Raw genomic sequence first — 57,671 nt, forward strand, 5'->3', positions numbered from 1 at the left:
TTACGGCTCCCAGTGGGACGAAATGGGCGCCGGGCTGCTCGGAGAACCGGCCTTCGACGCCGTACTGGACGAGTTGGAGCCCGCCTTCCGCGCCGCCGGGCGCGAGTCACCGAGGGAACTGGTCACACGGTCCCGGCTCTCCGAGGCGGACGCCACGTCCGTCCAGCCCGCCCTGTTCGCCATGCAGGTCGGACTGGCCGCGGTGTGGCAGCACTACGGCATCAGGCCGACGGCCGTCATGGGGCAGTCGATGGGAGAACTCGCCGCCGCCGTGGTCAGCGGCGGCCTGCCGCTCGCCGACGCGGCACAGGTCATCCTCCGCCGCTCCGAGGTCATGCAGCGCCGGATGTTCGGATTCGGCACCACCGCCGTCGTCGAACTGCCGGCCCGGGAGGTGGAGCGGCGGCTGAGTGCCGGCGTCGACCTGGACATCGCCGTCCACAGCTCGACGCGAACCACCGTGGTGGCGGGCGACGGGGACGTGGTGGAGGAGTTCCTCTCCTCCTGCGAGGCCGACGGAATCGCCACCTATCCCGTACGGGGCGGCAACGCCGCCGGACACAGCAGGTTCGCCGACCGCGTCGTACCCGAACTGACCGACCTGCTGGCGGATGTGAGGCCCACGCGCCCCGAACTCCGTTTCTACTCCACCGCCCTGTCCGACCCGCGGGACACACCCGCGTTCGACGGCGCCTACTGGGCGGCGAACGTACGCCGTCCGGTGCGCTTCCGGCACGCCGTCGAGGCCGCCCTCGCCGACGGGCTGCGCACCTTCGTGGAGGTGTCGCCGCACCCGGTGGCCGTCCGTTCGCTGGCCGACACCCTGGCCGACTCCGCGCCCGCCGACACCGTCGCCTGGGAGACCCTGCGCCGAAGCGAACCGGCCCGGTCCGCCCTGCTGCTGGGGCTGGCCCGGGCGCACTGCCGGGGCATCGACGTGGACTGGGAGCGGCTGGCTCCGCCGGGCCGTCTGGCGGATGTCCCGACGGCCGTGTGGGACCACGGGCAGCGACAGCCGGTGGCCGGACGCGTCGTCGCCACGGCCGAGCCCGGCCACCCACTGCTCGGCACGCATGTCCGGCTGCCAGGCGCGTCCGCGCGCCACCTCTGGCAGACGACCCTCGACACCGCACGGCTCACCTGGCTGGACGACCACCGGCTCGGGGAGCTGCTGCCCCTCCTCCCCGGCACCGGCTACTGCGAGATGGCGCGCTCCGCGGCCTGCACCGCGTTCGAGGCCAAGGCCGAGGACGTCGTCCTGTCCGACATCACCTTCCACCGGCTGCTGTCGCTCGCCGCACCGGTGACCGTGACCACGGTGCTCACGGTCACCGCGCCGGGCGAGGCAGAGGTCGAGATCAGCAGCCGGGACGGGGACACGGACGTCGTCCACGCCACGGCGAAGGCCGCGGTCCTGACCCGGGAAGCAGCGGGCACCGACGGCCCCGCCCCGTGCGCCGTGGACGGCCCCTTCCGCGACGCCGGTGAGTTCTATCCCCGGCTCCGTGACGCCGGGCTCAACCACGGTCCGGCGTTCGCCGGCCTCACCGGGGTCTCGATCACCCCGGACCAGGCGCTCAGCCGGGTGAGCCGCCCCGCCGCCGCACCGCCCGACCCCCGTATGACCTTCCACCCGGCACTGCTCGACGCCTGTCTGCACGGCATCGCCATGGCACTGGTACAGGACTCCGGCAGGATCTGTCTGCCCGCCGCGATCGCACGGCTGAGCCTGGTCGGCGAGCTGGGCGACGACGTCACCTGCCGGGCCCGGCTGCGCATCGACGCACAGGGCTGCACGGCGGACCTCGACGTGTACGACGAGGACGGGCTCCCCGTGGCCGATCTCCGGGGGGTGAGGTTCCGATTCCTCGACGAGGACTCCCTGCCCGTCTCCATGGACGGCCTGCTCTACACGGTGGAGAACGAACCCGCGCCGCTGGCCGAAGCCGGGCCCGCGCCGTCGGGCGACTGGCTGGTGTACGGAGGAGGCGAGGACGACGCCTTCCGGAACAGGCTGCTCAGCGAGATGGAGCGGGCCGGTCTGCGCCCGACACCGCTGGACACCGCGTACCTCCCGGAGCGGATCCCCGGCGCCGCGGCGGTCCGGGGAGTGGTACTCCTGGGTTGGGAGACCGGCCGGGCGCACCCCGAGGCCGTCACGGACGCCGGGCGCCGACTGCTGCCCATGGTGCGGATCGCCGCCGGGCTCGACCAGGGGCCAGGAGATGCCGAAGCGGCACGGCTGTACTTCGTCACGCGCGGTGCTTGTCCGCCGACGGGTGCGGCCTCGTTCGACCCGGCTCAGGCGGGCCTGATCGGACTGACGCGTTCGCTGCGCTTCGAACGTCCCGAGCTACGGCCCACCCTGGTCGACCTGGACCCGGATCCCCGCCCCGAGGAGCTGGTGAGGGAGCTGTGCTCCCTTTCCTCCGACGATGAGGTGGTGTGGCGGAACGGCGTACGTCACGTCACCCGGCTGACCCCGCTGTCCGCCGGAGCTCCCGCCGCACCGGGACGAGTCCCGGTCCGCGAAGGGGGAGGCTATGTGGTGACCGGCGGCACCGGGGGACTCGGACTGGCCACCGCCCGCTGGCTGGCGGAGCTCGGCGCGGGCTGTGTCGTACTCAACGGTCGCTCCGTGCCGGGCCCGGACACGGCCCGCGGCATCGAGGAGATCCGTGCCCTGGGCACCCGTGTGGTGGTCGTCCTCGGCGACATCGCGGAACCCGGTGTCGCGGACCACCTGATGCGGGCGGTGACGCAGATGGGTGCCGTGGTCCGCGGAGTGGTGCACGCGGCCGGCGTCCTCGACGACGCCCTGGTGACGGATCTCGACGCGGAGCGGATCGGCCGCGTGTGGTCGCCCAAGGCCGTCGGTGCCTGGCGGCTGCACCTCGCCACCCCACGGGACGGCGTGGACTGGTGGGTCGGCTACTCCTCGTCCGCCGCCCTGCTGGGCTCTCCCGGGCAGGCCAACTACTCGGCCGCGAACGCCTGCCTGGACGCGCTCGCCCACTGGCGACGCGCCCACGGCCTGCCCGCCCTCTCGGTCAACTGGGGCCCCTGGGCCGAGACCGGGGGCGCGCGGGACGCGACGGTCAGCGGGCTCGGGAAGATACACCCCCGTGAGGCCTTCGCCGCGCTGGAGGAACTGATCGCCCACGAGCGGGTCCAGTCGGGTGCCGTCCGGCTCGGGCACGACCACGCCGTGGTGTTCCCCGAGACCCGCGCGTCGTCCTACTTCGCGCGGATCGTCGCGGGCGCGGCACGGGGCCGGACCGACCTGGCCGGCTTCGACCGCGGCCGGCTGCTCGGAATGGGGCGCGAGGCGGTGCACCGGGCCGTGACCGAACGGCTCACCGAGCGGATCCGCCCGCTGCTGCGAAACCTGGGCGACGGGCTGCCGCTCGGCACGCCCCTGGTCCGCCTCGGGCTCGACTCCCTGGCCGCTGTGCGGATCAAGAACGCCATCAGGGACGACTTCCGGCTCGACATCCCGGTCTCCCGCCTCCTCCAAGGGGCGAGCGTGACCGCTCTCGCCGACGAGCTCACCGCCGGCCTCACCGACCAGTCGCGGGAGCCGGCGGATCCCGCGGAAGACCGGGGCGAGCAGCGGTCCCGGACCCGCCGTACGCGCATGGCCCAGCAGGCTCGAAGGAGGAGGCCGCAGTGAACACCGAACCGGTGCAGGACACGGACCCGATGGAAGAACCTCCCGAGGGCATCGCCGTCATCGGCATGGCGGGGCGCTTCCCGATGGCGCGCGGCGTCTCCGAATTCTGGCAGAACCTGCGTGAGGGCAGGGAGTGCCTGGAGACGCTGGACGACGCCGAACTGCGCCGCCAGGGGGTTCCCGACTCCGTGCTCAGCGACCCGACCTATATGCGGCGGGCCGGAACGCTGGACGGGATCGAGGAGTTCGACGCGGAGTTCTTCGGACTCGCGCCCGGCCTCGCCGCCACCATGGACCCACAGCAACGGCTGCTGCTCGAATGCTCCTGGCACGCACTGGAGGACGCCGGTTGCGACCCGGCCCGAGGCGGGGCCGCCATCGGGGTGTTCGTCTCCGGATCCGCGTGCGGCTACTACCCGTACCACGTGCTGTCCCGACACGATCTGCGCAAGCTGCTGGGGGCCGGTTCGTCCTCGGAGCAGATGTCCCTGTGGTCGGCGAACGACGTCAACTTCTACGCCACCCGTATCGCCCACGCCTTCGACCTGCACGGACCGGCACTGAGCGTGCAGACGGCGTGCTCCAGCGCGCTCACCGCCGTCCACCTCGCATGCCAGAGCCTGCTGTGCGGGGAGTCCGACGTGGCGCTGGCGGGGGGCATGTCCGTCAAGGTGCCGCACCGCGTCGGCTATCGGCGCGACCTCGACTCGGTGATGTCGCCGGACGGCCACTGCCGGCCGTTCGACGCGCACGCCGGCGGGACGGTCTTCACCAGCGGCGGGGGAGTCGTCGTACTCAAGCGGCTCAGCGACGCGCTGGCCGACCGCGATGACATCCGGGCCGTCATCCGGGGCTCCGCGGTCAACAACGACGGCTCGCTGAAGATGGGCTACCACGCGCCCAGCGTCGAGATGCAGGCCGCCGTGATCCGCGAAGCGATCGCCGTGGCCGGAGTGGACCCCCGTGACGTGGGCTATGTGGAGGCGCACGGTACCGGCACCGCGCTCGGCGATCCGGTGGAAGTGGCCGCCCTGCGCCGGGCGTTCGGCGGTTCGGCGGACGAACCGTGGTGCGCGCTCGGATCGGTGAAGGGCAACGTCGGACACTGCGAGACGGCGGCCGGAGTCGTCGGCCTCATCAAGACCGTGCTGTGTCTGCGCAACCGCGTGCTCGTACCCACGCTCCACTTCACCGAGCCCAACCCCGAACTCGAACTCGCCGGCGGGCCCTTTCGCATTCAGGACGAGCTGACCGACTGGACGGACGAACGCCCCCGGCTGGCGGGCGTGACCTCGCTGGGCGCGGGCGGCACCAATGTGCACGTGGTCCTGGAGGAGGCGCCGCGGCACGAGGCGCCACCCGCTCGCCCCGAGCCGCACGTTCTCGTGTTGAGCGCGCGCACGGAGGACGCCCTCACCGAGTCCGGCCGGCGGCTCGCGGAGCATCTGCGCGGGGAGCCCGGAGCCGATCTGGGCGATGTGGCGTTGACCCTGGCAGACGGCCGCCGCGCGTTCCGCTACCGCAGGGCCGTCGTGGCGCGGGACGCGGACCAGGCCACGGCGGTGCTGTCCCGGGCGGAAGGTCCGGTCACCGACAGCACGGCGTCCGGGGAGACGCCCGCGGTGCTCCTGACGTTCTCCGGACTCCACGAGCGGGGTGCTCGGACGGCCCCGGGGCGGTACGAACATGATCCGGTGTTCGCCGAACACTTCGACCGCTGTGCCGAGCTGTTCGGCGGGAACGAAGGGGATGCGACCGCCGAAGCGCGGACCTTCTGCGCACAGTACGCGACGGCTCGCGCCCTCGAGGCCTGGGGCGTGCGGCCGGCCGCGGTCGCCGGCAGCGGTGTCGGCGAGTACGTCGCCGCCCACCTCGCCGAAGCGATGACCCTCGAGGAAGCGGTGCGCCGCGTCGTCCGGCGCGAACCGCCCGAGCGCACGCGGAAGTCCTCGGCCCCGGCCCTCCTCTCCGGGACGACGGCGTTGGACGCCGCGCTGGCCGACGGCACCTACCTCGTCGTCGGCGTCGGGCCGGGACACCAGCCGGGCGAGGCGGTGAGCCTCGCCGTCGGGCCGGGGGAGGAGCGCGACGTACCGGAGGTCTTCCGGGCGGCACTGGGCGAGCTGTGGGCGCGCGGAGTACCGGTGGACTGGGCGCCACTGCGATCCGGACACCGTCGCACCGCGCTGCCCGGATACCCCTTCCAGAGGTCGCGGCACTGGCTGGACTCGACGTACGCGACGACGGCGGCACGGGCGACACCGCCCGCGGACGCCACAGCCGAACCCGAGGCCGTGGCGGGCACCACCGAACAGGTCCTGTCCCGGCTCTGGTCCGATGTGCTCGGCATCGACGAGATCAAGCCCGACGACGACTTCTTCCTGCTCGGCGGTGACTCCGTGATGGCCGCGCGGATCGCCGGCCGCGCCCGTTCGGCGGGCCTGCGCTTCAGTCCCCGCGCGCTCTTCCAGAACCCCACGCTGCGCGCGCTGACCGACGCGGTGGGACCTCGCGCGGCTGGTTCCGCGACCGAGCCCGGGACGGCCGTCTCCCCTCGTCGGCCGGTCTCCACCGGCGAGCGACTTCAGCTGACTCCCGCCCAGTTGGAGCTTCCGACGGACCCGGCCGCGCTGCCGGAACTCGACGTACCCGTCGTCCTCCGGGTCGGGGACGAGGTTTCGGCGGACCTGCTCGACGAGGCGCTGGTTCATACGATCGGCCATCACGATGCGCTGTGCGTGGAACTGGCCGAGACGAGCGGCATGTGGGAACACCACAGGGCAGTGCCGACAGGTCCGGTACTGACCGTCGTGCAGGGGGAGCACGAAGGCACGGCGGACGCCTCCGCACTCGTCGCCGCGGCGGCGGCCGAGGCGCGCGGCCGCCGCACCCCGGGCAGGCGCGCCGCCGTGGAGGCGTTTCTCGTGGACTCGGGCGAGCAGGGCGGCCGCCATCTCGTCCTGCTGACTCATGCCACCGCCACCGACCTCTCGGCACAGCGCCTTCTCACCGAGGACCTGACCACCGCGTGCCGCCAGCTGCTGGCCGGACGGCCGGTGAACCTGCCCGCGGTCGGCACCACGTGGCAGACCTGGTCCGACTGCCTGACCACGTGGGCACTCGACGACGCGGTCCTGCTCGAACGGCCCTACTGGCTGGGCCTCCTGCGCCGGGCCGGCGCCCGGCCGGCGCTCGTCGCCCCGGACGGGGCGACCGCGCCCGACCCCGGCACCCGAAACTCCGTAAGGCTGCTGCGCACCGTGCTGGATCCGGCCCTGACGAGCTCGTTGCGGCCCGTCCAGAGGCGGGAGCACCTGACACCGGGCGCGCTCGTGCTCGCGGCGGTGTCCGCCGCCCTCACCCCGGAGGCGGACGGGGAGGGGACGCTGATCGACGTCATGGGCAGTGCGCGGGACGGGGACTTCCCGGGCATCGACCTCAGCCGGACCGTGGGCCGGTGCACTTCGGTGTATCCCCTTGTCGTCGGGGCTCACCACGACGACCCGGCACGTCTGTTGAGTACGGTTCGCCACGAGTTGGGCAGCGTTCCCCACCACGGTGTGCACTACGGCGTGCTGCGCCATCTCCACCCGCAGACGGCCGAGGCCCTGCGGCGGCTGCCCGAGGCCCAGGTGACCTTCACCGACGCCGGGACGCGGACCGCGGCAGCCACGGGAACACGCCGGTCGCCGTTGCGGGCCATGCCCCTGGACGACCTGCCGTGGGGCGAGCCCGCCCTGTGCCGTGGCCATGTGCTCGACGTACGGACCTACCGGCAGTCAGGGCGTATCCACATCGACTGGTGGTACGACGCGGCACGCTGCTCCGAGGCCACGGTACGGGAACTGGGCGACCGGGCCCTCGCGACGCTAGGAGGACTCGCTCAGTAGCGCCGAGCCGTCGACGGCCCGGCGAAGCTGCGCCCGCAACGCGGGATCGGCCCACGCCTGGTCGACGAAGTGGGCGACCGCGTCGGTCCCGAAGCTGGTCAGCACTTTTCGTACGGCCAGGCCCACTTCGTCCCGGCAGGTGGCGTGGTACATGTACTGGCGTCCGTTGCGGTGGCGCGCGACGGCACCGCTGTTCACCAGCCTGGTGAGCACGGTCAGAACGGTGGTGTACGCCAGCCGGTCCTCGCGTTCCTGGTTGAGCTTTTCCTGCACTTCACGTCCGTGCAGTGGACGTTTGGCCGCTGAGAGGAGGTTGAGGACCCGGATCTGAAGTGAAGTACCCATCGTTTCCCTCCGTTTGGCTGATGTCGTGCGAGTCGGTTCACGGCTGCCGCTGCAACAGGGCTCCGTCGGGGAACTCCACCGCGGTGGGGAACCGCCCGTCGAGGCACGCGGTGCAGTACGAGTCCGTGGCGCCGCCCACCGCACCCAGCAGGGCGTCCAGCGGCAGGAACCCCGCGCTGTCGCAGCCGAGGTGCGCGGCCAGGCGGTCCGGGGCGACCCGGGCGCCCACCAGGGCGTCCCCACGGCCCGTGTCGATGCCGTAGAAGCACGGCCAGCGGTGCGGAGGGGACGCGATGCGCAGGTGGACGGCGCGCACCCCTGCCTCGCGGAGCATGGCGACGACCGCGGTCATCGTGGTGCCGCGTACGAGCGAGTCGTCCACGAGGACGACCGAGCGCCCTTCGACGGCCGCCGGTACGACGGACAGTTTCTGCCGGACGGCCGCCGCGCGGCCGGCCGGGGCCGCGGTGATGAACGACCTGCCCACCCCCTCGTGTCGCAGCAACCCCTGGACGGAGGGGAGCCCGGCCTGCCAGGCGTAGCCGTCGGCGGCCACCCGAGCCGTGTCGGGTACGGCCACCACCACATCCGCGCCCGGAGGGGGAGGCGCGTGCCGGACCAGTGCCCGGCCGGCCGCGTACCGGGCCTCGTACACGCTCCGGCCGTCGATGCGGGAATCGGCGCGGGCGAAGTACACGTGCTCGAACAGGCATGAGGCACGTCGGGCCCCCGGCACGTCGAGACGGCTGCTCCGGAAGCCGGCCGCGCCGATCTCGACCACCTCGCCCGCTTCCAGCTCACGGACGAAGGTCCCGCCGACCGCGGCGACGGCGGCGGACTCCGAGGCCAGCAGCCAGGTGTCGTCGAGCCGGCCCAGACACAGGGGCCGGAACGCCTGCGGGTCCCGGACCCCGTACAACCGACGGCCGTCGGTGAGCACCAGCGAGTACGCGCCGGTGATCCGCGGCAGCACTGTATGGAGGGCGTCGGAGAGCGTCACGCCGCGCTGCTCCATGGCCGCGGTCAGCAGCCGGCCCAGGACGGCGGTGTCCGTGGCACCGGCGGGGATGCCCAGCTTCGCGCGGGCCGGTCCCGTGTTCACCAGCGTGCCGTTGTGTGCCAGACAGACGGGGTCGGCCCAGCCGTCCAGCAGAATGGGCTGGGCCGACCCGTCCTCGGGCCCATCGGCGCCGGACGTCGCGTACCGCACGTGTCCGACGGCCCCGTGTGCGTCACGCAGCACTCGGGGGCGGGCGTCGGGGAAGACTTCCGTCACGCGGCCGGACCCCGTCCGGCACACGATGCCGGTGTCGTGGCAGGCGGCGATGCCGGCGCTCTGCTGTCCGCGGTGCTGGAGGGAAATCATCATGGTGCGCAGGGCGGGTGTGGCCGGGCCCCAGGCACCGACCACGCCGCAGGACTCGCGGGGCTTGGCGAGCGGGTCGTTCACCGGCCGTCGCCGCCGAACCCGCGCTGGCGCCCGTCCTTGCCGATCCGGCTCAAGGGTCCTCCATGGAAGTAGTTCGGGTGCTCGGGTCCGCGTCGGGTGCCGGGGCGCCCCGTCGTCAGGGGGTCGAGGCGGGCCCGTCGCGGCGGGTGCCGTGCAGCCCCAGCGTCGTGAGCAGATAGGCGATCAGGGCCGAGCGGCGCTCGGACAGGTAGAAGTGGCCGCCGGGCATCACACGCAGGGTGAAGGTGCCGGTGGTGGCGGCCTGCCACCCCTCGGCGAGCCGGTGCGGGACCTTCGGGTCGTGGCTCCCCAGCACGGCCGTCATGGCACAGGACAGCGGCGGGCCCGCCCGGTAGCGGTAGCCCTCGATCAGCCGGTAGTCGCCCCGGATCGCGGGCAGCAGTGCGGCGCGGATCTCGGGGTCGTCGAACAGCGTCGGATCCGTCCCGCCCAGCCGGGCCAGTTCCCTGACCAAGGTGTCGTCGTCTCGCGGTGGTCCGAGGGCGGGGTCGGCCGAGAAGGGGGCCGGCCGGGCGGAGACGAACAGGTGGCGTACGGGACCGGACGACGGGGAATCGAGCCGCCGGGCCACTTCGAAGGCCACCGATGCCCCCATGCTGTGCCCGAACAGCACCAGCGGTACGTCGGCGACCTCGGCGACGGCCTTGGCCAGTGGCTCGCACAGCAGGTCCATCCGATCCAGTACGGGTTCGTCGATACGGTCGTCGCGGCCCGGATACTGCACCGCCAGCAGCTCGACGCTGGTGGGGAGTTCACGCAGCCAGGGGTAGAAGAAGCGGGCCGAGCCGCCGGCGTGCGGGAAGCAGACCAGACGCAGCCGGGGGCGGCGCCGGGGCCTGGGACCACGCAGCCACCGCTGCGCGAGCCCGAGGGAACCGGAGGCCATGCGGTTCATCGGCCCGGCACCTCCTCGTCGTCCACCTGCCGCAGCCGTTCGGCGACCGCGGCGAGGGTGGGCCGGCGCACCACGGCCCGCAGCAGTTCCTCGAAGGACAGCGTCGCCGCGGCCGGCAGCTCGCGGCGCAGCCGCCCGATGAACTGGGCCACGAGCAGGGAGTCTCCGCCGAGTTCGTAGAAGTTGTCGTCACGAGCGACGGCGCCGACGCCGAGCAGTTCGGCCCACAGGGTGGCGAGGCGGCGTTCCAGCCCGTCCAGCGGCGGTGCCGAGCGCCCCACGTCGTCCGGGCGGCCGTCGGCCACCCAGGAGAGCACGGTCTTGCGGTCGACCTTGCCGTTCGCGCTGAGCGGCAGGGCTTCGACCGCCTCCAGATGCGCCGGGATCATGTACTCGGGCAGCTGCTCGGCGAGATGGTCGCGCAGGTCCTCCAGATCGATGTCGGCCCGGTCCCGCTTGAACGTGGCCGCGATCAGATGCTGGCCGAACAAGGCCAGTTCGCCGCCGTCCTCCGGGAGGACCAGGACGGCCTGTGCGCCCGCCTCGGTCAGCAGGGTGCGCCACTCGTCCACGGTGAAGAAGGTCTGGTCACGGCCGCGCCGCCGGTCCTCGAAGTCCCCCTCCGCGTCGGGGTCCGCTCCGTCGAGGCGGATCAGGAACTCCATCCAGGTCATCAGGTCGGGGCGGTTCACGGTGAGTTCGGTGAAGACCAGCCAGCCCCCGGGGGCGAGCAGCTCCCGCAGCCGGGCCAGCACGATGTCGATGTTCAGGGCGTTGTGGAGCGCGTTGGCGACCACGATCATGTCGAAGCTCTGCGGCCGCAGTCCCTGGGCGCGGTAGTCGGTGTTGAAGTCGAACAGGCCGTAGCGCAGCCACGGGTGGGCTGCGAAGCGGCCGCGTGCCTCGTTGAGGAAGAACTGCGACACGTCGGTGAAGAGATAGTCGGGCTCCGTCCCCGCTGCCCGCGCGGCCGCCGGCAGCGCCGTCGCCATCTGGTCCGTCGTCGCGCCGACGCCTGCCCCTGCCTCGAGGACACGGAACGGACGCCCGGGGGCGGCCCCGGCGGCGAGGGCGGCCGCCAGGGCGGCCGCGGCACGGTTGAGGTACCGCATGATCGCGTTGTCCGCGTACAGGGCCCGCGCGGAGTCAGTATCGCCGTCGGGGAACAGCAACCGCACCTGGTCCAGTTCCCCGCGCAGGATCTCCGGCAGCTTCCGCATGCTCGCGGTGAGCAGAGCGAGAACGGGCGCGGTCCACAAGGGCGCGCAGCCCTCGGTCTCCAGTCGGTTCAGCTCTTCGGCGAGAAGGACCGAGTCGGCGGCCATCAGATCCTGGTACCGGCCGGTCTCCGGGTCGCGGCGGACCAGACCCTCGTGCTCCAGCACCGCGAGCCAGCGGCGCACCACACGGTGGAAGCGGGGCGGCACCCCCGCCCGGCGCATGATCTGCTCCGCTGTCGGCGGCTCGGCCCGGGGCGGGAAGGCGCCCGATTCGCGCAGTGCCGCGGCCATGGCGGTGAACGCCACGCGGTTCAGCCGTCGTTGCTCCTTCCCGAGGTGCCTGAGTTCGGTCCGCTCGATCGCCCGTACGGCCGTGGCATGGGCGGTCTGAGCCGGTCCCTTGGCCGCGTCGGCGGCGGTGAACGGGTCTGCACACCGCCTGCTGGTCACCACGGCGGCGATGCGCCGGTTTGCCGAGTCCGTGCCGTGGACCACGACGGCCGCGGACTCCACGTCGGGCCGGGACAGCAACGCGGCCTCGATCTCGGCCAGTTCGATACGGTGCCCGCGCACTTTGACCTGGGAGTCCTCGCGGCCGAGGAACTCGATGTCGCCGTCCGGCAGATAGCGGCCGAGGTCCCCGGTGCGGTAGAGACGTTCCCCGGTGCCGGGATGGACCACGAACCGTTCCCCGGTGCGCTGGTCGTCGCCCAGGTACCCCTTGGCCAGTCCGACGCCCCCGATCCACAGTTCGCCGGGGACGAGGTCGGGGCGCGGCCGCAGTGCGGTGTCCAGTACGTGAAAGGTCTGGTTGGCCAGCGGTTTTCCGTACGGGATGCTGCGCCAGTGGGCGGGTACCTCCCCGATCGGGTGGTGGATCGACCAGATCGCCGCCTCCGTGGCGCCGCCGAGACTGACGAGTTCGAGGCCGGGACATCGACGGCGCACCGCGTCGGGCAGGGTCACCGGTATCCAGTCCCCCGACAGGAGGGCGCGCCGGAGCGAGGTCAGGTCGAGGGCCGGCTCGCTGTCGGCGTAGGTCTGGAGCATCTGGAGCTGGGCGGGCACGGAGTTCCACAGAGTGACGCGGTGCCGGGCGACGAGGTCCGCCCAGTGCGAGGGGTCGCCGCGGCGTTCCGCGTCGGGCAGCACGAGAGCGCCGCCGACGGCCAGCAGACCGAAGATGTCGTACACGGAAAGGTCGAAACCCAGCGCCGCCAGCGCGAGGACGCGGTCCTCGGAGGTGATGCCGAAGCGGCCGTTGATGTCCGTCACGGTGTTGACCGCGCTGCGGTGACTGATCATCACGCCCTTCGGGCGGCCGGTCGACCCCGAGGTGTAGATGACGTACGCGAGGTCCTCTCCGCCCGCGACGGCTTCGGGCAGCGCGGTCCCGGGGGCGGCCGGGGACAGGGTGTCGACCTCGATGGTGTGCACCGCGGCGGGGAACTCCTCGAAGGACGCCACCCGGGAGTGGGTGAGGAGCTCGCGCACCCCCGCGTCCGCGAGCATGACGTCACGACGGGCCGGCGGCTGATTGGTGTCCACCGGCAGATAGGCGCCGCCGGCGAGGAGGATGCCGAGAACGGCGACGATCTGCTCCCAGCCCTTGTCCAGGACGACGGCGACCGGTTCGCCCTTCGACACGTCCCGGTCGCGCAGCCGGGCGGCCACGCGGAGGGCGCGACGCAGGAGTTCGTCGTAGCTCATCCGCCCGTCCGCGCCCCAGCGCAGCGCGATGCGCTGTCCGTGCTCGAGGGCCGTCCGGACGGCGGCTTCGTGCAGCAGTTCCCCGGTCTCGGGGGCGGCGGTGTCGTTGACCCTGGTGCGGGCGGCGCGCTGGGCGTCGGGCAGGAGGGCCGGGACGGGCGAGGACCAGGCGTCGTCATCCGCACCGGCGAGCGACCGCACGAGCCGGCCGTAGGCGGCGAACATGGCGTCGAGCAGGCCGTCGGGGAACAGTTCCTCGGCGGCGTCCCAGGCGAGCAGCAGTCCGCCGGCGTCCTCGTACACCTGGTGATCGAGCCACACCTGCGGCGTCTGGGAGATCATCCAGCCGAACTCGCCCAGAGTGCCGCGGAAGTGCTCCCCGACGAACTCGGAACCGATGTTGCTGGCGAACACGACGGGAGCGGACACCCGGTCGCCGGGCCGGGCGCGGGCCAGGTCGCGCAGGACCTCGACCGCCGAGTACGCGGTGTGCGCCGCATCGGTCTGGAACCGGGTCTGGAGCCGCCGTGCGTGATCCACGAACGGCGCCCCGTCCGAGGTGTCCGCGGCCACCAGGACGAGGTTGGTGAAGTCGGCGACCAGGCCGCCCACTTCGGGGCTCAGGGGCTGACGGTCGAAGAGCGGGAGATTCAGCACGAAGCGCTGCTGGGCGCTCCAGGCACCGAGCACCTCGGCGTATGCGGTGGCCAGGGCCATGGCGGGAGTCACCCCGTGGGCCCGGGCCCGCTCGGCGAACCTTCGCCAGGCATCGGGCGCCAGCCGCATGCGGCGTCGGGTGAACCTCGGCCGTTCCACCTGCTCGGGGTCCGCGGCCAACGGCAGCGCGGGGCCTGCCGGCAGCTCCGCGAGCCGGTCCCGCCAGTAGGCGCGGGCCTTCTCGCGGGACGCACCGCGCTGCGCGGCCAGGTCGGTGAGATAGCGGGAGAACGAGTAGGCCGGCTCGGCCGCGGCCGCACGATCCGGCGCCCCGGGCTGCCCGCTGTGCTGCCCGCTGTAGTGCGCTGCCATCTCGGCGAGCAGGAGCTGGATGCTGAGGACGTCGGCGACGAGCAGATCGATCCCGAAGTGGATCCGGGTGGCGCCCCCGGGCCGCAGCGACAGCTGGACGTCGAAGACATGGCCGGCGGCGACGTCGAACCGGCGGTGCGACAGCCGGCCGCGAACCCGATCCAGGGCGTCGTCCGCCTCCTGTGGGGAGAACTCCCGCAGGTCGTGCACGGTCAGGCCCGGCCATGGCGAGGTCGCCGACACCTGCTGGGTCCCGTCGTCCAGGAACCGTGCCCGGAGCATTCCGTGCTTCGCGATGAGCGTACGCACGGCCGACTCCAGGCGGTCGGCCCGGACCTCCCGGCCGTCGAACTCGACATAGGCATGGCAGCCGTTGCCGCCGAGCGACTGGCCGTCCGTGCGCCCGATCCAGTACGCCTGCTGCACCGGGGTCAGCGGGAAGGGCGAGGACTCGTCCGGTACGGCCCCCGGGCCGGGTTCCGGGCCGTCGGTACATCGGCCGCCCTTCGCCGCGGGAGCGACAGCGGGCAGCCGCTCTGCGAGCAAGCGCGTCCAGGCGCCTACGGTGGGCTCCTTGGCCAGTTCCGCGTAGTCCACCTCGACTCCGGCCGAGCGCCAGCGCCCCACGAGGGCCATCACGCGAATCGAGTCGAGCCCGTGGGAAATCAGGTTGTCCGTCTCCGGCACGGTCTCCGGTGGGAGGCCGAGCACCTCGGACAGGGCTTCGCGGATCTGCCGCTCCGCGGCGGGGGCGTGGGGTGTCATGGCTGTCCTCTCTCCGGGGCCTCGCCGACTGATTTACCGGCGATTTATGAATGGCGTGGACAGGGAATTCCGCCGACTCAACCTAAATCACTCCGTGCGTCCGGCGGAAGGGAGGTACTCAAAGGGGTAGTACCCGGCTGGGGTATGTCCGAAATGGCCCCGTAAATACACTCAAGGTAGTGGAAACTGAATGCGGATCTGTGCTGGACTTTACTCTACCTTTACCGTTGCTTTATTGACCGAAGCTCTGTGGTGAGACAGATTCTTTACGGCCAAGTAAGGGTTGGTGGATTCCTGGAGATCTCGATTTGAGAGGTGTGGATCCGGTGGATGTGGTTCCGTGGCCCGACGAATTATCCGAGCGATATCGCCGGGCCGGACACTGGCGGGGTCGGCCCCTGGGTGACATCCTGCGCGACCGAGCGCGTGAACATCCGGACGCCCCGGCGGTGCTCTGTGAGGACCTGTCGTGGAGCTATGCCGAACTGGACGGGCGCAGCGACCGACTCGCCGCCGGCCTGTGTGAGCTCGGCGTCCGGCCAGGGGATCGCGTCGTCGTCCAACTCCCCAACGTCCCGGAATTCCTGCCGCTGCTCTTCGCTCTGTTCCGCCTGGGCGCCCTGCCCGTCCTCGGGCTGCCCGCCTACCGCGCCAGCGAAGTCGTACACCTGTGCAGGAGCACCGACTCCGTCGCCTACGTCATCCCCGACATCGATCCGGACACCGGTTTCGACTACCGGGCGCTCGCCCAGGACGTCCGTGCGCGAGTGCCCTCGATCCGCCATGTGCTGGTCGCCGGTCGGGCCGGACCGCACACCTCCCTGCGCGAGGTCGACGCCGAGCCGCGGCCGTTGCAGGCGCCCGAGCCGGGCGATCCGGCGCTGTTGCTGGTCTCCGGCGGCACCACCGGACTGCCCAAGCTGATCCCGCGCACCCACGACGACTACTTCTACAACCTCCGCGCCAGCGCCGAGGTCTGCGCACTGAACCGGCGCAGTGTCTACCTCGCCGTCCTGCCCATGGGCCACAACTTCCCGCTGGCCTGCCCCGGCGTCCTGGGCACGCTCCAGGCCGGCGGCTCGGTCGCCCTGTGCTCGTCGCCCAGCCCCGACAGCGCCTTCGCCGCGATCGAACGGTTCTCGGTGACGGTCACGGCGGTGGTGCCGCCCCTGGCCGCACTGTGGACGCAGGCCGTGCGGTGGAGTTCCGCCGACATCAGCAGCCTTGAACTCCTCCAGGTGGGCGGTGCCCGGCTGTCCGCGGACACCGCCCGAACGATCGGCCCGGCCCTCGGCTGCGAACTCCAGCAGGTGTTCGGCATGGCCGAGGGGTTCCTCAGCTACACCCGCCGTGGTGATGACCCGGAGACCGTCGCCACCACGCAGGGACTCCCGCTCTCTCCCGACGACGAGATACGGATCGTGGACGAATCGGACCGGGAGGTCCCGCTGGGCGCGGTCGGGAGCCTGCTGACCCGCGGCCCCTACACCCTGCGTGGCTATTACCGCGCGCCCGAACACAACTGCCGGGCCTTCACGGCCGACGGCTTCTACCGCACCGGCGACCTGGTCCGGCTCACCCCGGAGGGCCGGCTGGTCGTGGAGGGACGGGAGAAGGACCTCGTGAACCGGGGCGGCGACAAGGTCTCGGCGGACGAGTTGCAGAACCACCTCAGGGCCCACCCCGCCGTTCTGGACGCCGCCGTGGTGCCCGTCCCCGACTCGTACCTCGGCGAGCGCACCTGCGCCTGCCTCCTCCTGCGCGAGGGATACGACCAGGTCCCGGACGTGGCCGCCTTCCTGCGCGACCGAGGGCTGGCCGCATACAAGATCCCCGACATCGTGCGGATCTGTGACTCCTTTCCCCTGACCAGCGTGGGCAAGGTCGACAAACGCGAACTCGCCCGGACCGTCGGGTCCGCGCCGAGCGCGGGGGCAGCGGAGTTCCGCCCCGGTGACCCCGCGGCGGACGCCCGTCCCCGTTGAGCCTGGGGGCCGTCCCGGGCGATCCCGGGGGCGGCCCCCAGGGACATCCAGCCATCCGCGTGCTCCGAGCCGACCGGATCACCCTCACACCCAAGGACACCCATGGCCGAGCGGCAGCCTTACCACGAAATCACCCTGAACATTCCGGGCGACCCGATGGTTCACGCCACGCGTCTCGCCCGACGCGGACCGCACGAGCTGTACGTGGTGTACGAGCGGCAGGGCGAGTGGTGCTACGCGGCCGGCCCCGAGGCCGAACTCACCGTCCTCCGCGACCGCGTCGACTACCGGGCAGGTACGGTACACACCTCGATGCCGCGAACGGACCAACCGCTGCGCCAGGTGCGGCGGCTCCTCGACGGAGTGCCCGTCGACGGGTGGCGCGCGTACGGCTGGGCCTCCTTCGAGCTTTCGTACCTCCTCGCGGGCCTCCCGGGCGCGGCGGTGCCGTCGGCGGAGCAGGTCCTGCTGCATCTCGTCGTCCCCGCCGTGGAAGTGCGCATCCAAGCCGGGCGGGCGCTGATCCGATGTACCGACCCGGCCATGGTGGACAAGGTCTGCCGTCTGCTGGCCGGCCCCGACACCGAGCCGGCGTCCCCTTCACCGGTGTCCGTCGACATCACGGGCGGCGCCCGGGAGCCGTACCAGGCCGCCGTCTCGGCCGCGGTCTCCGCCATACGCGGCGGTGAACTGCACAAGGTGATCCTCTCCCGGACCGTGGAAGTGGAACAGGACATCGATCTGATCGGCACCTATCTGGCCGGCCGTCGGGCCAACACCCCGGCCCGCTCCTTCCTGTTGCACCTCGGCGGGCTCGAAGCCGCGGGATTCAGCCCGGAAACCGTGGTCGAGGTCGCGGCCGACGGTGCGGTCTCGACCCAGCCGCTGGCCGGCACCAGGGCGCTGACCGGTGACACCGAACTGGACGACCGCCTGCGCGCCGAACTGCTGGCGGATGCAAAGGAGGTGTATGAACACGCGGTCTCCGTGCAGCTGGCGTGGAACGAGATGAGGACGGTCTGTACGCCGGGGACGGTACGAGTCGAGGAGCTGATGGACGTCAAGCGGCGGGGCAGTGTGCAGCACCTGGCCTCACGCGTCACCGGCCGCCTCGCGGATCGCGCCGAGGGGCCCTGGCCGGCCCTGGCCGCGGTCTTCCCGGCCGTGACCGCGTCGGGCATACCCAAGACGGCCGCCTACACGTTGATCCGACGTCATGAAGCGGAACCCCGGGGCTTGTACAGCGGCGCGGTTCTGACGGTGGGCTGCGAAGGCGATCTGGACGCGGCCCTCGTCCTGCGCACCGTCTACCGGAGCGGCGGGCGCACCTGGCTGCGTGCCGGCGCCGGGATCGTCGGGGAGTCGAATCCGGAGCGCGAATTCGAGGAGACCTGCGAGAAGTTGCGGAGCGTGTCACGGCATATCGTCCCGGTGGACGGCGGGTGACCGCGGGGGTGACCGACGGTGTGTGGCACGGATCAGGCCACGGACCCCTGTCGTAGACTCCCCACATGCCTACGACTCCCAGCCGCCAAGCGCAGCAGGGCGGCGCGGCACGGACGGCCCCGCGCAGGCGGGCCGACGCCGAGCGGAGCATCGTCTCGATCGTCACCGCCGGGCTCGAATGCTTCCGCGAGGACCCCAACGCGAGCATGACCGCCGTCGCCCGTGCCGCCGGTGTGAGCAGGGTGACGTTGTACTCCCACTTTCCCTCGCGTGAGGAACTGTTCGAGGCCGTCCTCGCCCATTCGGTGAACGAGGCCGACAAGGCGTTGGAGGCCCAGGATCTCGACGGCGGCCCGGCCGACGAGGCGATGGTCCGCATGGTGCACTCGTGCTGGCGCATCCTCGACCAGCACTCGTTCCTGGTGACGGCCTCCGAGGGCCTCGTCGGGGAGCCGCGTCGGCGTCGGCAGCATCGCAAGGTACTCGACCGGGTCGACCGCCTCATCGCCCGTGGCCAGGACGAAGGGGTCTTCCGTACCGACCTGCCCCGCACCTGGCTCGTCACCGTCTTCTACAGCCTGCTGCACACCGCGTCCTCGGAGACCTCGGCACGGCGTCTGCGGGCGGGGGAGGCCGCGTCGATACTCGAGCGCACCCTGCTCGCCAGTCTCCGATGCCCGGGAGCGTAGGGGCCCTTCCCCGAGACCGCCGAGCCGGCCCCGGCACTGTGCCTATATCATCGCCAGGCGAGGTTGGGGAGGTCGGGCGATGTGGAACCTTGGCAGTCTTGAGTCCGCGGTGATGGATCGGGTCTGGGCCAGCGGCGAGGCGGTCACCGTCCGTGACATCGCGGGGCAGATCAACTCCTCCCGCACCCGGCCCCTCGCCTACACCACCGTGATGACCACGATGGACAAGCTGTTCCGCAAGGGCTGGCTGGAGCGGACCAAGCGCGGGAAGCAGTACGTCTACACACCCGTTGAAGCCCGGGACGCCTGTGTCGCCCGGCTCATGCGACAGGTCCTCGGGAGGAGCGCGGACCCCGAAGTGGCGCTGCTCCACTTCGTCGAAGGGCTGGGCAGGGAACGTTCGACGGCGCTGCGCTCCGCCCTGCATCAGCTGCCCGACGCCGACGACGCGGACGCCTGACGCGACCTGTCCCGGTTCACGTCCGGCGGGCGGCGGTTTCGACGGCGAGGATCAGCATGTCGAGCTCGCTCTCCAGGATCTGCTCTGGCGTCAGATCACGGAGATGCGGAAGGGCCGCCCGGAGCCGAGGGTGGCCATCGGCCTCCTCGGCGAGAGCCACGAGACTGGCGGTTCGGTGGTGGTCCACCGGATCGCCGTGCGTCTCGCGGTGGAGACGGCCCAGGACCAGGTCGACGAAGATCAGATAGTGGCGGGCCGCCTGTCGTTCGCCGAGGCCGGCGTCGGCGAGGATACCGAGCACGCTGTCGACCAGCCGCAGGGCGCCCGGCCCGTGGTGGGCGCGGGTCATCAGGATGTCCACGAGCCCGGGACGGGCGGCCAGTTCTCGCCGCATGTCGGCGGCCAGCCGCCGTAGCCGCTGCTGCCACGGCCCCTCGTCGACGTCCAGGGGCACGATGTCATGTTCGGCGATGGCGTCCATGACCAGATCGACCAGCGCCTCCTTGTCCGGCACGTGCCGGTACAGCGCCATCCGCGACGCCCCCAGGTCGGACGCCAGCCGCCGGATCGTCAGCGCCTGCATCCCCTCGTCGCGCGCGATCTCCAGGCCACGGGACACGATCTGCGCACGGCTCAGACTGCCCCAGGCGCGGCGTGGGCGTGCGGCGGGGCTGGAGTGGTCGGCGTCGGGGCGGGACGAACTCATGGGGAGAACGGTACCGGACACTTGCGGACGGGCGTCCGCAAAAATTAGGGTTGCCTAACCAAAGGTTGACTCGAAGGAGAGATCCGTGTCCGTCGACTGGGCCGGGTGGCCCGTACTGCACGTCCATGCCGTCGACTTGCCCCAGGGTGAGGCTCGCGCCTTGGTCGTACGTGTCCTGGAAGAGGCTCTCGAACGGGACGAGCCCTTCGGGGCCGCGGTCGAGATGCCGTGGGGCGCCCCCGCGGAGCGGGGCGGCGACGAGGCCGTCCAGCAGGTCCGTGCGGTACGGAGTCTGCGTCCCCGGCTGGCCGAACGCTGCCGCGGCCTGGTCTTCGTCCTGCCCGTCGGGGAACAGGAGCGGCATGCCAAGGTGCTCCGCTCGGGCGATCAGGTGTGGGGTTGCCCGACCATGGCGGCCGACACCTCGGAGGCGGCCCGGGACTGGCTCAGGAGCCGGCTCGAAGAGGACGTCGTCTGATGTGGGTTGCGGCCGGGCTCACCGCCCTCGTGCTCGCCGTCCGCCGCAAGATGCGCGCCAGAGCCGAGCGGCGGAACGGCGCCGAGCCTCCACGCGTCGCTGCGGCGGGCGAGGGTGAGGGCTGACCGCCCATGCGCTCCCGTCCGCCGCGTCAGCACCCTCCCGTCCACGCCCACGCACTGATCAGAGGCAGCGAAGCGACCACGGGCAGTACGACGGCCGTGGGCACCACGACCCGCACCACGCCGTCCACGGGCATCTGGCGCAGTCGGCGAATGCGTTCGGGCACGCCTTCGTTCCCCGGCTGGAGAGCCCTCGGTGTGCTCGTCTCCGCGCCCAGCACGCACAGTGCGGCGATCACGACGTCGGAGCGGCAGCGGCGCGATGCCCTGTCGTCCGCGGCGAGTTCGACGAGCCGGGCCACCGCGGGGCGGGCGAGCCGCACCAGCGGCACACGGGGGAACGCCCGCGCGAGCGACGTGGTGATGGCCGTCATCAGGTGGTGGCGGCCACGCAGATGCGCCCGTTCGTGCTCGACGACGGCTGCTCCCTCGCTCTTCGTCAGCTGCCGTAGCGCGCCCGAGGTGATCACTACGCGGCCGCCGCGGGTCGGTACGCAGTACGCGGCCGGGGCCGCGTGGTCCAGAACGATGGCGGGCATCCCCGGCAGCGGACTGGCCAGTACGTCGAGCGTCGCGACATGACCGCGCCACTCCTTGCGCATCCGCCTGAGCGTACGCCCGCCGACGAAGACGCCTCGCACCGCGACCGCCATGCCCATGCCCGCGCCGGTCAGACACAGGCCCCCCAGGAGCCGGCCCATGAGCGGGGAGGGCAGGAGTGCCAGACAGCAGCGGAGCCCGGTGATCCCCGCCGAGGGCCGCAGCACGTGCCGTACGGATATCAGGCCGATCACGATGGCGGCCGCCGACACCGTCGTCAGGAGCCCCATCCACACCGCCAGAGCGGCACGGGGGAAGCGCGACGGCCACGCGGCCCGGGACAGGGGCCGAGGTAACCAGACGGCACACATGACGAGACAGCCGACAAGCAGCGCGAAGCGAGTCATGCCCGAGTACCCCCGTTGTCCGTCCTCCGCGCGGCGATGCTGGTGCTGATCGTTCTCGCGTACGCGCCGTGAGTTCAGTGGCGAGGGTCCATAAAAAGCTCAACTCCGTTTGCCACCCCCGTGGTTGAACAGACTTAACAGTCTTGCAATGGCTCTGCAAACGGGTCAATGACTCTTCGCGGCATCTTCACGACCACCACCACCGCGTGGTCCTCGATACCGGAGGTGCCAAGCCGCTGACTCAGGACTGGGCGGAGAAACGCCGCAGCCGGAGCGAGTTGCCGACCACGGAGACCGACGAGAAGGCCATCGCGGCGCCCGCGATCATCGGGTTCAGCAGGCCCGCCGCGGCCAGCGGCAGGGCGGTCACGTTGTAGAGGAACGCCCAGAAGAGGTTCGAGTGGATCGTTCCCAGAGTCTTGCGTGAGAGACGGATGGCATCCGACGCCGTTCGCAGATCACCTCGAACGAGGGTGAGGTCGCTCGCCTCGATGGCCGCGTCCGTCCCTGTCCCCATTGCCAGACCAAGGTCGGCCCGGGCGAGCGCGGCCGCGTCGTTGATGCCGTCACCGACCATGGCGACACTGTGGCCCTCCTCCTGTAGACGCTTGACCACATCCGCCTTGTCCTCGGGCATCACCTCGGCGATCACCTCGTCGATCCCAACCTCCGCCGCGATGGTGGCGGCCACCGCCTTGTTGTCGCCCGTGAGCAGGATCGGGGTGAGGCCGAGGGCGCGCAGCCGGCTGATGGCTTCGGGACTGGTCTCCTTGATCGCGTCTGCGACCTCCAGCACCGCCCGTGCCGCGCCGTCCCAGGCCACCACGATCGCGGTCCGCCCCGCGGCCTCCGCCTCCGTTTTGGCCCGTTCCATATCGGCCGGCAGGGGGATCTCCCACTCGTCCAGCAGCCTTTGGCGGCCCACGAGCACCGCATGACCCTCGACGACCCCTTGAATGCCCAGACCGGCGACATTGGTGAAGTCCTCGGGGACCGGGAGCGCGCCGACCTTCCGCGTCGCGCCCTCGGCGACGGCGCGGGCGATCGGATGCTCGGAGGCGTTCTCCAAAGCGCCCGCCAGGCGGAGGACTTCGGCTTCGTCCTCCTCGGTCCGCACCGCGACCAGGCTCATCCGACCAGTGGTGACGGTGCCGGTCTTGTCCAGTACGACGGTGTCGACCTTGCGGGCGGTTTCCAGGGCCTCGGGTCCCTTGATGAGGATGCCCACCTGGGCGCCGCGGCCGGTGCCCACCATGAGGGCTGTCGGGGTGGCAAGGCCCAGGGCGCACGGGCAGGCGATGATCAGCACGGCGACAGCGGCCGTGAACGCTGCCGTCAGACCGGCCCCGTTGCCGAGCCAGAAGCCGAATGTGCCCATCGCGAGGGCGATCACGATGGGGACGAAGACGGCCGAGATCCGGTCGGCGAGCCGCTGTGCCGCGGCCTTTCCGTTCTGCGCGTCCTCCACCAGTTTCGCCATCCGGGCCAGCTGGGTGTCGGCACCGACCCGGGTGGCCTCGACGACGAGCCGTCCGCTGGTGTTCAGGGTGGCGCCGGCGACGCCGTCCCCGACGACGACCTCCACCGGTATGGACTCCCCGGTGAGCATCGAGGCGTCGACGGCCGACGAGCCCTCGACCACCGTCCCGTCGGTGGCGATCTTTTCCCCGGGACGCACCAGGAAGCGGTCACCGGTGTGCAGGTCGGCGATGGGGATCGTGGACTCTGCCCCGTCGCGCAGGACCGTGACCTCCTTGGCCCCGAGTTCGAGCAGGGCCTTGAGCGCCGCACCCGCCATCCGCTTGGAGCGCGCCTCGAAGTAACGTCCTGCCAGGATGAAGGCGGTGACGCCGGCGGCGGCCTCCAGATAGATGTTGCCCGCGCCGTCGCTGCGGGCGATCGTCAGCTCGAAGGCGTGCGTCATGCCGGGGGTGCCCGCGGTACCGAAGAACAGCGCCCACAGCGACCACAGGAACGCGGCCGAAGTCCCCACCGAGATCAGGGTGTCCATCGTTGCCGCACCGTGCCGGGCATTCGTCCAGGCCGCGCGGTGGAAGGGCCAGGCCGCGTACGTGACCACAGGGGCGGCCAGGGTCAGGGACAGCCACTGCCAGTACTCGAACTGCAACGCGGGAACCATGGCCATCGCGATCACCGGCACCGCGAGGACCACGGTGGTCACCAGCCGCTGACGCAGGGGCCGCAGCTCGTCGGTCTCCTCCTCCGCCGCCCCCGCTTCCCCGGCGGCGGGCTCGGTGCGCCGCGGGGCGGGCTGTTCGGCGGTGTAGCCGGTCGCCTCCACCGTGGCGATCAGATCCCTGACGGACACGCTTTCGCCGTGGTAGCTGACCTTCGCCTTTTCGGTCGCGTAGTTGACGGTCGCCTCGACCCCGTCCATGCGGTTGAGCCGCTTCTCGATCCGCGCTGCGCACGAGGCGCAGGTCATGCCACCGATGGCGAGTTCGACCTCGCTGGTTTCGGTGAGATTCGTCATCACTGCTCCTCAAGAGGGAAGCTGGGCCCGCACGGGGGTGCGGGCCCAGCGGCGTGGAGAGGGGATCAGGCGGCGCGGCCGGTGAGCTTGTAGCCCGCCTCATCGACGGCCTTCGCGAACGCGGCGTCGTCGGGCTCCCCGCTGGTGGTGACGGCGACACGGCCGGCATCGACATCGACCTCGACGCCCAGCACGCCGCCGATCTCGCTGACGGCCTTGGTGACGGAAGACTTGCAGTGGCCACAGGTCATGCCCGTCACCGTGTAGACCGTCGAGACGCTGTCGGCCGCCGCGGTCGCCGTGCTCTGTGTGGCACCGGTCGAGCAGCTTCCGTCGGGCGTGCAGCAGTCGGACATGCTTCCTCCTGGGAGAATCACGGACTTAACGATATCGATACCCCTTGGGGGTATCCATATCTCCGACTGTATACCCCCTACCCGTATCCTCGGCAAGTGGGCCACCGCATCTTGCTTATACCCCGGCGGGGTATAAGCTCCGTCTGTGGCAGACGCCGGATGACGCCCGAGGAGACCCCATGAACACCCCTTTGGAAATCACTGCCTTCGCTGTCGCGCTCGCCGCCACCTTCGGGGCCGCCTACGGGGTGGGCGATGTGGTTGTTCCGATCGGCGCCTCGGTCGACCCCGCGGCCCATGCGGGACACGAAGACGGCAACGCCTCGAACAGGGAAGGCGAGCCGGGCGAACACACCCGGAGCGGCCACAACACACCACCGGGCGGTTTGCAGATCGTGGAGAACGGCTACCGCCTGGACCTGGAGACCCCGCGCATCCCCGTGGCGAAGAAGTCCGAACTCCGCTTCACCATCCGTGACGGCGCGGGCCGGAAGACCACCGCCTTCAAGCGCGAGCACGGCAAGGAACTCCATCTGATCCTTGCCTCCCGGGACCTGGGTGCCTACCGGCACCTGCACCCCACCCGGTCACCGGACGGCACCTGGAGCACCAAGGCCGACCTCCCCGCAGCCGGCGCTTACCGGCTGTTCGCCGACTTCACCCCCGCCGCCAAGGGTGCCGGAAATCTGACCCTGGGCACGGACCTCGCCGTCTCCGGCTCCTATCGCCCGGCCCCGCTGCCCGCACCCGCGAAGGTCACCAGGGTCGACGGCTACACCGTCACCCTCGACGGCCGACTGCGCCCCGGGGTCGCGAGCGAGCTCAAGCTGAAGGTCACCCGGAACGGACGCCCCGTCACCGACCTCGACCCCTACCTCGGCGCCTACGGCCACCTGGTGGCTCTGCGCTCCGGAGACCTCGCCTACCTGCACACGCATCCCAACGGCGCCCCCGGCGACGGCGGGACCAAGCCGGGCCCCACCATCTCCTTCACCGCCACCGCGCCCAGCGCGGGCACCTACCGGCTCTTCCTCGACTTCCAGCACCAGGGAAAGGTCCGCACGGCAAGCTTCACCGCCGACGCCGACCGCGGCGCGCAAGGACCGGCCGGGAGCCGGACTCCCGACGGCCCCGAAGGCGATCACCAGCACTGATCCCGCGCCCAAGACGCCATCGCGGAGCGGACTACGAGGCCGCTTCCCACCGGGCGAGTTCCTCGAACTCACCGGCCAGGTAGCAGCGGCGCGCCATCCAGCGCTGCACCTTTCCGCTCGAGGTCTTGTGGATCGTCCGGGGTGGAATCAGCACCACCGCATATGGGGGAACGCTGCATCCCATGGAAACCGTCCGGCGGATGTCGTCGATGATGTCCTGATGAGGCCTGTCGCTGCCGGGATCCACCTCGTAGACCAAAACGAGACGTTCCGTTGATTTCTCCGCGTCTTCGATCGAGAACGCGGTACCGCAGTTACGGCGGATTCCCGGAACCGAGTTCTCACAGAGCAGTTCGATGTCGACAGGATGGTAATTCCGTCCGTTGATCACGATCAGGTCCTTCATGCGGCCCACCACGAACAGTTCGCCATCCCGCAAGAAGCCGAGGTCGCCGGTGCGCAGGAAGGGGCCTTCCCCCGTCGCGGTCTTTTCCCCGAACGTCGTGGCGGACTCCGTGGGCCTGCGCCAGTAACCCTCCGCGACACTGGGAGAGGCAACCCAGATCTCTCCCACCTTGTCGCTGTCCAAAGGCTCACGGGAGTCGGGATCGACGATCAGCAGCCGAGTGTCGGGACCAGGCCGCCCGCAACTCACCAGTTGCCTCGACGGCTCGGACGCGGCTGTCGGACGAGCGATGCCGTCGGCGTCGAGGGACTCACTCGAGACCCGCACCGAGCGCCAGCCCTCCAACGGCGCACCGCCGGTCACGAACAGTGTCGCCTCGGCAAGCCCGTAGCACGGATAGAAAGACTCGGCCCGGAAACCGCACGCGCCGAATCGCTCGGCGAAGCGCGACATGGTCCGCGCCCGCACCGGCTCGGCTCCGGTAAAGGTGACCTCGACGCTGGACAGGTCCAGCCCTTTGACATTCTCGTCCGTCGCACGCCGCAGACACAGCTCGTACGCGAAGTTCGGCCCGCCAGTGATCGTCGCCCGATACCGCGAGACCATGCGCAGCCAGGACAGCGGTCGGCGAAGGAACGTCACCGGTGAGGTCAGGGTGGCGGGGATGCCGGAGAACAGCGGGGTGAGGATGCCGCCGATCAGCCCCATGTCATGGTACGGAGGCAGCCACAGGGCGCCCGAACTATCAGCGTGGATGCCGAAACCACGCCCGATGTCCCGGCAGTTGTCCATCAGCTGGGCATGAGTCAGCACAACGCCACGCGGCAGCGATGTCGAACCCGAGGTGTACTGGAGCAGCGCCGGCAACCCCCGCGGAGCCGCCGGCGCGATCCCCGCGCCCTCGCTTTCGAGCTCGTTCGTCGCGATCACCCGGGGGGCGCGCCCCAACGCGGTGTCCAGCCACTGCTCGATGAGGGGCTTGATGTCCGTCGTGGTGAGAACAATGGCGGAGCCGGTGTCCTCGATGATTGCCGCGAGCCGCGGCAGCGTGCGGGAAAGACGCGTCGGATCCGGAGGGAAGGCCGGGACCGCGGGAACTCCCGCGTAGAAGCAGCCGAACAGGCCGGTCAGATAGTCCAGGCCGGGCGCGAACAGCAGCAGCGCCGGATCATCCCGTCCTTCGGCGTTCCCGAGGAGCCCGGCCGCCACCGTCCGCGCACGCGTATCGAGCTCGGCATACGTGACTTCTTCGACCGACTCGTCATCGGCGACGAACCGGAAACCGACCACATCAGGTGACCGTGTTGCCCGCTCATGCAGAGCGTGCGCGAAAGTCCTGGGTGCGCGCACACCGCTCAAGCCTGTACTCGTCATGGATGTTCCCCCGCGGTTCTCGGCTTCGGGCAGAAGGTTGTCGACCAGCCACCAGCGCTCGACCTCGAATGATCAGAAGATCGCGAGAAGAATCGGATCTACTCCGGCAGGTTCCGTTTTATCCGTCGGCCGGCGGTCGGTTTTTGAGTCTTCACCCGTCGCCGAGATCCGGAGTGTGTAAAGAGGAACGAGCCGAACGCCGTCGAGGAAACCCCATGGGGGTAGCCCGTGTCAATGGGGATCGACGCGCGCGGCACGTCGGTTCTGGGCGCGCGCAATTGTCCTTCTCGGTCTCTGAGACGCACACGTAAGCGTCACATGCGGAATATACGAAGCGCTTGCTTCGGGTAGGGGGGAGGGGTATAGGTTGCCTAAATCTGACTCCGGTAGTCACTCCTACCGCATCTACGGGGAGCTTGGGTTCCTCCGGCTGCTGTCACGGCGCCGGTATGACGTCGGAGCGGGTGGACGCGGTCGGCGTCGAGCCCGCGGTCCTGCCTACTTCGGGCAGAGCGCGAGCAAGGCGCCGATGACTCACTCCCGCTCTCCTTGCCGGAACAAGCGTCGACCGGACTGCTCGGCAACGTGGCACGAGACCAACCACCACCCAGGCGAAGAAAGGTCCAGGCAATGATCGTCAAGGTCAGAGGCGTCCTGCTCCGTTTCACCAACTACGAGAATGAGATCGACATCGGCGGCGCCACCGTGCGCGATGGCCTGACAGCTCTCACCGAGCGCTACCCCGGCCTCGCCGAGGTGCTCCTGGACCGCGAGGGAAGCATCCGCCCGACCCACCTCATCGCTCTCAACGGCGAACAGCTCTCCCCGGGCGAGCTGGACCGGGAAGCCACCGAGGACGACCGGGTGGACATCGTCACCGCGGTGTCTGGGGGCTAGGCATCGATGCCGCGCACTTCCACCTACGAGGTCGTACTCGACGCCGGCATGTTCGCTCCCACCCAGCTTCAGATCACCGCCGTCGGAAGGCTCGGATTCCAGGCCGGTACCCGCTGGGTGCGCGATCACGTGTGCAGTCACCGCAGGCTTGTGTCGGAGCACCGGGTCGGATTCGTCCTGTGGGCATGGCAACTGGAGTACGAGAAGCCGTTGCGGTTCAGCGACGCCGACGCTGTCACCATCGACGTCGCCGCCCGGGTACGCGGACCGCGCTCCTCCCAGCTGGAGTTCGAGACGACGCTCTCCGGCCCCGCGGGAGTGGCGGTGCGTACGCGCGCCGCGTCGGTCCCGCTGCGGCTCAGCGGCGACTCGGCGCTCTCCGGCACACTGGCCACACTCCCCGATTCGCTCGTCGCCGCCTTCCACGACGACGAGGTCGAGCACACGCCGTACCGGTCCCAAGTGCGTGCCCTGCGGGCAGGGTACGAACGGGACGGTGAACTACTGGCGTCGAACACCGAGGACCTGCCGACCTTCCGCATCCACCGCCACCACTGCGAGGTGGCCGATCAGTGGTACTGGGCCGAGTCCCTCGGCTTCGCCGGCGGAGCACGGGAAGAGTTCGTCCGGCGGCACGGCGTGAACATCCCGGAGCTGCGCGACGCCTTGTCCGACGGGATCCGCCGGATCGACGCGACATGGCTGCGGACCGGCCAGCTGTGGGATCTGCTCCAGGTCCGCACCACCGTCTACCGCCACTGTGAGGGCATCGCATTCGTCCATGCACTGGAGCCCGTGGATGAGGACGACAGGCCATACGCGATCATCGTGGAGCGCACATGACCAACGGGGAAATGCCGGCTCCGTCCAACCTGTCCACGTTCGAAGTGGCGGCAGCGTTCGAACAGGCACTGGGCTGCCCATTCGATCCCAGCACCGGCATGTCGCTGGCCGGCGGAGTACGCGCGGACGAGCTCGAAGCGGAGTCCACCGCGGCCTATGAAGCGGCCTGGGCGGCGGGCCTGCACAAACACATCGTGCCCGTCTCCGAAGGCGGTCGGCTCGTCTCGTTCGAGTCGATGCTGGGCGTGGTGCGGGCAGCCGCACGCCGGGACCTGGCCGTCACGATTGGATTCGGATCGACACTGCTCGCCGCGATGCCGATATGGGTGTGGGGCGGCAAGGAACAGCGGAGCAGGGTCGCCGAGCTCATACTGGCACGCGCCTGGGGCACCGCCGCCATCAGCGAGAAGGCGGCTGGAAGCGATCTGCTGGCCACCGGCACCCGCGCCACCGCGGTCACCGACGGGTATGTGCTGGACGGGGAGAAGTGGCTGATCGGCAACGGCCGGCGGTCCTCTTTCGCCACCGTGCTCGCGGCGTCCGAGCCGTCCTTCGGGTTGTTTCTGGTCGACTTCACCGCAGTCGATGACGACGCGGTGAAGCGACTGCCGAAGGTACCCACCCATGGGCTGCGCGGACATGACATGAGCGGATTCCTCCTCAATGGCTGCCGGGTCGGTGCCGACGCCGTTCTCGGCAGACCGGGACGCGGCGTCGAAATGGTCACCGGAATGCTCCAGTTCACCCGGACCATGGTCGGTGGGACCAGTCTGGGTGCCGCTGATACCGCGCTGCGGATCGCGCTGCGCCACGCACGGACGCGCGTACTGTACGGAAGTCCGGCGCTTGAGATCGCGCCCGTCCGCTCGCTGCTGGCCCGTGCCTTCGCCGACGTACTGGTCGCGGAGTGCACCGAGTTGGCCGCCGCCCGCGCGCTCGACATGGCACGGCAGCGGATGCCGCTGTGGTCCGCGGTGGCCAAGTACGTGGTCCCGGCCTTCTGTGTGGATGCGGTGAACAACTGCGGTGAGGTGCTGAGCGCACGCGCCTATCTGCGGGAGGGCATCGCGCACGGCGCCTTCCAGAAGCTGGCGCGCGACATCGCGATCACCCCGGTATTCGAGGGCACGCAGCTGGTGCAGCTGGACACCATTCGTGCCCAACTGGCCAACGCGGTACGACGATCCGGGACCCGCGGAGCACATCCCGAGCTGTCTCTGGCAATGCTGTTCGGCTTCGGCGAGCAGCCCATGGCACCGCCCGCGCCTCGCGACCAGCGCCCGTCGATCACCTACGGCGGCGTCGATGAGGTGACCGGCCTTCTTGACGACGCGGCCGAGGCACTGCACGACGACCCGGAAATCGCCTCGCTCGCACGCCTGCTGTGCACGGCCCGCGACCGGACCCGAGAGACCTTCCGCAGAGTTGGCATGCGACGGACGGGCGAGGCGTATGACGCGGCCCGCCGGCACTGCCTGGTACACGCGGGTGCCTGCTGTCTGCACACCTGGACACAACGCCGGCACGCCCTCGGTGGCCTGGCCACCGACCGAGCCTGGCTCTCGGTGGCCCTGCGCCGTGTCCTGGCGCGGCTCGGCTCGCCCGTCGAGCCCGACTGGGAAGCGGAAGACCAGCTGCTGCGACGACTCGCAGATCTCGACGACGACGACCAGGCGTTCTCTCTCATCCCGCTGCGCCTCGCGGCGCAGCACCGAGAGTCGACGCCGGCCTGAACCCAGGAGGACGCCATCACCACCGCAAACGGCAGCACCGAGCCCGTCGGCGGTCGGCTTTCATCGCTGATCGCGGAACTGCTCGGCACGGATGAGCAGCAGATCCCCTTCGACCGGCCGCTGGGCGAACTCGGTATGGACTCGCTGACCGCGGCTCAGCTCTCCGCGGAGATCGAGGAGCGCTTCGGCGCACTGATCTCAATCGAGCGTTTCCTCGGCGAGGAGACACTCGGGGAACTGGTACACCAGCTGGAGAGCGACGCCGCCGCGGCCAGTGCCGCGCAGGAGGCCGGAGCATGACGGCACGAACACAGCAGGCCGCCGCGGCGCACGCCTTCGGCCAGGACCACCGCACGCTGGAAGCGGAGATCGAGCGGATCCGGAATGAGGCCCGGCGCCGCTTCGGAGGCTTCGTACTGGAGACGGTCAACCCGGGCGCGTACTTCCGCGAGCGTGACTGGCGTCTGGTCGACAACCACCTCATCTCGCGGGCGGCCGAGATCGGGCTGCTCCAGTTCTCCCTGCCGGCCGACGTCGGTGGCGCGGGGCGGGGCAAGTTCGAGTGGGGCGTCGTGGTCGAGGAACTCGCCCGGCTCTCGCTCAACCCCGGCTTCTCCGTGCTCATCGACACCACCGTCGAGATCACCGAGGTGCTTCTGTCCAGCGACGGACGGGAGCTCATCGAACGCTATGTCCCGGACCTCGTCGCGGGCCGGCGCTTCATCGCGCTGGGCGCCTACGAGAGCAAAGACCCCTACGACTACGAGTCCACCGCACGGCTCAAGGGCGAGGAGTGGGTGTTGAACGGCACCAAACACTTCGTCACCGGCGGTCTGGGCGCCGACCTTTTCGTCATGTTCGTGCGTGACGAGGCTTCCAACGACACGCTCGCGTTCGTGGTCGAGAAGGACGACCCCGGCGTCGCGGTCATGCCCCTGGAAACCATGGGGCTGCGCACCATGGGCCTCGCCCAGGTGGTTCTGCACGACGTACGCCTGCCCCGGTGGCGGCAGGTGTGGCACGCCGACGCGCTCAGCAAGTTCAACACTTACGCGCGCGGCCGCCGGATCATGAGCGCGTGCGGTATCACCGGCGCGCTGCAAGGCGTGATCGAAAACTGTGTCGAGGCGCTGTCCTCGCGCAGGCGAAGCGGGCGCCGCGTACTCGACTACCCGAACGTCGAACGCTCCATCGGCGAGATGCGCATGCTGCTCGAGGCATCCCGCGCAACCGTCCACCGCGCGCTGGACGGCACCCGCTCACCGGACCGGGACGCGTTCTTCGACGAGTTCGCCACCGTCGCCAAGCACCACGCTGCCGAGAGCGCACTGCGCATCGGCCAACTGGTGATGAACTTGCAGGGCGGCGAGGGCTACATCAGCACGTTCCCGTGGGAGCGCTTCATGCGCAATGTGTTGGGGATGATCGGTGGTCAGGGCTCCCAGGAACTGCTGCTCATGCAGCTGGGCCAGCGCACCATCGTTGGTCTGGAGGGTAGGCGCGCACGCGAGGATGCCGCCGAGCTCGCCGTCGCCAAGCTGGCGGACTCCTGGTGGGCCCTGCACGCGGCCGAAGCCGTGGGTCAGGGTTCTGCCGGAGAGTTCGCCGAGGCTGCGCGGTCGGTGGTGTCGGCAGCCGGGTTCGGGTCCACCGACATGGATCCGGGCCGGCACAGTGAGCTGGTCGCGTTTCTCGACCGCGCTCACGCCCTGGCCGGGGCCGTCCAGTCCGGACAGGCACCTGACGTGCTGCCGCGGGGGCCGGAGGGACTGTTCCACGGACGCCTCGAGGGCTTGGCCCGGGAGGCGTGGGACTGGCTCGTGTTCGCTGTCGCTCAGGAAACAGGTCTGCTCGCCCGGTTGCTGCGGCCGTGCACGGTGAGGGAGGCGGCCGCGGACCTGCCCGAGGACTTCACCCGCGACCTCCTCCAACTCTTGGGCGGTGCCTCACTCGTCCACATGGACACCCATGGTCGCTACACCATTGACCCGCGCCTGGAACAGGCACTCATCGGCGGCCCTCGCACCTCGGCGTTGGCCGCGCGGCTGCGTCGCGCGCTCACCCGAACCGCGCAACTGCGTACGGGCAAGCAGGCCGCGGGGCGGGAGCTGATGGCCGGATGCGGTGATGAGTCGCCAGCGCTCACCGAAGTCCTGGTCAACTCCTTGCTCGGAAGGCTGGAAGGACTGGCAGGTCTGCTGGTCACTCCCGGCGCACGGGTGGGATGCGCCGCGGGCGACGGTGGCCGGTCCGCGGCCGCACTGGCGCGGAGCATACCCTTCGCATCGATACTCGCGTTGGAGCCGGGGCGGATGGCCCCGAACGCGAACGGCGACGTCCAGGTGCAGACCCGAGCCCGCGACCTCGATGGTTTCGAGGAGGACGACAGACTCGCCCTCGCGTGGCTGCCGACCGCCGGGCTGCCGTCCGCCGATCTGCGACGGGTAGTCACCGCTTGCGCGGCGGCATTGGTACCCGGTGGCTGGATCGTCCTGCCCAGCCCACTTCCACCGAAGCGCCCACTCGGCGCAGCGGTGGCCCGGCTCGAACGCGAACTCACCGTCGGGACGGAGCCGACACGGGCAGGCGTCGAAGCCTTGCTGAAGGAGGCTGGGCTGGGGCTCGTCAGAACGGTGTGGGAGGACGCCGTGCTCGGCATCCGCCTCACCACGGCGCGGCGGCCGTAGCCCATGAATCCAGCGATTGAGGGGCCTCGCATGTCCGCGGAACGAGCGCCATCGCCCACGAGGTGGTGGACACTCGGGATCGTCGCGCTCGGCACATTCATGCTGATGCTCGACCTCAGCGTGGTGGCTGTCGCACTTCCTGAAATCCACGAGTCACTGCACAGCAGCTTCGCCGACCTGCAATGGGTCTTCGACGCGTACGCTCTCACGCTGGCGATCTTCCTGGTGGCCGCGGGCTCACTCGCCGATCGCCACGGTCGGAAGAAGGTCTTCCAAGTGGGCTTCGCGGTCTTCACCATCGCCTCATTGGCCTGTGGCCTCGCCGGTGGCGCCACCGCCCTGAGCGCGTTCCGGGCAATCCAGGGCGTCGGCGCCGCCATCATGTTCGCCGTAGGCCCCGCCATGCTGAACCACGAGTTCCATGGCAAAGAACGAGCCACCGCCTTCACCGTCTTCGGCGCCGCCGTCGGCCTCGCTGTCGCCACCGGACCCCTCATCGGCGGCTCCCTGACCAGTTCCCTGTCCTGGCGCTGGATCTTCTACTTCAACGTTCCCATCGGGGCCATCGCCATCCTCATCGGCATGCTCCGCGTCCGTGAGTCGATGAACCGCCGCGCCCACCCCACCGACTGGCTCGGCCTGGTCACCTTCAGCATCGCCCTCGGCGCCCTGGTCTTCGCCACCATCCGCGCCCCCGAAGAAGGCTGGACCAGCGCCTTCACCCTCGCTCTCTACGCCGTGAGCATCGTCTTTCTCGCTCTGTTCCTGGCCATTGAACACCGCATGGGCGAACGCGCCATGCTCGACCTCGCGTTCTTCCGCAACCCCACCTTCGTCGGTATCTCCCTCGTTGCCATGATCGGTAATGCCGGAGCCCTGCCCTCGGTCTTCTTCGAAACCAGTTACCTACAGAACATGCTCGGTATGGACGCCTGGGAAGCCGGGCTGCGCTTCCTGCCCCTGACCATCGCCATGTTCGTCACCGGCGCCATCGGCGGCAGCCTCATCGGCAGAGTGCCCTTCCGCTTCCTCCTCGGCAGCGCCCCCGCCGTCATGGGCGCAGGCCTGCTCTTCCTCAACCTGACCGAAGCCGACTCCGCCTGGACCGTCCTCATCCCCGCGTTCGTGATCGCCGGTTTCGGCATGGGCATCTTCAATCCCGCCCGCGCCGCCGTCGCCGTCGGGGTCGCCGAACCCGCCAAATCCGGCGTCGCCTCGGGCATCAACGAAACCTTCCAGCAAGTCGGCATCGCCGTCGGCATCGCAGGTGTCGGCGCCTTCTTCCAAAACCGCGTCGCCGACCGCTTCACCAACTCCGAAGTCGGCAAACGACTCGGCCACGACGAAGCCGACGGGGTCGCCCAAGCCATCAGCTCCGGCTCTCCCGAAACGGTGGCCCAAAGCGGTGGCGCCATGCGCGACCAGATGCTGAGCGCCGGACGGGACGCCTACATGGATGCCTTCCACAGCGCCATGAATCTCTGCGCCGTCCTCGGCTTCATCGCCGCCGTCGTCGGCTTCCTCGTGATCCGCACCAAGGATCTCCACCACAGCACAATCTGACGGCTGGAGTGGCATCCCGGAACGGGCAGTGGTCGGTGTGTACCGGAGTTGTACTCACCACGGCGCTCGTCGCCCTGCTGCACTTGTTCGGGTGCCCCCATGGACCCATCGCGGCAGGGATCCTGAGCGCGGACTCGGTGCCGGTGGCGCTGGCGGCCCCGGAGTGTGGGGTAACCGCTCCTGGCGCGTCACCACAGGTCGGAGTGGCACTCCCAGGCGTACCGCACAGCGGAATAGGAGAGGACGGGCGGAGCCGCGCCGCCCTGGGTATCTGGCGGAACTGATCAGGACGCCTCAATCCGCACGTCCTGACCACTCCGTACGAAACGGCCGCGCTCCCTCTGGGACGGCCGTGGGAGAGCGGCGCCATGAATCTCTTCGACCTGCCTTCGGGCTCCTTCTCTCCTGCCCAGTTGCTGGGCACTGATGGTCGGCTTGCTCGCCGCGTACGGGGCCGAGATCCACGTCGTCGACCGCCCGCATGCGTCAGGCGGTTGGCAGCGGGCGAGGCGTGAGCGCGTAGCGGAACTGCTGGCCACGCACCCGGACGCCTGGTGCCCGGACCAGTACCACAACCCCGACAACGTGGCCGCCTACAAGCCGCTGGCCTATGAACTGGCCGCCCAGCTCGGGCGGATCGACACCCTGGTCGTCAGCGTGGGCACCGGCGGGCACTCCGCCGGGATCGCCTCGGTGCTCCGCGGCTTCTTCCCCGCGCTCAGGGTCGTCGGGGTGGACGCCACCGGCTCGACGATCTTCGGGCAGCCCGCCGCGCCCCGCCTGATGCGCGGCCTGGGCAGCAGTATCTACCCCCGCAATGTCGGCTACGCCTTCTTCGACGAGGTGCACTGGGTCGCGGCGCCGGAGGCGGTGTGGGCGGCTCGCACGCTGGCCCGCTGCCGGTACGCCACCGGCGGCTGGAGCGTCGGGGCGATCGCCCTGGTGGCACGCCGGCTGGCCGGGACACTTCCGGTCGAGGACCGGATCGTCGCGGTCTTCCCCGACGGACCGCAGCGCTACATCGGCACCGTCTTCGACGACACGTACTGCCGCGAGCACCGCCTCTTCGGCTGCCGCCCCGCTGACGCGCCGGATGAGATCGACCACCCGGCCGAACGCACCGATGGCCAACCAGTTCGCCATCAACCTCGTCTTCTACATGCTCATGCCCTATCTCGCCGCCCACCTGACCGGTGACCTGGGCCTCGCGGCCTGGGCGGCGGGACTCGTACTGGGCGTGCGCAATCTCTCCCAGCAGGGCATGTTCCTGCTCGGCGGCACCATCGCCGATCGCTATGGCTACAAGGCCCCGATCATGGCCGGCTGCCTGCTGCGCACCGCCGGATTCGCTCTGCTGGGATGGGCCGACGCACTGCCGGCCCTGGTTGTCGCGTCGGCGGCCACGGGCTTCGCCGGCGCGCTGTTCAACATCTGCTGGTCGCCGACTTCCGTACGGTATGCACCGTGGCCGCGGCCATCTTCGGGGCGCTGACCGTGTCGCAGTGGCGCGCCCTGCCCACGCGCCGTGGCGACGCCGGGGCGGTCGGCGGGACGGACGGGGTAGTGGCGCGGTGGCGCACGGTCCTGGCCAATCGGCCGTTCCTGCTGTTCTCCACGGCAATGATCGGCTCGTACGTCCTGACCTTCCAGGCCTACCTCGCCCTGCCCCTGGCCGCCGACCACGCTCTCGGTTCCAACGGCACCAAGGCCACCAGCGGACTGTTCGTCGTCTCGGCGGCGGTGGCCGTCGTCGGACAGCTGCGGCTGACCCGCTGGGTGATGCGCAACTGGCGCCCGGACCAAGCCCTGGTGCGCGGATTGGCGGTGATGGGGCTGAGCTTTCCGCCGTTGGCGGTCGTGCCAGCGGGTATGACCACGATCGTGCTGACAGCGCTGGTGGCGGCCGTCGTATTGCTCGCGCTGGGAAGCGCGGTGGTCTATCCGTTCGAGATGGACACTGTCGTCTCCCTGTCGGGCGACCGGCCTGACCGCCCCGGCGCCGAAACCCGTGGCAGTCTGAGCCGCATCATGCGCGTTGCGGGGTCCCGAAGCGTACGGCGACCCCGGGGGAGTAGAGCACGCTCACCGGCGGGCCCGTCATGGGCGGCAGGCCCGCGGTGGCGATCAGGCCGTCGTCGAGATCGAGCAGCTCGGCCCGGTGCAGTGGCCACGGTGCGTGGTCGTTGGGCAGGTGCACCGTGCGGCCGTGCCAGGAGACGTGCAGACCCCACCGGGCGGTCAGGAACCGCTCCAGTGGTGTCGGCTCGGCGATGGCCCCGCCTATCCTCACCACGGCCCGGCTTGTGCGACCCCGGTCCGCCGGGCGCCGCCGCAGTCCGCAGCTGTAGGTGATCACGTCGCTCTCGCGGCGCAGCCGCATCGTGGACCAGCGATAGGGCAGCCGGACGGTGAGCCGGCCCACCAGTACGGGGAGCAGCCGGGCCGCGTCCAGGGACCGGAACACCACACCGCGCCGGCCCTGCCCGTCCACCGAGTACAGCCGCACGTTCGTCTCGCAGAACGTGCCCAGATACGGCAGGCCCGGCCCCGGCCCGAAGCCCACACCGCGCATCAGGAACGGGACCAGCCCGACATAGGTGACACCGTCGAGGGTGTCGGGGCGCGTACCGGCGGGCAGCAGCGGGGCCACGTGTTCCGGCTCCACCGCCCAGTGCAGGAAGGTGAGTTCGTCCCAGCGCTGGACCAGCGTCGGCCGTCGCACGGGCCGTGGCGTGGACAGGGTGATCGGCTCGATCTCCATGACCAGCGTCCTAGCACAGCAGGCCGGGCCGCCCGTCAGGCGGGTCCCGGATTCCCGGGGCGGGAGACCGGCCCGGAGAACTCGGCGCGCACCGCCTCCGTGTGCTCGCCGAGCCCCGGCACAGGCCGCATCGGCGCCCTGCGGCCCGCCACCTCCACCGGTGGCAGCAGACCGCGCAGCGGCCCCACCGGGGAGCCGAACTCGCCCCAGCGGTCGCGGGCGTCGAACTGGGGGTGGGTGGCGAACTCCGCGAGGTCGCGCAGCCGGGCGTTGGCGATACCGGCCCCGTCCAGCAGCGCGATCAGCCCCTCGGCGGTGTGGTCCGCGAAGCACGCCTCCAGCTCGGCCGTCAGCTCCTCGTCATGGGTGCGGCGCAGTGGATTGTCCGCGAAGCGCGGATCGCGGATCAGCTCCGGGCGGCGCAGCACCCGCTCGCACAGGGCCACCCATTCACGGTCGCTCTGCACACTCAGGAACACCTGACCGCCGTCCCCGCAGCGGTAGGCGCCGTACGGCGAGATGGACGGGTGGCGGGCGCCACTGCGGACGACTCCGGTGCCGCCGTACGCCTGGGCGAAGAAGGGGTGGCCCATCCACTCACCCAGCGCGTCGAGCAGGCTCACGCTCAGATCGGTCCCCGCGCCGGTGCGCTCCCGCTCGTACAGCGCGGTGAGGATGCCGGTGTAGGCGTACATCCCGCCCGCGATATCGGCGATCGAGATCCCGGGGCGGGCCGGTGCCTCCGGGCTGCCGGTGATCGACAGCAGCCCCGCCTCGCACTGGATCAGCAGGTCGTACGCCTTCTTCTCGCGGTACGGGCCGCTGTCCCCGTATCCGGAGATCGCGCAGGTGATCAGGCGGGGGTGGGCGGCCCGCAGCGTCTGTGCCCCCAGGCCCAGCCGGTCCACGGCGCCGGGCGCAAGATTGTGCACGAAGACATCGGCACGGGCGAGCATCGCCTCGAGCAGCGCCCGGTCGGTGGCGTCCTTGACGTCGAGGACGACGCTCTCCTTACCGCGGTTGATCCAGACGAAGTAGGCCGACGCGCCCTTGACCTCGCGGTCGTATTCGCGGGCGAAGTCCCCGCGCCCCGGCCGCTCCACCTTGATGACCCTGGCCCCCAGATCGGCGAGCTGACGGGTGGCGAACGGGGCGGCGACGGCCTGCTCCAGGGCGACGACGGTGATGCCTTCCAGGGGCTGTGCGGGCACGGGCGGCTCCTTCGGTGCGGGTAGCCCCTGTCTACCCCGTGCCGGGCGGCGACCGAACGCCGCCCGGCACGTCCGGCTCAGCCCAGCAGCTTCCGCAGATAGGCGATCTGCTCGGCCTGCTGATGGGTGCCGCCGCCCTCGTGGCCGTTGAAGGACCACACCTTGAGGTCCTTCGTCCCGGCGTAGTGGTGATAGGCGGCGAAGCCGCAGGAGGTCGGGGTGGTCTCATCGCGCAGGGCGGTCGAGAACAGCGCCGGCGCGTTGGCGCGGACCGCGAAGTTGAGCCCGTCGAAGTGGTCGAGCGTGGCGAACACCCGCTCGGCCAGCTCGCGCTGTGTGGCGCAGAACCGCGCCAGTTCACCATAGGGTTCCGCGTCGGTGATCTCGACCGCTCGCCGGATGTGGGTCATGAACGGCACGTCCACCAGCGCCGCCGTCAGATCCGGCACCAGCCCGGCCGCCGCCAGGGCCAGCGCACCGCCCTGACTGCCCCCGCTGACCACGATCCGCGCGGGGTCCACCAGCGGATGCTCACGGGCGGCCTCCACCGCCCGCACCGCGTCCGTGTACAGCCGGCGGTAGTAGTAGTCGTCCGGGGAGAGGACGCCATGGGTCATCTTGCCCGGTGTCTCGGGTCCGGTGCCACCGACCGGATCGGGGGTGACGCCGGGGGAGTGCTGGATCCAGCCCTGGCCCCGGCTGTCCATCACGAAGACCGCGTAGCCCACCGACGGCCACAGCAGCCAGTTGTGCGGCAGCCCCCGGCCGCCGCTGTAGCCGAGGTACTGCACCACGCACGGCAGCGGGCCGGCCACGTCCCGCGGGGCGAGCAGCCAGCCGCGTATCCGGTGCCCGCCGAACCCCGAGAACTCCACGTCGTAGGTGTGTACTCGGGTCAGTCCGGTGTCCTCCTCGGTGAACACCGCGTTCAGCTCGCGGGTGCGGGCCTCGGCGAGCGTCCGCTTCCAGAAGGCGTCGAAGCCGTCCGGCTCGGGCAGCGGGGGCCGGTAGGTGCGCAGCTGCTCCAGGGGCAGGTCGATGAACACGGTGGGCGGACCTCCGTAGCGATCGGTGCGGTGAAGGGGTTTGCGGTCAGGGTCGATTGAGGAGTCGGGTCAGGAGTGGTGGAGGGGACGGGGGCGATGGGTGGGACGGGGGATACGGGCTCGTCCGGTCATCCGTGCAGTGTTCGACTCCTCGGTCATAAGCGAGCACGGAGTGGCGGAGCGGTACTTGACCGGACCATGAGCCGGGTGGACAGCTCGGTCCGGATGGCCTCCGGCACCTCGCCGGTCATCAGCCGCAGCAGCGTGCGCAGTGCCGCCGCCGCCATCTCCGACAGCGGCTGGCGGACCGTCGTCAGCGCGGGCGTGATCCAGCGGGCCTGCGGCAGATCGTCGAAGCCCACGACGCTGATGTCCCGCGGCACCCTCAGCCCCCGTCCCCTGACCGCCTGATACGCCCCCGGCACCATCTGATCGGAGCACACGAAGACGGCCGTGGGGGGCTCGGGCAGATCCAGCAGCTCACCCATCCGGTGGCGCGCCCCGGCCTCGCTGATCTCGCCGTAGCGCACATACGCGGACGGCACCGGTAACCCGGCCGCCGCCATCGCCGAACGGTATCCGGCGACCCGGCCGCCGTCGCGCACCGCCCGCCCCAGGCCGCCGAGCACCGCGATCCGGCGGTGCCCAAGACCGATGAGGTGCTCGGTCGCGGCCATCCCGCCCTGCCAGTTGGCGGCCGCCACGGACGGCACCCCGGGCGGCGGGTCGTTCGCGGGATCGATCAGCACAAACGGGATCCGCCGCTCGTCGAGCCAGGAGTACTGGGCGGGGGCGAGCTCGATGAGGTGGAACAGCACACCCGAGCTGCCCCGGGTGTGCAGCTTCTCCGGCCAGCCGCACTCGAGCCGGCCGCCCCGGCTTCGGGTGGCCGCGGCCGAGACCACCACCTCGAGGCCCGCCTCGTGCGCGGCCTCGGCCGCGCCGTGCAGCACCGCCCCCGACCGGGCGCTGTCGAGCGAGTGCACCACCAGGTCGACGATGGCGGTCGGCTTGGGCGCCTCGCCGCGCGGTTTGCGGATGTACCCCAGGCGGTCCAGGACCTCGGTGACCCGGCGGCGGGTCTCGGGGGCCACGTCCTCCCGGCCGTTGACCACCTTCGACGCGGTCGGTACGGACACACCCGCCTCACGGGCGACGACCGCCAGCGTGGGGCCCGTCGATCCCGAGGAACGAGCCATTGAGACTCCCTTCCCTAACCGCCCACGTGGAACCCCTGACCGGGCAGTAACCGGTTACCAACCCTAAGGCCGCCTCAAGGCGCCGGGAAGACCCCGGTCCTCGAGGTGGGAGGCCCGCGACTCCTTGTCGCCGCCGCCCGCGATAAGGTTGCCCGCTTTTCGTGTGGTCCGGGGAGCCGTCGGCGCATCGACCACGCGGACCTCCGCCCGCACGGAGGTCAGCGGTCGATCCGCGCTCCGTGCGGGCCCGTGTCCGGCATCTCCCCGACCCGCGCCGCGGCCGGGTTGAGCACCCGGGTGAGGAAGGCCCGGGTGCGGGGGTGGACCGGATCGGACACGACCTGCTGCGGTCCGCCCTCCTCCACGATCACCCCGTCGTCCATGAACACGACCCGGTCGGCGACCTCCCGCGCGAAGCTCATCTCATGGGTGACGACCAGCATCGTCATGCCCTCGTCGGCCAGGGCGCGCATCACCGCGAGCACATCGCCGACCAGCTCCGGATCGAGCGCCGAGGTCGGCTCGTCGAACAGCATCAGCTCCGGGTCCATCGCCAGCGCCCGGGCGATGGCCACCCGCTGCTGCTGTCCGCCCGACAGCTGCGCCGGGTAGGCCGACTCCTTGTCGCTCAGGCCGACCCGCCGCAGGGTCTCCCGGCCGATCCGCGCCGCCTCCGCCTTGTCGCGGCGCAGCACCCGCCGCTGGGCGATGGTGAGGTTCTCCAGGGCCGTCAGATGCGGAAAGAGGTTGAACGCCTGGAACACCATGCCGATCCGCCGCCGCACCCGGTCGATGTCCACATCCGGGTCGGTGACCTCGGTCCCCGCCACGGTGACCGAGCCCGAGGTCGGCTCCTCCAGGAGGTTCACACAGCGCAGCAGCGTCGACTTGCCGGAGCCCGAGGGGCCGATGACACAGACCACCTCGCCCCGCCGGACGGTGAGGTCGATGCCCTTGAGCACCTCCAGCTCACCGAAGGACTTGTGCAGACCCGCCACCCGGATGGCGATGCCGTCCGCCCCGCCGGTCCCCTTCGCCTCCGTCGTCTCCTTCACCCCGGTCACCTCGCCTTCGCCGAACGGGCCTCGAGCCGGCGCACCAGGTGGCCGAGCGGAACGGTGATGATCAGGTAGCACACCCCGGCGACCAGGATCGGGGTGAGGCTGCGGTGCTGATTGAGCGCGTCCCGGCCGAACTTGGACAGTTCGTACTGGTCCAGGGAGAGCCCCAGCAGATAGACCAGGGAGGAGTCCTTGGTCAGCAGCACCAGTTCATTGGTGAGCGGCGGCAGGACGATCCGGAACGCCTGCGGGATAATGATCGAGGCCATCGCCCGGCTGTGGGACATGCCCAGCGAACGCGCCGCCTCCATCTGCCCCTTGGGCACCGCCTGGATGCCCGCCCGCATCGTCTCCGCGATGTAGGCGGCGCCGACGAGCCCCAGCGCCAGCATGACCGTGACATACCGGTCCAGCGCCACCTGGAAGGCGAGCGGCACCCCGAAGCCGAGCGCGATGAACACCAGCAGCGCGGGTACCCCGCGGAAGAACTCGATGTAGGCCACCGCCAGCCAGCGGTACGGCGGCACCTGGGAGAGCCGCATCAGCGCCAGCACCACGCCGAGGATCAGGCCGAAGCCGAAGCCGAGCAGGGTGTAGACGACGGTGTTGACCAGGGCGGTGGTGATGATGTCGGGGAACAGGGACCGGGCGACCTCGGCGTCGAAGAACGCGCGCCGCAGTTCACCCCAGTCGGCGGCCAGGACGATGGCGAGCAGCAGGGCGATGAGCACGGCGTACTGCACCGCTCGTATCGCCCGCGCCCGCTGTCGGCGGGTCATTGCCATAAGTGTGCGGACTCCTCAGCTCCGATGGCCGTCGGCGGGCGTCACTTCTTGGGCGCGGTGCCGAACCACTTCTTGTAGACGCGGTCGTAGGAGCCGTCCGCGCGGGCGTCCTTCAGCACCGCGTTGATCTTCTTGCGCAGTGCGTCATTGCCGGTCCGTACGGCGATGCCGTACTGCTCCCCGGTGTCGAACTCGGCCGCCACCGCGGTGTCGGGGTTGTCCTTGACGTAGTCGTAGAGCACACCGTTGTCGTTGATGCCCGCGTCGGTCTGCCCGGTCTTGACGGCGGTCAGCAGCAGCGCGAGATCCTCGAACTGGACCAGCTTCGCGCCCTTGGCGTGCTTCTGGGCGTAGGCCTCGCCGGTGGTCCCCTGCTGGACCGCGAGCTTCTTGCCCTTGAGGTCGGCGAGGGACTTGAACGGCTTGCCCTTGGCGGTGAGCAGCGCCTGTGTGGCCTCGAAATAGGGGGCGGAGAAGTCCAGGTTCTTCTCGCGCACATCGGTGATGGTCATCCCGGCGGCGGCCACGTCGCACTGGTTGGTGTTGAGGTCCTCCCCGGACTGGATGCCCTCGAAGGGCGTGTCCACGATCTCCTGCTTCACATGGAGCGCGGAGGCCACGAGATCGACGATGTCCACGTCGAAGCCGACGATCTTCTTGCCCTGTTTGGACTGGAAGGGCGGGTAGGGGAGATGGGTACAGGTCGTGAGCTTCCCGGAGTTCACCAGGCTGATGTCCTTGCCGCCGGACCCCGACGACTTGGTGCTGGTGCACCCGGCCAGCAGGGCGGATACGGCGGCGACGGCTATGACGGGCGGCAACGCGGAGCGAGCGAACACGGCACCTCCGGGGGCGGGGTCGGCGTACGACCACGGATCTCATGATCAGTGAGTCGGGCCGCATCCTCCCACCGGAAGTGGCGCGGTGTCTTTACGCGTGCAATTGCGACCGGGTAACGGAGAGGCGAGGTCAGCGCCGCCTGCGCCGCTTACGGCGCTTGCTCCAGAACCAGCCGGCCGGCGGCTCGTCCGCCCGCCAGGGCTGGGGCTCGGGCGCGCCGCGCCGCCAGCGCGCGGTCAGCATCCGGGTGCGCGCGGCGGGCTCGGTGACCTCGGCGTCCCGTATGAAGTCCGCGTCGAGGACGACGTCGTCCCAGTCGTCGGCGTCGTCCCCTCGGGGTGTGGATCCGGTGCTCACGAGGCACCTCCGGTCGGCCGGTGCCGCTCGGGCACAGGAGCGTGTTCCTCGAGCGATGAACGCGTGGGGTGTCCGCCGAGTTCCGGCGGCCGGGCGGAGCCTGGACCGTCAGCCGGGCGGGGTCCGGACCGGGATCCATACCCGCATCGCGCCGGGCTCGCGGTTCGCCCACGCGTAGTACGGGATCGCGGTCACCGGGACCGGCTCGGGGGCCTTCGCGCCGCCCGCGGCCCCGCCGGGGCCCGTATCGCCGCGCCGGTAAGGGGCCGCGGCCGCGCCGGGGCCCGCGCCGTCGCTCCGGTACGGCCACCAGCCGTCGTGCGCGGGGGCGTGGGGCAGGGCCAGGGCGGTGATCACGGTCACCCTGCCCAGCAGCTCCGGCCGGTGCTCCGGGGTCAGCGCGGCATCCGGGTCGAGGTCGATGTCGTCCAGCCGCAGCCCGGCGGGCTGATCGGACTGCTCCAGGCAGTACACCAGCGGGCCGCGCTCGATCGCGGCACAGCCGCGCACCCCGTCGATCCGCGGATCGGGCCGGGTGAGCCGGGGATCGAGGGGCAGGCTCAGTACGACCGTCTCACCGGGCCGCCAGCGCCGCCGCAGCCGCAGCCAGCCGTTCTCGGCCCGCTCGGCCACCGGCTCCCCGCCGATCGTCGCCTCGTACGTCCGCGCCCAGTGCGGGATGCGCAGCGACAGCGTCCAGTCCGCCTCCGGCGGGGCCGCGTCCACGACCACCGCGATCCGGCCCTCCCAGGGGTAGCCGGTCCCCACCCGCACCGCGCCGCCGCCCGCCTCGTACGAGCCGGACGCGTACTGGTGCAGCTGGAGCCCCGCGGAGTCGCCGCTCGCCATGTAGTGCGGCAGCGAGGCCAGCAGCCGCATCACATTGGGCGGGCAGCAGGCACACCGGAACCACGGCGTCCGGTGGGCGCTCCGGCCCCCGGCGGCGTCCTTACGGTTCTCACCGTCCTTACGGTTCTCACCGTCGTGGCGGACGCGCAGCGGGTTCACATAGAGCCAGCGCTCACCGTCGATCGACACTCCCGACGCGAAGCCGTTGAACAGGGTCCGCTCCACCAGATCGCTGTAGCGGGCCTCCCCGGTCAGCAGCGCCATCCGCCAGCCGAAGTGGATGGCCGCGACGGCCGCACAGGTCTCGGCGTACGCCCGGTCCGGCGGCAGCTCGTACGCGTCCCCGAAGGACTCCAGCTCATGCCGGGAGCCCACCCCGCCGGTCAGATGGGTCTTTGTCGCGGCCATGTCCTCCCAGAGCCGCACCAGGGCGTCCCGCAGCCCCTCGTCACCGGTCTCCGCCGCCACATCGGCGGCCCCGGCCAGGAGATACAGCTGGCGCACCGCGTGACCGGCGACCGCCGTCGCCTCCCGCACCGGGACGTGGTCCTGCCAGTAGGGCGCCCCGGGGCGGGGGCCGGGCGAGCCGTCCGGCGGGCCGTCGCCGAGGCTGCCCCGCCCGCGCCGGTCCACGAAGTACCCGGCCAGATCGAGATAGCGCCGCTCACCGGTCTCCCGGTACAGCTCGACCAGCGCGGTCTCGATCTCCGGATGTCCGCACACCGTCTCGTCCTCGCCGGGCCCGAACGTGGCGTCGATGAGATCGGCGTACCGCACCGCCGCATCGAGCAGCCGGTTCCGGCCGGTGGCCCGGTGGTGGGCGACCGCGGCCTGGAGGAGATGGCCCGCGCAGTACAGCTCGTGCCCCCAGTGCGGATCCGCCCACCGGCGGGCGTCCGGGCCCAGCTGGTAGTACGTCTGGAGGTAGCCGTCCTCGGCCTGGGCGGCCGCGACCAGCCCGGCCAGCCGCTCCACCTGCCGGGACAGCTCCTCCTCGGCCGGTCCCTCGGCGCCGTCCGCCAGCTGCCAGGAGGCCGCCTCCAGCCACTTGTGCACATCGGAGTCCTGGAACGGGAAGTCGCCCCGGAAGCCGGACTCCTCGGGCGCCTCTCCCGCGGCGGCCCGGAGGTTGGCGAGATTGCCCGCCCGCTCCAGCCGGTCCGGCCCCTGGGGAACGCTCACCTCGGCGTTGACGCGGCGTCTGGCGGCCCAGAAGCCCCCGGTGATCCGGGCCGAGGTGGCCGGGCGGAGCGCGGTGCGCGCTTCCTGAGAGAGCCGGATCGGACCTGCGGACATCCGCCCACCCCTTACGCCGCGCCGCCGGCCATGCCCGTCTCCCGGTCACGCAGGAGTGGAAACCGGTTTCCGCCGCGAGCATATGGACGTGTTCTTCCGGCCGACAAGACCTTGCACACACCATTCATCAACGTTCAACAGCCGGAGTCGGCGGGCGGGCGAGTCGGCCGGAGCGGCGGCTTACGCCGAGGTCAGCGCCCCCTGCTCGGCCACATGGGCCACCACGCAGGTGACGTTGTCGGGCCCGCCCGCCCGGTTGGCGAGGGCGACCAGCTCCCGTACGGCCCTGCCCGGGTCGTCCTCCGAGGCGAGCACGCGCTGGATCTCCTCGGTGGGCACGACCCCCGTCAGCCCGTCCGAGCACAGCAGATAGCGGTCCTCGGCGCGGGCGTCGCGCAGGGCGAAATCCGGCTCGAACGCCGAACCGGCGCCCACGGCGCGCAGCAGCAGCGCCCGCTGGGGGTGCGAGGCGGCCTCCTCGAGGGTGATCCGCCCCTCGTCGATCAGCGACTGGACCACCGTGTGGTCATGGGTGATCTGGAAGAGCTCACCGTCGCGCAGCAGATAGGCGCGCGAGTCGCCGATGTGGACCAGCCCCAGCCGGGAGCCCGACCACACCATCGCGGTGAGCGTCGTGCCGACATCCCGCAGCGCGGGGTCGGACGCGGCCAGCGCGGAGACCGACTCATGGGCCCGGTGCGCCGCCTCCTCCAGGGCGCTGAGCAGCTCTCCGCCCGGGACGCCCGCGTCCAGCGGTTTGAGCGCCTCGATCGCCGCCTCGCCCGCGCGCCGTCCGCCCCCGACTCCGTCGGCCACGGCGAGCAGGCGCGGACCGGCGTAACCGGCGTCGTCATTGCTCTCCCGGACCGAGCCGGTGTCGGAGAGCACGGCGTAGCGGATCCCCAGGGTGGTGTGGTCAGAAGACATCGTGGTGTCCTTCCCGGACAGATGGTCGACGAGGAAGGCGGCCAGGTCCCGCCGGGCGGCGGTGTCGGCCTCGACCCGCGCCCAGTACGCGCGCACCTCCCGCGCCGCCGCCTCCGGCTCCAGCTCGCACACCGCCCGGATGTCGGCCAGCGGCATGCCGAGCCGCCTCAGCCACGCCACCAGACGGGCCCGCTCCAGCTGGGCCGGATCGTAGCGGCGGTAGCCGGAGTACGGATCGACGCGGGCGGGCGGCAGCAGCCCGAGCTCGTCGTACAGGCGCAGCGCCTTGGGAGACAGCCGCGACGCCCTCGCGAACTCACCGATGGTCAGCAGCCCCATGCTCGCCCTCCTCGTCGCCGGGCACCTCACCCGGCGACCACGATGCTCGGGCTTCCCCCTTGGGAAAGGTCAACGGCGGTCCTCGATCAGTATCTCGCCTCTCACGGGGACGAATTCCCTAAGCAAGCGAGCATGCGCAATCCGATATCAACCTCTCATAGCGATGAGTCGGTCATATACATACATCTTGCTTTCTTCAGGTATCCGGCATGCTTTACCCGGGAACTGACGGTGTATCCGCACATTCTCGTGACCTCACGAGAAGAGGGAGGTCCTCTCATGGTCGTTTCCACCACTCCCGGCACCGTCTGGGGCACCTGGATCAATCTCCAGGGTGGCATCCACTCCGAGCCCGCCCCGGTCGCCTTCGCCGACGACCGGGTGCAGGTATTCATCCGGGGCGGGTCGAACGTCCTGTGGAGCAGGGTGGAGGCCCGCGACGGCAGTTGGGGCCCGTGGCAGCAGTACCCGGGCCTGTCCGTCGACGGCATCCCGGCACCGATCCGGGGCAAGGACGGCAAGATCCGGGTCTTCTACCGCACTCCGAGCAACAATCTGGAGGTCATCACCCAGACCGCCATCAACTCCGGGTACGGACCGCCCCAGACCCTGGTCACCGGCATCGGGGACGACCCGGCCGCGGCGCTCGGCGCCGACGGCCGCATCTATGTGTTCTTCCCCGGCACCGACAACGCCCTGTGGTACATCCGCAACCAGGATCTCCAGTACGAGACCTACACCTCCGCGACTTCGCTCGGGGGTGCCGTCTTCGCCACGCCCTCGCCCATCCTCGACGGGGGAGGGCGGCTGGTGGTGGCGGTCAAGGGCTCGGGCGAGACTCTGTCCACCATCCAGCAGCAGACCGAGAACTCCACCCTCTGGGAGGCGTTCTCCCTCAATGCCACCAACGTGACCAGCCGTCCGTCGGTGTGCCTGGACGCGGCGGGACGGGTGCAGATCTTCTACCGGGGTTCCGACGGGTCCGTCCGGCGGGTCGGACAGAGCGACGACTACGACTCGTTCGGCGCCGCCGTGAGCCTCGGCGCGCAGATCGTCTGGCGGCCCACCTGCGCCCTGGGCCAGGACGGCCGGATCAACGTGTTCATCAAGGCCACCGACAACGCCCTGTGGGTCGCCGTGCAGAACACGGAGAACGGCACCGCGTACAGCGGCTTCCAGTCCCTGGGCGGGGTGATCGGCTCCGCGGGCGTCGGCGTCCCCATCCTCAACGAGGAGAACCTGCTCTACGTCTTCATCCAGGGCAGCGGAACCGCCAGGGACCTCTGGCTACAGCGCCAGACCTTCGTCTGATCCGCTCCCTCCCCTCCATCACCTCATCGCGCGTCCTCCAGGGCTCCAGGGTTTTCGAAACTTTCGCACCCTCTCCAGGGGCTGTCGGAAGTCATCAGAACCCTTAATCTCCGAACAAATTCGATCACTTCGGATCGCAGGAGCCCTCTGATGCCCCCGCATGCCACCCCACCCTGGAGAGCGCCGGCAGTGCTGCTCGCGCTGCTGGCCGCCCTCGCCCTCGTGGTCCCCCTCACCGCGAACCGAGTGCACGCCGCGGAGCACCACCGGAGCGACGCGAGCGGACCCGCCGAGCGGCAGTCGACCACGGTCTCCCGCTATCTGTTCACCGCCTTCACGAACAGCAGCGAGAGCAATATGTACGTCTACGGGTCCGACGACGCACAGAACTTCTGGTCGATCCAGGACAAGGCGTACACCCCGCCCTCCGGTCTCGTCCGCGACCCCAGCGTCATCCACCGCGGCGGCCGCTACTACGTCGCCTACACCACCGGATGGACCGGCACCACCTTCGGCCTCGCCGTGAGCGACGACCGCCGCACCTGGACCCATCTCGCCGACGTCGACCACGGCGTGGCCGCCAACAACACCTGGGCACCGGAGTTCTTCACCGACGCGCCCGACGGCAAGGTCCGCATCGTCGTCTCGCTGTCCACCGGGCCCACCGCCTACCGGCACTTCCAGCCCTACGTCCTCACCGCCCTCGACGACACCCTCACCAAGTGGAGCGAGCCCAAGCCGCTCGAGGGCATCTCGCCGAGCGAGAGCGACTACAACGGCTACATCGACACCTTCGTGGTCCGTAAGGGCGCCAGCTATCACGCGTTCACCAAGAACGCCACGGGCGAACTCATCGAGCACGCCGTCGCCGACCGCGTCACCGGCCCGTACCGCTTCACCGGCAAGGGCGACTGGGCGGGATGGGGCAGCCTGCTGGAGGGCCAGACCGTCGTCGCACTCCCCGGCGGCGGCTATCGCATGTTCATGGACGGCTACACCGTCAAGAAGTACTACTACAGCGACAGCCCCGACCTGGAGCACTGGACGCCCAAACGGGAGCTGCCCGGCCTGTCGGGGGTGGTACGCCACGGCACCGTCATCCGGGAGACCGCGACCGTGCGGCCCGGCGATGCCAACCCCGCCCTGCCCGGCTACCACGCCGACCCCGATGTGATGTACGCCGAGGGCCGGTACTGGATCTACCCCACCGAGGACGGCCACCCCGGCTGGAGCGGCACCCGCTTCAACGGCTTCTCCTCACCCGACCTCGTCCACTGGACCGACCAGGGCCCCGCCCTCGACCTCGCCGATGTCTCCTGGTGCCACCAGAACGCCTGGGCCCCCTCGGTGGTGAAGAAGGGCGACACCTACTGGATGTACTTCAGCGCCTGCCAGTCCATCGGCGTCGCCAAGTCCTCCAACCCCAAGGGGCCGTTCACCGACGCGCTCGGCAAACCACTCGTGGCCAAGGGGCAGTTCGGCCATCAGTCCATCGACCCGGACGCCTTCATCGACGACGACGGCACCCCCTACCTCTACTTCGGACAGGGCGCCTTCGAGGCGGCCCGGCTGAACGACGACATGGTCTCCTTCGCCACCCAGCCGGTGAAGATCACCCCACCCGGCTACAACGAGGCCCCGACCGTCTTCAAGCACGCGGGCCGCTACTACGCGATGTGGTCGGAGGACGACACCCGCAGCCCGGACTACCGCGTGGCCTACGGAGTCTCCGACTCACCGCTCGGCCCCTTCACCAAGGCGGCGGGCAACCCGGTCCTGGCCAAGGACCCCGGCGATCAGATCCTCGGCACCGGCCACAACTCCGTCATCCAGGTCCCGGGCCGCGACGAGTGGTACATCGTCTACCACCGCTTCGCCCGCCCCGGCGGCGACGGCACCCACCGCGAAGTCGCCATCGACCGGATGCGGTTCGAACCCGACGGCACCATCCAGAAGATCCGCCCGACGCAGGCCGGTATCGAGCCCGTCCCATAGACCGGCATCACTCCCGTCCGACGTCAGGCGCATCACCCGCCAGAGCAGGAGAGAACCGTATGAGCCGCAGCGAAGAGCACCAGCCCAGCCGCAGACGCGTGGTGATGGGCGCCCTCGTCCTGGGGGCGGCCGCCGGAACGCCCGGCATCGCGCGGGCCGCCACCCCCGCCGCGCCGCAAACGGCCGCCAAGGCCCCCGCGTACGCCAACCCGCTGGTGCGCCGGCGCGCCGATCCGCATATCCTCAAGCACACCGACGGCTACTACTACTTCACGGCCACCGTCCCCGAGTACGACCGCATCGTCCTGCGGCGCTCCAGGACCATCGGCGGCCTGGCCACCGCCGCCGAGTCGGTGATCTGGAAGAAGCACACCAGCGGAGACATGGGCGCCCACATATGGGCCCCGGAGATCCACTTCATCGACGGCAAGTGGTACGTCTACTTCGCCTCCGCGCCCGCCAACGACGTCTGGAAGATCCGGATGTGGGTGCTGGAGAACGCGAGCGCCAACCCCTTCGCCGGGACCTGGACCGAGAAGGGCCGCATCGTCACGCCCCTCGACTCCTTCTCCCTCGACGCCTCCACCTTCACCCACCAGGGCACCCGCTATCTCGTCTGGGCCCAGAGCAACCCGGACGTCGGCAACAACTCGAGCATCTACCTCGCCCGGATGGCCAATCCATGGACCATCACCGGGCCCCAGGTGGAGATCTCCCGGCCGACATACGACTGGGAGACCCGTGGCTTCAAGGTCAACGAGGGCCCCTCGGTCCTCCAGCGGAACGGCCGGGTCTTCCTCACCTACTCCGCCAGCGCCACCGACGCCAACTACTGCATGGGGCTGCTGACCGCCTCCGCCGACAGCGACCTGCTCGCCGCCGCGTCCTGGAAGAAGAGCCCGCAGCCGGTCTTCACCAGCAATGACACCACCAAGCAATACGGGCCGGGCCACAACTCCTTCACCGTCGCCGAGGACGGCCGCACCGACCTCCTCGTCTACCACGCCCGCCAGTACAAGGACATCACCGGCGACCCGCTGAACGACCCCAACCGGCACACCCGCGTCCAGGCGCTCGGCTGGAGGGCCGATGGCACCCCGGACTTCGGTGTGCCCGTGGCCGACGCGCCCGCGCGGGACACCACGGCCGCCACCCGCTTCACCATGACGGCGTTCACCAACAGCAGCGAGTCGAACATGTACGTCTACCAGTCGTCCGACGCGACCACGTACACCCTGCTGAAGGGACCCGCCTACACCCCGCCGTCCGGGCTGATCCGCGACCCCAGCGTCATCAAGCACACCGACGGCTACTACTACATCGTCTACACGACCAACTGGACCGGGAACACCATCGGCTTCGCGCGCAGCCGCGACCGCGTCAACTGGACCTTCGTCCGCGATCACACCCTCCCGGTGGCCGGTCTCGAGCGCACCTGGGCGCCGGAGTTCTTCGTGGACGACGGCGGTGGCGTCCACATCGTCGTCTCGCTGGACACCACCTCCACACCCGACTACATCTTCCGGCCGCATCTGCTCACCGCCACCAACGCCGCACTGTCGTCCTGGACCACGCCCACCCCGCTGAAGGGCCTGGACACCGCCAACTACATCGACACCTTCGTGGTCCGCCACGCCGGGCAGTACCACGCCTTCACCAAGCAGGAGACGACCAAGTACATCGAGCACGCCACGGCCGACCGCCTCGGCGGGCCGTACACCTTCCGCGGCACCGGCGACTGGGCGGGCTGGGGCAGCTGGCGCGAGGGACCGGCGCTGGTGCGCCTGGACAACGGCGGCTGGCGGATCTACTTCGACGGCTACACCGAGCAGAAGTACTACTACAGCGACAGCCTCGACGGCTTCCGGACCTGGAGCCCGGTCCGGGAACTGCCCGGACTCACCGGATTCGCCCGCCACTTCACCGTCCTGAAGGAGACCGTGTGATGCGCGGACGCCTCGGAGCACGGCTGTGGACCCTCGTCGTGGCCGCCGTCCTCGGGCTGCTCGCCCCGTGGGCGGGAGCCGGCGCGGCGCAGGCCGCCCCCGTCACCGTCGCCACGGCACACAGTTCACCACCACAGCGGGCGAGGCGGTGCACGCCCACGGCGGGGGAGTCATCAAGTCCGGCGGCTACTACTACTGGTTCGGTGAGAACCGCAACGCCGACAACACCTTCCGCTATGTCTCCGCCTATCGCTCCACGGACCTGAAGACCTGGGAGTTCCGCCGCCATGTCCTCACCCAGGCCACCGACCCCGAGCTGGCCTCCGCCAACATCGAGCGGCCCAAGGTGCTCTACAACGAGCGGACCGGGCAGTACGTGATGTGGATGCACAAGGAGAACGGCAGCGACTACGGCGAGGCGCGCGCGGCCGTCGCCACCTCCGCCACCATCGACGGCGCCTACACCTGGCGGGGCAGCTTCCGCCCGCTGGGCCAGCACATGTCCCGGGACATCACCCTCTTCCAGGACGGCGACGGCACCGGATACATGGTCTCGGCCGCCCGGGACAACTACGACCTGCACATCTACCGGCTGACCGACGACTACACCGGGGTGGCGAGCCTGGTGGCCAACCCCTGGCCCGGCGGCCACCGCGAGGCACCGGCGCTCTTCAAGCGCGGAAACGTGTACTTCATGCTGACCTCCGGCGCCACCGGCTGGAACCCCAACCAGCAGCAGTACGCCACCGCCACCAGCCCGGCGGGCCCCTGGAGCGCGATGCGCAACGTGGGCGACGCCACCGCCTACGGCTCGCAGACCGCGTACGTCCTGCCGGTGCAGGGTGGCGGCGCCACCTCGTACCTCTACCTGGGCGACCGCTGGGGGAACTCCTTCGGCGGCACCGTCAACGACTCGCGCTACGTCTGGCTGCCGCTGGCCTTCCCCACCGCCACCACCCTCACCATGGACTGGTACCCGCAGCTCACCATCGACACGGCGGCGGGCACGGTGACCGGCTCCGGCGGTCCGTACACCACGCTCACGGCGCGGCACAGCGGCAAGTGTGCCGACATCGTCTCCGGCTCGCAGACCGACGGCACCGCGGCCGTCCAGTACACCTGCAACGGCGGTGGCAATCAGCTGTTCTGGTCCAAGGACGTGGGCGGTGGCCAGGTCCAGCTGGTCGCCCGGCACAGCTCCCAGTGTCTGACGGTGGCGGGCGGCTCCACGGCCGACGGCGCCGCCGTGGTCCAGTCGGCCTGTGGCACGGGGACGAACCAGCAGTGGCGGGCCACCGACGCCGGTGACGGCTACGTCCGGTTCACCGCCCGCTCCAGCGGCAAGTGCCTCGATGTCGCGGACGAGTCCACGGCGGACAAGGCCGCGCTCCTCCAGTGGAGCTGCACCGGCGGCGCCAACCAGCAGTGGCGGCGCGGCTGACCGACCCCGCACCGCCGGTGCCCGCCCGAGGGGCTGTTGACGTTCCCGGAAGGGCCGGTACCTTCACGGTGCACGATGTCGGACGTTGTTCGTAATTTCGAACCCCAGTGAGGGAAGTCATGAGCGAACCAGTCGACAGACGGCACTTCATCGCCGCCACGGCCTCCGGGGCCGCGGCCGTGGCGCTCACCGTCGCCGCCGGATCCACCGCCGAGGCGGCCGCCCCCGGCGCCGCCCCGGCCGCGAACCACCGCAAACCCAAGGCGCTGACCAGTGCCCAGCCCTTTCCGCTCACCGCCGTGACCCTGCTCCCCGGCGCCTTCAAGGACAACCAGTCCCGTAACACCGCCTATCTGCGCTTCGTGGACATCGACCGGCTGCTGCACACCTTCCGCCTCAACGTCGGGCTCCCCAGCAGCGCCCAGCCCTGCGGCGGCTGGGAGAGCCCCAGCACGGAACTGCGCGGCCACAGCACCGGCCACCTCCTGTCCGGACTGGCCCTCAGCTACGCGGCCACCGGGGACACCGCCCTGCTCGACAAGGGCCGCAAGCTGGTCTCGGCGCTCGCCGCCTGCCAGGCCAAGTCCCCGGCCGCGGGCTACGGCCAGGGCTATCTCTCGGCGTTCCCCGAGAGCTTCTTCGACCGGCTGGAGGCCGGTACCGGGGTGTGGGCGCCGTACTACACCATCCACAAGATCATGGCCGGGCTCGTCGACCAGTACCGGCTCGCGGGCAACGCCGAGGCCCTTCAGGTCGTGGAGCGCCAGGCCGCCTGGGTCGACACCCGCACCGGGAGGCTCAGCTACGACCAGATGCAGCGGGTGCTGCAAACCGAGTTCGGCGGCATGAACGACGTCCTCGCCGATCTGCACGCCATCACCGGCGACAGCCGCTGGCTGAAGGTGGCCGAGCGCTTCACCCACGCCCGCGTCTTCGACCCGCTGGCCCGCAACGAGGACCGGCTCAACGGGCTGCACGCCAACACCCAGATCCCCAAGATGGTCGGCGCCATGCGGCTGTGGGAGGAGGGGCTGGACAGCCGCTACCGCACCATCGGCGAGAACTTCTGGAAGATCGTCACCGATCACCACACCTATGTCATCGGCGGGAACAGCAACGGGGAGGCGTTCCACGAGCCGGACGCCATCGCCGCCCAGCTCTCCGACAACTGCTGCGAGAACTGCAACTCGTACAACATGCTCAAGCTCACCCGGCTGATCCACTTCCACGCACCGGAACGCGTGGACCTGCTCGACTACTACGAGCGCACCCTGCTCAACCAGATGCTGGGCGAGCAGGACCCGGACTCGGCCCACGGCTTCAACATCTACTACACGGGCCTCGCCCCCGGCTCCTTCAAACAGCAGCCGTCCTTCATGGGCACCGACCCCAACCAGTACTCCACCGACTACGACAACTTCTCCTGCGACCACGGCAGCGGCATGGAGACCCAGGCCAAGTTCGCGGACACCATCTACACCCACGCCGACCGCAGCCTGCTGGTGAACCTCTTCATCCCCTCCGAGCTGCGCTGGCAGGACAAGGGCATCACCTGGCGCCAGACCACCGGCTTCCCCGACCAGCAGACCACCACCCTCACCGTCACCTCCGGCGCGGCCTCCCTCGAACTGCGCGTCCGCATCCCCTCCTGGGCGGCCGGGGCCCGTGCCACGCTCAACGGCACCACCCTCGCCGACCGCCCCGCCCCCGGCAGCTGGCTGATCATCGACCGCCAGTGGCAGACCGGCGACCGGGTCGAGGTGACGCTGCCGATGAAGCTGACGTTCGACCCCACCCCCGACGACCCCGACGTCCGGGCCGTGCTCTACGGGCCGGTGGTGCTCGCCGGGGCGTACGGCGGCCGCACCGGAATGACCATGCCGCGACTGGACACCGGATCGGTGTCCCAGACGGCCACCAGCCCCCTGCGGTTCAGCGCCACGGCCAGCGGGGAGAGCGTGACCCTGCTGCCGGTCGCCCGCGTCCACCACCAGCACTACAACGTGTACTGGCTGACCGGGCAGCCGCCCACCCCGCCGCCCGCCTTCGCCGCCTGGCACCGCTTCGACGAGAACTCCGGCACCACCGCGTCCGACGCCACCGGCCGGGGGAAGACGGCCCGGCTCGTCGGCGGCGCCTCCTGGGCGGCGGGCAGGACCGGTGGCGCGGTCGCCCTGAACGGCACGGACGGCCATGTCGTCCTCGCCGACGACCTCCTGGCCGGCGCCCGTGCGTACACCCTGGCCACCTGGGTCAAACTGGACGGCACCCCCGCCACCTGGACCCGGATCTTCGACATCGGCACCGGTGTCACCGCCAATATGTTCCTCACCCCCGTGGCCGACTCCGGAAAGCTGCGCTTCGCCATCACCGCGGGCGGCGGCGGAGCCGAACAGCGCATCGAGGCCGCCCCGCTGCCCACCGGCCAGTGGGTCCATGTGGCCGTCGCCTACGGCAGCGGCACCGCCGTCCTCTATGTCGGCGGGCGCGAGGTGGGACGCAACACCGCCATCACCGTCGAGCCGGTCCACTTCGGCAACCACATCCGCGCCGGCTATCTCGGCAAGTCGCAGTACCCGGACCCGTACCTCAAGGCCGCGTTCGACGACGTCCGTGTGTACGGCAGGACACTCAGCGCCAATGAGGTCGCCACTTTGGCCCAAAGCTGACAAGCTCAGGCGGGCGGGCCGTCCCCACGGCCCGTCCGCTCCCAACCGCACCGTACGGACAAGGACGACGCGCATGGTCCACCTCGCCGCCGAGAACCGCTACGACTCCATGCAGTACCAGCGCTGTGGCCGCAGCGGTGTGCTGCTTCCGAAGGTCTCGCTCGGCCTGTGGCACAACTTCGGCGACACCCACCCCCTGGAGACCCAGCGCGCGGTGCTGCGCCGCGCCTTCGACCTGGGCGTCACCCATATCGACCTGGCCAACAACTACGGTCCGCCGCCCGGCAGCGCCGAGAGCAA

39 protein-coding genes and 3 pseudogenes (2 of these 42 only partly in view) are annotated in these 57,671 nt (G+C 70.6%); 23 read left to right on the forward strand and 19 right to left on the reverse strand.

Annotation, left to right across the window (positions count from 1 at the left end):
* Together ACJX2R_RS46280 and ACJX2R_RS46285 are read left to right on the forward strand one after the other, a co-directional pair.
* Positions 1 to 3,673, forward strand: partial view of an SDR family NAD(P)-dependent oxidoreductase gene (locus ACJX2R_RS46280; protein WP_413105013.1) — the 3' portion only. Its footprint begins 311 nt before the window's first position; the window shows 3,673 of its 3,984 coding nt (coding positions 312-3,984); its start codon lies beyond the left edge, outside the window; its stop codon occupies positions 3,671 to 3,673.
* Entirely contained in the window at positions 3,670 to 7,563 is a 3,894-nt protein-coding gene (locus ACJX2R_RS46285) for a type I polyketide synthase (RefSeq protein ID WP_413105014.1), read from the forward strand. Before ACJX2R_RS46280 ends, ACJX2R_RS46285 begins: the two co-directional genes overlap by 4 nt.
* Here the strand turns inward: ACJX2R_RS46285 and ACJX2R_RS46290 are convergent.
* The 4 genes from ACJX2R_RS46290 to ACJX2R_RS46305 form a co-directional block, all read right to left on the reverse strand.
* Positions 7,543 to 7,908, reverse strand: coding sequence for a BlaI/MecI/CopY family transcriptional regulator (locus ACJX2R_RS46290; RefSeq protein WP_262697426.1), 366 nt, complete (start codon positions 7,906 to 7,908; stop codon positions 7,543 to 7,545). The genes ACJX2R_RS46285 and ACJX2R_RS46290 overlap by 21 nt on opposite strands.
* Before the next feature lie 37 nt (positions 7,909 to 7,945).
* Positions 7,946 to 9,358 carry an amidophosphoribosyltransferase gene (purF, locus tag ACJX2R_RS46295; protein ID WP_413105015.1) on the reverse strand — a complete coding sequence of 471 codons (1,413 nt, stop codon included), beginning with the start codon at positions 9,356 to 9,358 and terminating at the stop codon, positions 7,946 to 7,948.
* Between the two features lie 115 nt (positions 9,359 to 9,473).
* The gene (locus ACJX2R_RS46300) at positions 9,474 to 10,274 is read right to left on the reverse strand and encodes a thioesterase II family protein (RefSeq protein ID WP_413105016.1); all 801 of its coding nucleotides are present in this window, start codon (positions 10,272 to 10,274) and stop codon (positions 9,474 to 9,476) included.
* Positions 10,271 to 14,998, reverse strand: coding sequence for an amino acid adenylation domain-containing protein (locus ACJX2R_RS46305; protein ID WP_413105017.1), 4,728 nt, complete (start codon positions 14,996 to 14,998; stop codon positions 10,271 to 10,273). The genes ACJX2R_RS46300 and ACJX2R_RS46305 overlap by 4 nt, the downstream gene beginning before the upstream one ends.
* A gap of 317 nt (positions 14,999 to 15,315) precedes the next feature.
* On the opposite strand from ACJX2R_RS46305, the gene ACJX2R_RS46310 reads away from it, so the two are divergent.
* The 4 genes from ACJX2R_RS46310 (at position 15,316) to ACJX2R_RS46325 (ending at position 19,578) form a co-directional block, all read left to right on the forward strand.
* Entirely contained in the window at positions 15,316 to 16,983 is a 1,668-nt protein-coding gene (locus tag ACJX2R_RS46310; RefSeq protein WP_413105018.1) for a (2,3-dihydroxybenzoyl)adenylate synthase, read from the forward strand.
* Positions 16,984 to 17,085: 102 nt separating this feature from the next.
* Positions 17,086 to 18,429 (forward strand): salicylate synthase, encoded by a 1,344-nt coding sequence (locus ACJX2R_RS46315; protein WP_413105019.1) that lies wholly within the window; start codon positions 17,086 to 17,088, stop codon positions 18,427 to 18,429.
* Positions 18,430 to 18,494: 65 nt separating this feature from the next.
* A complete protein-coding gene (locus tag ACJX2R_RS46320; RefSeq protein ID WP_262697420.1) occupies positions 18,495 to 19,118 on the forward strand; it encodes a TetR/AcrR family transcriptional regulator in 624 nt (207 codons plus the stop codon).
* Between the two features lie 79 nt (positions 19,119 to 19,197).
* Positions 19,198 to 19,578 (forward strand): BlaI/MecI/CopY family transcriptional regulator, encoded by a 381-nt coding sequence (locus ACJX2R_RS46325; protein WP_413105020.1) that lies wholly within the window; start codon positions 19,198 to 19,200, stop codon positions 19,576 to 19,578.
* Positions 19,579 to 19,594: 16 nt separating this feature from the next.
* On the opposite strand, the gene ACJX2R_RS46330 is transcribed toward ACJX2R_RS46325, so the two are convergent.
* The gene (locus tag ACJX2R_RS46330; protein ID WP_413105021.1) at positions 19,595 to 20,284 is read right to left on the reverse strand and encodes a TetR/AcrR family transcriptional regulator; all 690 of its coding nucleotides are present in this window, start codon (positions 20,282 to 20,284) and stop codon (positions 19,595 to 19,597) included.
* Positions 20,285 to 20,369: 85 nt separating this feature from the next.
* Here ACJX2R_RS46330 and ACJX2R_RS46335 point away from each other — a divergent pair, with 85 nt between their 5' ends.
* Together ACJX2R_RS46335 and ACJX2R_RS46340 are read left to right on the forward strand one after the other, a co-directional pair.
* Positions 20,370 to 20,762 (forward strand): hypothetical protein, encoded by a 393-nt coding sequence (locus ACJX2R_RS46335; RefSeq protein ID WP_413105022.1) that lies wholly within the window; start codon positions 20,370 to 20,372, stop codon positions 20,760 to 20,762.
* Positions 20,762 to 20,887 (forward strand): hypothetical protein, encoded by a 126-nt coding sequence (locus ACJX2R_RS46340; RefSeq protein WP_262697416.1) that lies wholly within the window; start codon positions 20,762 to 20,764, stop codon positions 20,885 to 20,887. Before ACJX2R_RS46335 ends, ACJX2R_RS46340 begins: the two co-directional genes overlap by 1 nt.
* Positions 20,888 to 20,913: 26 nt before the next feature.
* On the opposite strand, the gene ACJX2R_RS46345 is transcribed toward ACJX2R_RS46340, so the two are convergent.
* The 3 genes from ACJX2R_RS46345 to ACJX2R_RS46355 form a co-directional block, all read right to left on the reverse strand.
* On the reverse strand, positions 20,914 to 21,714 hold the full coding sequence (locus ACJX2R_RS46345) for a M56 family metallopeptidase (protein ID WP_413105023.1): 801 nt from the start codon (positions 21,712 to 21,714) through the stop codon (positions 20,914 to 20,916).
* A gap of 358 nt (positions 21,715 to 22,072) precedes the next feature.
* The gene (locus tag ACJX2R_RS46350; RefSeq protein WP_413105024.1) at positions 22,073 to 24,325 is read right to left on the reverse strand and encodes a heavy metal translocating P-type ATPase; all 2,253 of its coding nucleotides are present in this window, start codon (positions 24,323 to 24,325) and stop codon (positions 22,073 to 22,075) included.
* A gap of 65 nt (positions 24,326 to 24,390) precedes the next feature.
* Positions 24,391 to 24,681 (reverse strand): heavy-metal-associated domain-containing protein, encoded by a 291-nt coding sequence (locus tag ACJX2R_RS46355; RefSeq protein WP_413105025.1) that lies wholly within the window; start codon positions 24,679 to 24,681, stop codon positions 24,391 to 24,393.
* A gap of 179 nt (positions 24,682 to 24,860) precedes the next feature.
* Between ACJX2R_RS46355 and ACJX2R_RS46360 the strand changes: the two genes are divergently transcribed.
* Positions 24,861 to 25,835, forward strand: a complete 975-nt coding sequence (locus tag ACJX2R_RS46360; protein ID WP_413105026.1) for a hypothetical protein — start codon at positions 24,861 to 24,863, stop codon at positions 25,833 to 25,835.
* Between the two features lie 31 nt (positions 25,836 to 25,866).
* Here ACJX2R_RS46360 and ACJX2R_RS46365 read toward each other — a convergent pair whose 3' ends face one another.
* The gene (locus ACJX2R_RS46365) at positions 25,867 to 27,615 is read right to left on the reverse strand and encodes a fatty acyl-AMP ligase (RefSeq protein ID WP_413105027.1); all 1,749 of its coding nucleotides are present in this window, start codon (positions 27,613 to 27,615) and stop codon (positions 25,867 to 25,869) included.
* 630 nt (positions 27,616 to 28,245) lie between these two features.
* On the opposite strand from ACJX2R_RS46365, the gene ACJX2R_RS46370 reads away from it, so the two are divergent.
* The 8 genes and pseudogenes from ACJX2R_RS46370 to ACJX2R_RS46405 all read left to right on the forward strand — a co-directional run.
* Positions 28,246 to 28,512: a MoaD/ThiS family protein gene (locus ACJX2R_RS46370; protein WP_413105028.1), complete on the forward strand. Its 267-nt coding sequence runs from the start codon at positions 28,246 to 28,248 to the stop codon at positions 28,510 to 28,512.
* A gap of 6 nt (positions 28,513 to 28,518) precedes the next feature.
* A complete protein-coding gene (locus tag ACJX2R_RS46375) occupies positions 28,519 to 29,355 on the forward strand; it encodes an acyl-CoA thioesterase (protein WP_413105029.1) in 837 nt (278 codons plus the stop codon).
* Complete coding sequence (locus ACJX2R_RS46380) at positions 29,352 to 31,088, forward strand: acyl-CoA dehydrogenase (protein ID WP_413105030.1); 1,737 nt, start codon at positions 29,352 to 29,354, stop codon at positions 31,086 to 31,088. Before ACJX2R_RS46375 ends, ACJX2R_RS46380 begins: the two co-directional genes overlap by 4 nt.
* Positions 31,089 to 31,154: 66 nt before the next feature.
* Entirely contained in the window at positions 31,155 to 31,388 is a 234-nt protein-coding gene (locus tag ACJX2R_RS46385) for an acyl carrier protein (protein WP_413106122.1), read from the forward strand.
* Positions 31,385 to 33,775 (forward strand): acyl-CoA dehydrogenase family protein, encoded by a 2,391-nt coding sequence (locus tag ACJX2R_RS46390; RefSeq protein WP_413105031.1) that lies wholly within the window; start codon positions 31,385 to 31,387, stop codon positions 33,773 to 33,775. The genes ACJX2R_RS46385 and ACJX2R_RS46390 overlap by 4 nt, the downstream gene beginning before the upstream one ends.
* 30 nt (positions 33,776 to 33,805) lie before the next feature.
* Entirely contained in the window at positions 33,806 to 35,338 is a 1,533-nt protein-coding gene (locus ACJX2R_RS46395; RefSeq protein ID WP_413105032.1) for an MFS transporter, read from the forward strand.
* Between the two features lie 423 nt (positions 35,339 to 35,761).
* A pseudogene (locus tag ACJX2R_RS46400) lies at positions 35,762 to 36,535 on the forward strand (pyridoxal-phosphate dependent enzyme); the annotation flags it as partial.
* Positions 36,432 to 37,321 (forward strand): annotated as a pseudogene (locus ACJX2R_RS46405) (MFS transporter); the annotation flags it as partial. The pseudogenes ACJX2R_RS46400 and ACJX2R_RS46405, both read left to right, overlap by 104 nt.
* 43 nt (positions 37,322 to 37,364) lie before the next feature.
* Here the strand turns inward: ACJX2R_RS46405 and ACJX2R_RS46410 are convergent.
* From ACJX2R_RS46410 to ACJX2R_RS46455, 10 genes are all read right to left on the reverse strand, one after another.
* Complete coding sequence (locus tag ACJX2R_RS46410; RefSeq protein WP_413105033.1) at positions 37,365 to 38,099, reverse strand: YqjF family protein; 735 nt, start codon at positions 38,097 to 38,099, stop codon at positions 37,365 to 37,367.
* A gap of 35 nt (positions 38,100 to 38,134) precedes the next feature.
* Entirely contained in the window at positions 38,135 to 39,310 is a 1,176-nt protein-coding gene (locus tag ACJX2R_RS46415) for a CaiB/BaiF CoA transferase family protein (protein WP_413105034.1), read from the reverse strand.
* Between the two features lie 77 nt (positions 39,311 to 39,387).
* Complete coding sequence (locus ACJX2R_RS46420; RefSeq protein WP_413105035.1) at positions 39,388 to 40,356, reverse strand: acetylxylan esterase; 969 nt, start codon at positions 40,354 to 40,356, stop codon at positions 39,388 to 39,390.
* A 155-nt stretch (positions 40,357 to 40,511) separates the two neighbouring features.
* Complete coding sequence (locus tag ACJX2R_RS46425) at positions 40,512 to 41,555, reverse strand: LacI family DNA-binding transcriptional regulator (protein ID WP_413105036.1); 1,044 nt, start codon at positions 41,553 to 41,555, stop codon at positions 40,512 to 40,514.
* Positions 41,556 to 41,773: 218 nt separating this feature from the next.
* Complete coding sequence (locus ACJX2R_RS46430; RefSeq protein WP_413105037.1) at positions 41,774 to 42,610, reverse strand: amino acid ABC transporter ATP-binding protein; 837 nt, start codon at positions 42,608 to 42,610, stop codon at positions 41,774 to 41,776.
* 5 nt (positions 42,611 to 42,615) lie between these two features.
* The gene (locus ACJX2R_RS46435) at positions 42,616 to 43,401 is read right to left on the reverse strand and encodes an amino acid ABC transporter permease (protein WP_413105038.1); all 786 of its coding nucleotides are present in this window, start codon (positions 43,399 to 43,401) and stop codon (positions 42,616 to 42,618) included.
* A 41-nt stretch (positions 43,402 to 43,442) separates the two neighbouring features.
* Complete coding sequence (locus ACJX2R_RS46440; RefSeq protein ID WP_413105039.1) at positions 43,443 to 44,240, reverse strand: ABC transporter substrate-binding protein; 798 nt, start codon at positions 44,238 to 44,240, stop codon at positions 43,443 to 43,445.
* Between the two features lie 130 nt (positions 44,241 to 44,370).
* A complete protein-coding gene (locus tag ACJX2R_RS46445) occupies positions 44,371 to 44,598 on the reverse strand; it encodes a hypothetical protein (protein WP_086881764.1) in 228 nt (75 codons plus the stop codon).
* 108 nt (positions 44,599 to 44,706) lie between these two features.
* Positions 44,707 to 46,743, reverse strand: a complete 2,037-nt coding sequence (locus tag ACJX2R_RS46450) for a glycoside hydrolase family 127 protein (RefSeq protein WP_413105040.1) — start codon at positions 46,741 to 46,743, stop codon at positions 44,707 to 44,709.
* Positions 46,744 to 46,923: 180 nt separating this feature from the next.
* Entirely contained in the window at positions 46,924 to 48,009 is a 1,086-nt protein-coding gene (locus ACJX2R_RS46455; RefSeq protein WP_413105041.1) for a MerR family transcriptional regulator, read from the reverse strand.
* Positions 48,010 to 48,288: 279 nt separating this feature from the next.
* On the opposite strand from ACJX2R_RS46455, the gene ACJX2R_RS46460 reads away from it, so the two are divergent.
* The 6 genes and pseudogenes from ACJX2R_RS46460 to ACJX2R_RS46485 all read left to right on the forward strand — a co-directional run.
* On the forward strand, positions 48,289 to 49,320 hold the full coding sequence (locus tag ACJX2R_RS46460) for a hypothetical protein (protein WP_413105042.1): 1,032 nt from the start codon (positions 48,289 to 48,291) through the stop codon (positions 49,318 to 49,320).
* A gap of 150 nt (positions 49,321 to 49,470) precedes the next feature.
* Complete coding sequence (locus ACJX2R_RS46465) at positions 49,471 to 51,315, forward strand: family 43 glycosylhydrolase (protein ID WP_413105043.1); 1,845 nt, start codon at positions 49,471 to 49,473, stop codon at positions 51,313 to 51,315.
* A 59-nt stretch (positions 51,316 to 51,374) separates the two neighbouring features.
* Positions 51,375 to 53,261, forward strand: a complete 1,887-nt coding sequence (locus ACJX2R_RS46470) for a family 43 glycosylhydrolase (protein WP_413105044.1) — start codon at positions 51,375 to 51,377, stop codon at positions 53,259 to 53,261.
* Positions 53,261 to 54,702, forward strand: a pseudogene (locus ACJX2R_RS46475) (RICIN domain-containing protein). The gene ACJX2R_RS46470 and the pseudogene ACJX2R_RS46475 overlap by 1 nt, the downstream one beginning before the upstream one ends.
* A gap of 119 nt (positions 54,703 to 54,821) precedes the next feature.
* Positions 54,822 to 57,371: a beta-L-arabinofuranosidase domain-containing protein gene (locus tag ACJX2R_RS46480; protein ID WP_413105045.1), complete on the forward strand. Its 2,550-nt coding sequence runs from the start codon at positions 54,822 to 54,824 to the stop codon at positions 57,369 to 57,371.
* A 73-nt stretch (positions 57,372 to 57,444) separates the two neighbouring features.
* Positions 57,445 to 57,671 carry the 5' end (the start) of an aldo/keto reductase gene (locus ACJX2R_RS46485; protein ID WP_413105046.1) on the forward strand. It continues 781 nt past the right edge of the window, so only the first 227 of its 1,008 coding nucleotides appear in the window; its start codon is at positions 57,445 to 57,447; the stop codon falls past the right edge of the window.

Origin of the sequence: Streptomyces sp. Inha503 (assembly GCF_047215865.1) — a bacterium.
GTDB classification, from domain to species: domain Bacteria; phylum Actinomycetota; class Actinomycetes; order Streptomycetales; family Streptomycetaceae; genus Streptomyces; species Streptomyces lycopersici.

Coding starts and splice junctions, on each gene's coding strand:
- ACJX2R_RS46290 (WP_262697426.1), bottom strand. CDS start 7,908: ATGGGTACTTCACTTCAGATCCGGGTCCTCAACCTCCTCTCAGCGGCC.
- ACJX2R_RS46460 (WP_413105042.1), top strand. CDS start 48,289: ATGGTCGTTTCCACCACTCCCGGCACCGTCTGGGGCACCTGGATCAAT.
- ACJX2R_RS46325 (WP_413105020.1), top strand. CDS start 19,198: ATGTGGAACCTTGGCAGTCTTGAGTCCGCGGTGATGGATCGGGTCTGG.
- ACJX2R_RS46360 (WP_413105026.1), top strand. CDS start 24,861: ATGAACACCCCTTTGGAAATCACTGCCTTCGCTGTCGCGCTCGCCGCC.
- ACJX2R_RS46380 (WP_413105030.1), top strand. CDS start 29,352: ATGACCAACGGGGAAATGCCGGCTCCGTCCAACCTGTCCACGTTCGAA.
- ACJX2R_RS46465 (WP_413105043.1), top strand. CDS start 49,471: ATGCCCCCGCATGCCACCCCACCCTGGAGAGCGCCGGCAGTGCTGCTC.
- ACJX2R_RS46355 (WP_413105025.1), bottom strand. CDS start 24,681: ATGTCCGACTGCTGCACGCCCGACGGAAGCTGCTCGACCGGTGCCACA.
- ACJX2R_RS46480 (WP_413105045.1), top strand. CDS start 54,822: ATGAGCGAACCAGTCGACAGACGGCACTTCATCGCCGCCACGGCCTCC.
- ACJX2R_RS46370 (WP_413105028.1), top strand. CDS start 28,246: ATGATCGTCAAGGTCAGAGGCGTCCTGCTCCGTTTCACCAACTACGAG.
- ACJX2R_RS46395 (WP_413105032.1), top strand. CDS start 33,806: ATGTCCGCGGAACGAGCGCCATCGCCCACGAGGTGGTGGACACTCGGG.
- ACJX2R_RS46375 (WP_413105029.1), top strand. CDS start 28,519: ATGCCGCGCACTTCCACCTACGAGGTCGTACTCGACGCCGGCATGTTC.
- ACJX2R_RS46435 (WP_413105038.1), bottom strand. CDS start 43,401: ATGGCAATGACCCGCCGACAGCGGGCGCGGGCGATACGAGCGGTGCAG.
- ACJX2R_RS46450 (WP_413105040.1), bottom strand. CDS start 46,743: ATGTCCGCAGGTCCGATCCGGCTCTCTCAGGAAGCGCGCACCGCGCTC.
- ACJX2R_RS46345 (WP_413105023.1), bottom strand. CDS start 21,714: ATGGGGCTCCTGACGACGGTGTCGGCGGCCGCCATCGTGATCGGCCTG.
- ACJX2R_RS46455 (WP_413105041.1), bottom strand. CDS start 48,009: ATGGGGCTGCTGACCATCGGTGAGTTCGCGAGGGCGTCGCGGCTGTCT.
- ACJX2R_RS46350 (WP_413105024.1), bottom strand. CDS start 24,325: ATGACGAATCTCACCGAAACCAGCGAGGTCGAACTCGCCATCGGTGGC.
- ACJX2R_RS46305 (WP_413105017.1), bottom strand. CDS start 14,998: ATGACACCCCACGCCCCCGCCGCGGAGCGGCAGATCCGCGAAGCCCTG.
- ACJX2R_RS46300 (WP_413105016.1), bottom strand. CDS start 10,274: ATGAACCGCATGGCCTCCGGTTCCCTCGGGCTCGCGCAGCGGTGGCTG.
- ACJX2R_RS46410 (WP_413105033.1), bottom strand. CDS start 38,099: ATGGAGATCGAGCCGATCACCCTGTCCACGCCACGGCCCGTGCGACGG.
- ACJX2R_RS46470 (WP_413105044.1), top strand. CDS start 51,375: ATGAGCCGCAGCGAAGAGCACCAGCCCAGCCGCAGACGCGTGGTGATG.
- ACJX2R_RS46320 (WP_262697420.1), top strand. CDS start 18,495: ATGCCTACGACTCCCAGCCGCCAAGCGCAGCAGGGCGGCGCGGCACGG.
- ACJX2R_RS46315 (WP_413105019.1), top strand. CDS start 17,086: ATGGCCGAGCGGCAGCCTTACCACGAAATCACCCTGAACATTCCGGGC.
- ACJX2R_RS46365 (WP_413105027.1), bottom strand. CDS start 27,615: ATGACGAGTACAGGCTTGAGCGGTGTGCGCGCACCCAGGACTTTCGCG.
- ACJX2R_RS46330 (WP_413105021.1), bottom strand. CDS start 20,284: ATGAGTTCGTCCCGCCCCGACGCCGACCACTCCAGCCCCGCCGCACGC.
- ACJX2R_RS46340 (WP_262697416.1), top strand. CDS start 20,762: ATGTGGGTTGCGGCCGGGCTCACCGCCCTCGTGCTCGCCGTCCGCCGC.
- ACJX2R_RS46425 (WP_413105036.1), bottom strand. CDS start 41,555: ATGGCTCGTTCCTCGGGATCGACGGGCCCCACGCTGGCGGTCGTCGCC.
- ACJX2R_RS46390 (WP_413105031.1), top strand. CDS start 31,385: ATGACGGCACGAACACAGCAGGCCGCCGCGGCGCACGCCTTCGGCCAG.